Genomic DNA, 57,671 nt, shown 5'->3' on the forward strand with positions numbered 1-57,671 from the left:
TTTGCATGATCATTAACATCCTAGGTAAGGTTAATTGATCTATGTGGAGCATTCTGCCACAGCTAAAAATAAAAAAACGTGAACAAGATCACAAGCTTTAACATTTGTGTTATTTTTTGTTAAAAATAAAGAAAACAAACGTTGAGAGAAAAACGATATAATGAAGAAAATTTTAGAGGGGACTTTTATGATTCCTGCAGAACGCCAAAAATTATTACTCAATTTAATCAGTCAAAAAGGTATGGTAAGCATTATACAACTTGCCGAATCGCTGAATGTTTCCCATATGACTATTCGCCGGGATATTCAAAAATTAGAAGAAATGGGAAAAGTGGTTTCCATATCGGGTGGAGTAAAAATGCAAGAGCATTTATCTTTTGAGCCAACTCACCAAGATAAATCTCTTCTCTTTCGTGCTCAAAAAGAACAAATTGGCAAATTTGCCACACAACAAATTCCAACCAATACCACCATTTATCTTGATGCCGGCACTACCACATTAGAAATTGCTTACCGTTTAATTGAGCGTAATGATCTCTTAGTGGTGACAAACGATTTTTCTATTGCTCATTTTCTTATGACGAATGGGCAATGCGAATTGATTCATATCGGTGGGAGCGTGAATAAATTGAATCATTCTTCCGTTGGCGAACTTGCCGGTCAATTCCTCCGACAGCTTTCTATTGATATTGCCTTTGTTTCTACTTCATCGTGGACATTGAAAGGCTTAACCACCCCTGACGAAAACAAATTACCGGTAAAAAAAGCCTTGCTTGATGCCAGCAATCAAAGAATTTTAGTCTCGGACTCCTCAAAATATGGCAAAGTGGCAACCTTCCATATTTGCCCTTTGACAAGGTTTGATTGCATTATTTGTGACAAAAATCTGGTTGAATCGGTACAACACGCCATTAAAGAGCTCAATGTTGAATTAATCACTGTCTAGCATTGGCACAATAAAAAACGGCTTATGTCCAAACATAAGCCGAAATCTTTTTAAAAATTGACCGCACTTTAGAAGAAGAGAATACTCCCCCATACTACGCCAACAATGCAAAGTGCGATAAAGACGGCGGCAGAGCCTTGATCTTTGGCTCTGCCGGAAAGTTCGTGGCGTTCGGTGCCGATGCGATCCACCACCGCTTCAACGGCACTGTTTAATAATTCCACCGCCATGACCAGTAAAACCGATGAAATCATTAAGGCGATTTCAAGTTTCGTTTCCCCTAGAAAGAAAGCGAGTGGAATTAAAATAGCCGCAAGAAAACATTCGTGGCGAAAAGCCGTTTCATTTTTAAAGGCGCTTTTCAAACCTTGGAGGGAATATTTTGTTGAATTGATTAAATGGGTTAATCCCGTTGTTTTGTACATAAATTTACCTATAAACGTTTTGCTTCAATCACATCATCTAATTTGGCAAGTCTTGCTAAGATCTTGCTTAAACTTTCTACATTGTGAAGTTCAATTTCCATATCAATGGTTGCCAGTTGTTTTTTGGTATCCGCCCGGCTCGCTACCCCTAACACACTGATTTTTTCATTCGCTAGAACAGTGGTGATATCTCGCAATAATCCGTTTCTGTCACTGGCGATAATACGAATATTGATATGGAAGCCTCGGGCATAATTTTCACCCCAAAGGGATTCCACCACCCGTTCCGGATGGGCTGCTTGCAATTCTAAAAATTGTTCACAATCACTACGATGAATAGAAATGCCTCGTCCCATTGTGATATATCCCACAATGGCATCCCCGGGAATAGGCTGGCAGCAACGGGCAATATGATGCATTAAATTGCCCACGCCTTCTACAATCACACTGCCGTTTTTTTCTGCATTTTTTTGCTGAGAATTGACCGCACTTTTATTGGCTACATGACGAAGAACTTCTTGGTCCGCTTGCTCGGCACTTACTTTAATCAGTTTACTTTGTAAAAAGTTTATCAAATGATTTAAACGAATATCACCACTGCCAATTCCCGCATAAAGATCCTCGAGGTTTTTGAGGTTATAACGAGGCAGCGCATAAGGCTCGACTTGCTTGATATTCAGATTTAGACGGGCAAGTTCGTTATCCAGCAATTCCTTTCCTGCCGGCACATTTTTATCACGATCTTGTTTTTTAAACCAAGCTTGAATTTTTGAGCGGGATTTTGCGGTGTGGGTAAAACCTAAATTCGGATTGAGCCAATCCCGACTTGGGTTGGGATTTTTTTGGGTGATGATATCGATTTGATCGCCCATTTGCAATTGGTAGGTGAAAGGAACAATACGTCCTCCCACTTTTGCGCCAATACAACGATGACCGATTTCACTATGAATAGCATAAGCAAAATCAAGTGGCGTTGAGCCGGCAGGTAAATCGACCACCTCGCCTTTTGGCGTAAACACATAGACCCGATCATCAAAAACTTGGCTACGCAATTCCGCCATCACTTCACCGGAATCGGTAATATCATCCTGCCATGCTAATAATTTACGCAACCAAGCAATTTTTTCTTCATAAGCGGATAAGCTACCTGTGGTACCTTCTTTATATTTCCAATGGGCTGCCACCCCGAGTTCTGCATCATCGTGCATTTGCTGGGTACGGATCTGCACTTCAATGGGTTTACCGCCTTTTCCTAACACAACAGTATGAATGGATTGATAGCCGTTTGGTTTTGGATTGGCGACATAATCGTCAAATTCTTTGGGTAAATGTTTGAAATGGGTATGGACGATGCCTAATGCGGTATAACAATCTTGCAATTTTTGTACGATAATTCTGACCGCTCTTACATCGTAAAGCTCGCTAAATTCTAAGTGTTTTTTCTGCATTTTGCGCCAAATGCTGTAAATGTGTTTTGGGCGACCATACACCTCCACCCGTTCAATACTTTCTCGCAAATAACCGCTCAATTCGCTAACAAAATCGGCGATGTAATGTTCACGGTCGAGTCGGCGCTCCTGTAATAATTTGGCAATAGCACGGTATTGTTCGGGGTGCAAATAGCGGAAACAGTAATCTTCCAACTCCCACTTGAGCTGCCCGATACCCAAACGATTCGCCAGCGGCGCATAAATATTGGAACATTCTTTGGCGGCGAGCACTTTTTCTTCTTCGGAACAGCGATTTTCAGCATCTCTCAGAAAGGTAATGCGTTCGGCAAGTTTAATAATCACACAGCGGAAATCATCGACCATGGCAAGGAGCATACGGCGCACATTATCCACTTGTAAGGCATTGGCAGAATGGCTTGCGTTAAGTTGACGGATATTATCCATCTCTTCCACTCCCCGCAGTAATTTGGTGATTTCTGTGCCAAAATCTTCCTTCAAAACTTCCCAATCCACCAGCCGGTTTGCCACGATGGGGAAAAGCATCGCCGTAATCAGGCTTTCGGCATCCATATTCAGCTCATACAAAATTTCCACCATTTCGACACCGGATTGGCGTGTCAATGTGGCATTTTTCATTTCATCAGGGTGAGAATCCATCAAATTGCGCACATAGTACCATGCCTCAATCAGACGCTTTTCCGTTTGTTCTGTCAGTTTTAACGCCGCACACCATGGTTCAATCACAAAATCTTTTGGATTTAACAAATGTGATCCACGAACAGCAACCATAATCCCCCCTTGTTGATGAAGAAAAGAGCGACATCCTGTCACTCCATTTTAGCTCTGTCATTGTAACAGAATAACCTACTTATTTTGTAGAAAATAACGTCATAGATTCCAAATGCCCCGTATGAGGGAACATATCAACCACGGCGCTTTTTTCAATTTTGTAGCCAAACCCACGCAATATTTCCGCATCACGCACTAATGTCGCCGGATTGCATGAAACATAAAGGATTTTTTCTGCCTTTAGCTCGCTTAATGCGTTTAAGGCAAAGGCAGCGCCACTTCTTGGCGGATCAAGCAAAATCTTATTAAAAGGCTGATTTGCCCAAACCTGCCCAACAAAAGATTGGTCAAGATTGGCTTGAAAAAATTCAATATTATTGATTTTATTTCGTTGTGCGTTTTGTTTTGCTTTTTTCGTCATTTCAAAAACGCCTTCAATACCTACTGCACTTTTTACCCGTGTTGCAAGAGGAAGGGTGAAATTTCCCATTCCGCAAAATAAATCTAAAACATGATCGGTCGGCTGAAGCTCAAGCCAATCTAGGGCAATTTGCACCATCGCTTCATTTAACCTGCGATTAACCTGAATAAAATCTTGGATATCAAAATGAAGTGTTATGCCCTCACTAAATTGGTAATAGGGAGGCTCGCCATAAAGTTGTTCTACCCCCTCATCACTTTGTAGAAAAAGCATGATATTTTCTTGCTTGGCAAAATTGATGAGCAAAGTGCGGTCAATTTCAGCGAGATTTCCCACATAGCGTAACAACATCGCCACACCGTTATCTGCCGTAACCAATTCAATATGTCCGAGTTGTTTTGGCATAGAATAACCAACGAAAAGTGCGGTTAATTTTAGCAGCAAATTATTGATAGCCGGTTCGACCACTTCACAGCGTTTCACAGGGAGCAGATCATGAGAATTTTTCTGACGGAACCCCATATCAATGCGCTTGGTTTTCGGATTAAATTTTAAACTTAAACGCACCCGCCGGCGATATTGCCAAGGCTCACTACAAATCATCGGTTGGAAATCAATGGGTTCTTGCTGAAGTTTTGCCAAGCGTTTGAACAAGGCAGACTGTTTGGCGTCACGTTGCATTTCGATGGGGATATGTTGGGCTTGACAACCGCCACAACATTCATAATAAGAGCAAGGCGACAAAACCCTATGGGGGCTTTTCTCCAGCCATTTTTTCGCCATAGCCCGCCCATATTGACGTTTTTCTTCGATGACGAACGCTTCCACTTTTTCTTGAGGTAACGCATTTTCGATAAACCAAGTTTTACCGTTAATTTTTGCCACACCTAAACCTTGGTAATCCAGCTCAATAATTTTTGCCGTGATCTTTTGTGGCGGATTGAATTTTTTCTGTGGGATATAACGCAGTGCCATTATTTTAAAAATAAAATATTTTGAGTGAATAATTCTCGGCTTTTTAACGGTTTATCACCGAGGTAGGGTTTGAGTGCTTGACGTGTAAAACGCTTAGCTGCTTGACGTACAGCCTCATCGGAAAAATCAAGCGCAGCAAAGGCTATCAGATCCCGTCCGTAAAAAGTGAGATTATCTTTCACCAAAGAGGCAATAAAGCCTTTTTCCTCACGGTAACGGTAAGTCATGGTCGGATCCACCGGTTGACCGGAACCTGCGCAATGTAAAAAATCGACACCATAACCAAGAATTTGAAGTAAATTAAATTCAAATAAACGTAAGCAAGGTTCGACATTGGCTTCGGTTGCTAAACGGGTTAAACATTTTAGGTAATGTTGGAATAATTGGGGATTGGCCGTTTCCGGCTCTATCACTCGAGTGAGCAATTCATTCACATAAAACCCACTATAAAGTGCGGTTTGTTGTAAGGGTAAACTCATCGCCGCTGGTTCTGCTTTGGTGAGGGTTTTCAGCCCGCTTTTGCCTGTCCAGCGTAATAAAAGGGGCGTGAAGGGCTGTAAAACGGATTTCCACGTTGAGCGTTTTGCTCGTGCCCCTTTTGCCATCACAGTAAGGCGACCGCTTTCTTCTGTGAAGAGATCGACTAATAAACTGGTTTCGCTATAAGGGCGGCGGTGTAAAACAAAACCGCGTTGAAGTTCATTTAACACCGATTATTTGCTCGTTGATGAAACGGTTGATTTCAACAGACATTGCTCTGCTAAAATTTCACCGACACTCGTTTTTAGGGTACTAAAATCATTGCGTTCGAGCCAGGTCCAACGGATATTACCGTAGTTATTGCCCCGTTCGGAAATCATTAACGTCAATTTTTCCGTAACTTGATTAAAAGTGATGGAGACTTGTTTCAACATTTTCTTGTTTCGTTTTTGTGTGCCGTGCACAACACGAACTTCCTTATCATCTTTACACCGATATAATCTCGCCGAACCCACTTGTGAGGTTTTATCAACCTTCTGTACTATCATTTTTTGTGGAGGTGGGTCATTTAATAGGGTATTTTGAGTGCAACTGCCAAGTACAAGTGCGGTTGAAATAAATAATGTTTTCTTTAGCATAATCCTCCACCGAAAGGAAACAAAAAGGGCGAACATTCGCCCTAAAAATTATTTTCTGAATTGATACGAACCATCAGCCTGACGCACAAATTTCGCACCGTTAGATAAGCGCAGCTCACTGACACGTCCTTGCCCATTCAGGGAAACTTGAACTTTATCGCCCGGTTTAAAACTGCTCAGCGCATTACCTGCTCCGTTCGCTTTGGTCATCGCATTCACATCGGAAATATTCAACTTGTTATCACGGAACACCTGCATTAAAGAAACGCCTTGAGGTACGGTTAAGGTTTTGCTTGTCCCACCGGAGACACTTGTTTTCACCGTATTTGTTGCAGGTTTTGCTTCAACAATTTGCACTTTGCGTTCATTTTTCCCTACGGCTTTTTTCTCGACAGGTTTGACTTCTTTCACCGGCGCTTGTCGTGCCGGTTCGGTTTTCGCTTGAGCCGGTTTCGTTTGAACCGGTGGTTTCACTGCGGTTTTTTCGACAACTTTAGGTTGTTGCGTAACCGGTTTAGCAATTTCACGGCTGACCGTTTCACGATGAGCTTCAACCTGTTTAGCCGGTTGTGGACTAACCGAAGCAACAGGGCTGACCTCAGACTGCACAGAAGGCGTAGCGACAACCGTTCCCTGCGGTTTTGGCGTTTCTTTTTGTGTATCGCCTATGCTCGGTTCCACTGAGACATTGGATTCAGCCTGTGTTTGTAGGTCGGCAACCGGGGGCGTTTCTTGTGGCGCAGGAATATTATCTAACACCGTGGTTTCAATGGGTTGTGATTGATCTAAGGATTGGAATTGCACCGGAATTTCATTGCTGTTTTGTAGCTCAAAAGATTCCACGGTATCGGAACTCGGCTTTAAGGCGAAAAAGAGGATTAACAGCAACACTAACGCCAAAATCGCAATAAAAAGACGGCGGTGCTTTTCCGGTAAACGTTGTAATATTTTCCATTTTTCAGGTCGTTTCAATGCCGTTACTGCGGCAGTCGCACCGGCTGATAAGGTCTCTTTCGCCTGTTCTGTGACAGAAGCGACCGTTTCCTGGGTTTCTTCCACTGTGGTTTCCACTGCTTTAATAACAGGTTCAAGCGTAGATTCTAGGTTTTGCGCTGTATTGTCAGCGCCCTCTTTTTCTTCTTTTTCTACAGTAAAAATAGACTGGGTTGGTGGCATGGTTTCTTGCGTGCTTTCACCAAATGTCGGTTCTTTACGCAGATGAAATTGGGTTTCTGGCTGATCTTTACGCCCAAATAATCCTTTTGCTTTGTTAAATAATGATTCTCTTGATTGGATTGGTTTGCGTGGTGTAATTGAATCATCTTGGCTTAATCCAAGATCAAGTTCGTTTTGTGACTTGTTATCATTGGGTTGATTGTTATTCATAGAATTCACAGATTGCCTCATTTAATAATAATTATTTTTTTAATCTCACCCGCTACAAAGTGCGATGAAAAAATCCCGCACATTTTATCGGATCTTATTTTGCGTATAAAGTTTTATTTGGTTGACCTGCGATCTCTCGGGCTAATTTGGGGACTAAATAACCGGAAGTGAGGGATTGCAATGTTTTATAAATTGAATGCGCCTGTTCATCACGGATAAAAAAATGGCTTGCCCCTTGCACTTTGTCCAGCAAATGCAGGTAATAAGGTAAAATCCCGATGTGAAATAATTGATCACTGAGTTTTTTTAACAGTTGCGCATCATCATTAACGCCTTTTAGTAACACCGATTGATTAAGGAGTGTGACCCCGGCATAGCGGAGTTTTTTCATCGCCTCGGCTAAAAGATCATCAATTTCATTGGGGTGATTAATATGGGTCACCATCACCGTTTGCAAAGGGCTTTCCGCTAAAAGGCGACAAAGCGTATCGGTAATACGTTGGGGGATGACAATCGGTAAACGGGTGTGGATACGCAGACGTTGTAAGTGCGGTAGATTTTCCAAACGTTTTATCAACCAGGCTAATTCTTGATCTTTTGCCATTAAGGGATCGCCACCGGAGAAAATCACCTCTTCAATTTCGTGATGTTCAGCGATGTAATCCAATGCTTGTTGCCAGCTTTTTTTATTGCTTGGGTTTTCATCATAGGGAAAATGGCGGCGGAAACAATAGCGACAATTGACGGCACAGCCTCCCTTCACCATAAATAAAAGGCGGTTTTGATATTTATGCAAAATATTGGGAACCGCATTGGTCTCTTGTTCTTCGAGGGGATCAGGCGAAAATCCCTCCGCTTGCACAAATTCCAAATCCGAACACATCACCTGTAGGAAAAGGGGATCCCGAGGGTTACCTTTTTCCATTTTATCCACAAAAGGTTGAGGTACCCGAAGGGCGAAAAGTTTACGGGCATTGAATGAAGGCGCAAAATCCTGTTCTGGTAAATTTAATTGACGGAGTAATAAACGAGGGTCGGAAATGGCATTTTTTAGAATAGGGAGCCAATTTTGTTCTTCTCTAATGGTGGGGTCTTGAGTTAAAATACGCACTTTTCAAACCATTTCTATTTTTAGGATATTTAATATGGCTACATATACTACCAGTGATTTCAAACCGGGTCTAAAATTTATGCAAGACGGCGAGCCTTGCGTGATCATTGAAAATGAATTTGTTAAACCGGGAAAAGGTCAAGCATTTACCCGAACCCGTATTCGTAAACTTATTTCAGGTAAAGTGTTGGATGTGAACTTCAAATCCGGAACCTCCGTTGAAGCCGCTGATGTGATGGATCTCAACTTAACCTATTCATACAAAGACGAAGCGTTCTGGTATTTTATGCATCCGGAAACTTTCGAACAATATTCTGCTGATGCCAAAGCCGTGGGTGATGCAGAAAAATGGTTGTTAGACCAGGCAGATTGTATCGTTACCTTATGGAATGGTTCACCTATCACCGTGACACCACCCAACTTTGTTGAATTAGAAATTGTCGATACCGACCCTGGCTTAAAAGGCGACACGGCAGGTACCGGCGGTAAACCGGCAACCCTCAGTACCGGTGCGGTAGTCAAAGTGCCTCTGTTTGTCCAAATCGGTGAAGTGATTAAAGTCGATACCCGTTCAGGCGAATATGTTTCCCGTGTAAAATAATCGCCATTATGAACGAAAAAAGCGCGGTCAAAAAACCGATATTATGTCGCAAATGCACAAAAATAGAAATTTTAATAGAACGTAGGGACACACGTAGTGTGCCCCTACAAGATAACAAAAAAGCAACGTTGTGAAACTGCTGCATAATACCGAAAAAAATCTTGTGGATTTCTGACCGCTCTTTTACTTTATAAAGGATTTTAAATCTAAAGAAGGTTATTTGCTTAACAAAGGTGATTCATTAGGCTATACTGGTTGCCGATTTGCCAATGATTAACAATTAAGTAAGGAGCCTTTATGACACGAATAAAAAAGACATTAGTTAAATTTAGTTTAACAACACTCGCCGCATTAATGATTTCAGCTTGTGGAAGTAGTGGGGGAGGAAGTAACAGAGATCCGCAACCAATAACGCCAACGCAGCCGAATCAATCAAACGTTGAACCTTCACAACCGGCACAACCTAATCAATCAAACGTAGAGCCTTCACAACCGGCGCAACAACCGGACGTAGTAAATCCTGAAGCGACCCCACCCACAACGAAGCCACAACCGGACGAAAAAAACGATCAAAACGCCAATTCTACTGAACCACAACCATCTAAGCCTGTACAATCATTAACACGGGTAGAGGCGCCTGCTCATTCGGTGGATAAGCGACCTGCAGGATACTTAATTCCTAAAGCGGAGGGTAATGTTCAAGAATTATTTGTGACAGCATCTTCTGAAGATAATCTCAATGTGATTAATGTTGAAGGTAAATCTATTACACTTATACCACTGAATGTCTATGATTCAATTTCAACGATTATTGATGCAACGAAATTTCGTTATGTGGGTGGAGGTCAAACTACTCGTTTGGGTTTTGTCGCCGATAAAGACTTGCAAAATCAATATTTGGTCGCTTACGGTGTAAACCTGACAAACAATATGCCAACCTCCGGATCTGCGACTTATGAAGGTATTGGCGTTCATACTTACTCTAGTACAGACAAGGGCATCATTGATGATTTTGTTCAAACAAAAGCTAAATTTACGGCTAACTTCTCAGATAAAACCTTATCAGGTCACTTAACCACTAAGAGTAATAACGTTATTGATATTTCCGCTGACATCGATGGTAATCAATTCTTCGGTGAAAGTTCAGCGGGGACGATAACAGAGGGTCGCTTCTACGGTGATAATGCAGGTGAACTAACAGGTAGTTACATCAATCCTAAAGAAACCTACCTTGGTGTGTATGGTGCGCAAAAAAAATAATTTTTCCTCCTTACGATCATTTAATAAAGCAAGCATTGCGCTTGCTTTATTTCTATCTTGATATAATACAAAATGAAATTGACGAAAACTTTATTAGCCTTGCTATTGGGGGTCGTATTTTCTGCCGTTGTGCAAGCTGAAATAGCACAATCGAAAAATGACTTAACCCATGATCGCCTTCAGGTCGCCGCACCAAAACTCAACGAACAAGTACCAAATGTCGCAAAAGAAGAAAAATCGACCCTTTCAGTAACCAAAGAACAATTAGCTCAATATCCTGATTTAATCGTTCGAGGAATGGTTCCGGCAGTGTTGCAAAACAACGGCGAAGTGGTGGAATTATTGCTACCGCTTTATCAAAATTTGCCTGAAAAAGATCCTGTACTATTTGAATGGGCGAAAGCAATTTACGCCCGCCGACAGGGTGATACTGGGCAAGCAGTACAACGTTATCGTTCGCTTTTTAGCCAACATTCCGATATTCTTCCATTGCGTTATCAACTAGCCCAAGTACTCTTTCTAAATAATGACAATGAAGCAGCAAAAGACCAATTCCAAAAACTGCGTGCCGAAAATATTTCTCCTGAAATGGTGGCTGTGATTGATGAATATCTCTCTGCTTTAAACAAACGAAACCAATGGAAAGTGAATGGGGGGGTGAGCTATTTAAATGAATCAAACATCAATAATGCGCCCAAAGCCGGCACAAAAATCGGCAATTGGCGTGCTTGGGAAAAAGAAAGTGCGCAGGGATTTTCCTATTATTTAAATGCCGAGAAAAAGTGGTCTTGGGCAAATAATCTCTACACGAAACTACAATTTGAAGGTCAAGGGCAATATTTTTGGAATAACAAAAAATACAATGAATTCACTTTTCGCATAGCTGCCGGGCTGGGCTATCAAACGGCACGTTTTGATACCTCTCTCAGCCCTTTTACAGAAAAACGTTGGTATGGCGGTGGCTCATCAGGCAGTGATGCATTAAAACACTATGCGAAAAATTCCGGTGCACGATTAGAGATAAATTATTGGTTAAATGAAAAATGGCAAATTTCGACCGCACTTGAGTATGGAGAACAACGTTATGATTGGCGAAAGCATCTCAATGGTAATAATTATCTGTGGTCAAACACCCTATTTTATATTCCAAAAAGCGGGCAGTATTGGCTAGCGGGCATAGATTACAACCGTGAGAATACAAGAGATCGTGATAATGCTTACCAACGTAAAAATATTCGTTTAGGCTGGGGACAGGAATGGCCGTTCGGCATTTCGAGCCGAGTCAACCTTGCTTATGCGAGACGGACTTATAAAGATATTGATTTCTTTCAAATCCGTCAGAAAAATGATGAATATTTTACTTCCGTCACCTTATGGCATCGTGATGTTTATTTTTGGGGTATTACGCCAAAACTCAAGTGGTCTTACCAAAAAATAAGTAGCAATCACCCTTTTTATCGTTATGATAAAAACCGACTTTATTTAGAAATGAGCAAAACATTTTAAGGAGATATTGCTTATGACACTCACACAACGATACAAGCAAGCGACTAAGGAAGCAAGATGGGCATTAGGGCTCACCGTCTTATACGTAATTGGCTGGTGCTTATGTGCTTACTTACCGAAAGAAACGCAAGGGCCTATTGGTTTTCCCCTTTGGTTTGAACTTTCCTGTCTTTATTTACCTATTTTATTTATTGTCATCGGTTACTGGGTGATAAAAATCGTCTATCAGGATATGCCGCTAGAAATCAATGAAAAGGAGGATAAATAATGAATCTTGGTATTATTCTTCCTTTGATCATCTATCTTGCTTTTGTGTTTGGTGCCGCGATCTATGCTTATGTGAAACGAACCAAAGGGGATTTTTTAACGGAATATTATGTGGGCAATCATTCAATGACAGGTTTTGTCCTTGCGATGACAACGGCGTCCACCTATGCCAGTGCAAGTTCCTTTGTGGGTGGGCCCGGTGCAGCCTATAAATATGGATTGGGTTGGGTATTGTTAGCCATGATCCAGGTGCCGGCAGTGTGGCTTGCCTTAGGCGTATTAGGCAAAAAATTTGCGCTGCTCTCACGAGAAACTAATGCCCTCACCCTCAATGATCTGTTTCTTTATCGCTATAAAAACAAATACCTTGTTTGGCTTTCAAGCCTCGCGTTATTACTCGCATTCTTCGCCGCAATGACGGTACAATTTATCGGTGGGGCTCGATTGCTTGAAACGACCATTGGGATTTCTTACACGCAGGCGCTTTTACTGTTTGCCTTTACCGTGGGCATTTATACGTTTATTGGTGGTTTTCGTGCGGTGGTACTCACCGATACCATTCAAGGGACGGTGATGATTATTGGCACGATGATTTTACTTGGCGGTACAATTTATGCCCTTGGCGGCGTGGAAAGTGCGGTCAATAAATTAACGGAAATTGATCCCGCATTGGTCAGCCCTTACGGTCCAAACGATATGCTCGGTTTTCAGTTTATGGCGTCCTTTTGGGTGTTGGTTTGTTTCGGTGTTGTGGGATTACCTCACACAGCGGTGCGAGCCATGGCATTCAAAGACAGCAAAGCGTTGCACCGTGGTATGTTCATCGGCACTATCGTACTTTCTTTAGTTATGTTCGGTATGCATTTAGCCGGGGCATTAGGGCGTGCGATTATTCCGGATTTAACCATTGCGGATCAGGTTATCCCAACCTTAATGTTGCAAGTGCTTCCGCCTATTGTGGCAGGTATTTTCTTAGCCGCCCCCATGTCCGCTATTATGTCGACCATTGATGCACAGCTTATTCAATCTTCTTCGATTTTCGTCAAAGATTTATATCTTTCCGCCAAACCAAATGCCGTAAAAAACGAGAAAAAAATCAGCGCTTTCTCGTCAATAATCACGCTGATTTTGACCGCACTTTTAATTTTGGCCGCCCTCAATCCACCGGAGATGATCATTTGGCTAAACTTATTCGCCTTTGGCGGACTGGAAGCAGCGTTCTTATGGGTCATTGTGTTGGGAATTTATTGGGATAAAGCTAATGCTTACGGCGCATTAAGCTCAATGATCGTTGGCTTAAGCAGCTATATTTTACTCACACAACTCGGTATGAAACTCCTCGGTTTCCATCAAATCGTACCGGCATTAACATTTGGTTTGATTGCATTTCTGGTGGGAAACAAATGGGGCGAGAGCCGTATTGAAAAAACAGCGAAAAAAATCACCGCACTTTAGGAATTTGCTGGTATTATGTGCTCGGGATACACTGTGCGTTTCCAAAATAAAATCAAATTTTTCAATAGGTTACGACAGGATACAGTGTATTCTTACAAAGAAATAAAAAAGAATGCTCTATCAAATTATCGCTCTGCTGCTTTGGAGCAGCTCATTAATTGCCGCCAAATTCACTTATTCGATGATGGATCCAGTCCTCGTGGTGCAAGTGCGGTTAATCATTGCAATGATTTTTGTTTTTCCTCTTTTTCTACGTCGTTGGAAGAAAATTGATAAAGGGATGAGAAAACAACTGTGGTGGCTCGCCTTTTTTAATTATACGGCGGTTTTCTTGCTCCAATTTATCGGGTTGAAATATACCTCCGCCTCCAGTGCCGTTACGATGATTGGGTTGGAACCTTTACTCGTTGTGTTTGTAGGGCATTTCTTTTTTAAAGACAAGGCAAAATGGTTTCATTGGCTTTTCGGTGCTTTCGCCTTTTTCGGGGTGGCAGTGATGATCAATGGCGGACAACACAATGAAGGAATTAATGAAATTAGCCTATTCGGCTGCTTATTAGTGTTATCTGCCGGAATTATTTTTGCCTGTGTATTACGTTGGACACAATCCGTCATCGCAAAAATTTCCACGCAAGCCTACACTTCAGCAACTATTGTATTAGGGACAATAACCACCTTACCGTTCACCTTACTATTGACTGAAAATTGGGAAGTTAACCTAAATAGATATGGCATTATCGGGTTATTTTATCTCGCTATCGGTTGCAGTTGGCTTGCCTATTGGCTATGGAATAAAGGGTTAAATATGGTGAATGCCAACCTTTCCGGCATTTTGGTTTCCCTTGAGCCCTTATTCGGTATTTTATTTGCCGTAGTTTTACTAGGGGAAACCCTCTCATTTTCCACCGCACTTGGCATCGCAATGATTATGTTTGCCACCTTGGGCTCAACCTTACTGCCAAAATTATTGAAAAAATCGGTATAATGCACGCCGTATTTACTCAATAACACAGAGGAAAAAAATATGGCTTGGATTCAAATTCGCCTGAATAGCACCAATGAAAAAGCAGAAAAAATCAGTGATTTCCTAGAAGAAATCGGTTCGGTATCTGTCACTTTTATGGACAGCCAGGATACCCCTATTTTTGAACCCTTACCCGGTGAAACCCGCCTTTGGGGCAATACCGATGTGATTGCCTTATTTGATGCACAAACCAATATGGCAGAAATTGTCGATTTACTGAAACAAGCGGGGCATTTAGATGAGCATACCGCTTACAAAGTCGAACAAATTGAAGACAAAGATTGGGAGCGGGAATGGATGGATAATTTCCACCCAATGCAATTTGGGCAACGTTTATGGATTTGCCCAAGCTGGCGCGAAGTGCCTGATAAAAATGCCGTCAATGTGATGCTTGACCCCGGTCTCGCCTTTGGAACAGGCACGCACCCGACAACCGCACTTTGCCTAGAATGGCTGGATGGTTTAGATTTAACCGGTAAAACGGTGATCGATTTCGGCTGTGGTTCCGGCATTTTAGCTATTGCCGCATTAAAACTCGGGGCAAAAAGTGCGGTTGGCATTGACATCGATCCACAAGCCATTCTTGCTAGCCGTAACAATGCGGAACAAAATGGTGTGGCGGATCGTTTACAGTTATTTTTATCTGATGAAAAACCGGAAAATTTAAAAGCTGATGTTGTCGTTGCCAATATTCTTGCCGGCCCATTAAAAGAACTTTATCCTGTGATTAGTCAACTTGTTAAAGAAAACGGTAATTTAGGCTTATCCGGTATTTTAGAAAGCCAAGCCTCATCGGTTTGTGAAGCTTATGCACAAACTTTTACTTTAGCGCCAATCGCTATACAAGACGAATGGTGTCGAATTACGGGGATACTCAAGTAGCAAGTAGTTACACAGAATCTTTAGTTTAAGATTCTGTGGATTTTATTCCGAGGAAGCATAATAATGCCAAGCCAAGCCAAGCCAAGCCAAGCCAAGCCAAGCCAAGCCAAGCCAAGCCAAGCCAAGCCAAGCCAAGCCAATTTTAACATTTCTCACTCAAGAGCAATCTTTATATTAAAGGTTTTGCTATTATCCTGATGTTGATTCATCATCTTTTTCCTTTTGCCGATCGTATTCCTCAATCAGCTGAAATTATTTGGTTATTTGGAAATAATAGCCTTGAAACGCATTTGGGACTATGGGGTAAATATTGCGTTGCCATATTCCTATTTATCAGTGGATATGGATACGCTTTATCTAAAAGACGAGATAAAGGATACTATTTAGACAAAATAATTAAAATTTATCGAACTACCCTACTTATATTTGTCATATATATTCCCTTAGATATCTATTTTAATGTTGACAGAGTCGTTTCTGCTTTGGATATTAAACATATTCTATTTAATATTTTAGGTTTCTATTCTAATTATAATGGTGAATGGTGGTTCTTATTTCCCTATGTATTAATGGTCGCCGTCACGCCTTTAATGAATGCATTACGTAATAATGCGCTCATCTTATTTATTTTATCTATTATTATTCATAACTTGCCTGCAAGCCAATACATAATAGGGGCGTTTTTATGGTGGCAAACAGCCTATGTTATTGGTTTTATTTGTGGTATTTATCAACAAAAACTCGCCATATATCAACCGAATAAAATTATTTATAAACTAGGATTATTTATGCTTTCCCTTATTGTGCTTATTTGGGGATACAACACATTTAATATTGAAGAAATGTTATTTTTTACGCCATTATTTATCTATATTTTAAAACTCACGAGTGAGATTATGCCTAAGTTTATTAAAATTGTATTTGTCGAACTCGGGCGAAAATGTCAGATAATTTGGCTTGTACATTCTTTTTATTGCTATCATTTTGCAGGTAACTTTATCTATTCACCGAAATATTCGGTATTAATTTTACTCAATTTATTAGTGGTTTCTTATGTAAGTGCTGTTGTATTAGGTTTTATAGAAAAAAATTTAGTCAGTGGGTATCACAAAATAATAAATAAACGGTTGAGCCTCCATTAACGCCGTGCTAGTACTATGTAGAATGCGCTTTGTCAATCAAAAAAAGTGTATTTTTTGAACAAATTTCACTTTGCAAACTAGGGCAAAATGCGTATCATAGCACGCCTTGTCGGTTGTCGCCCCTATTTGATAATAATGGCGGCAGTAATGGATTTAGGCTTGACTTAGGTGGTAAAAGTAAAATGCGAATCGGTTCATACCAGTTAAGAAATCGTGTTTTACTTGCGCCTATGGCAGGCATTACCGATAAGCCCTTCCGCCGTCTTTGTGCGCATTATGGGGCAGGGCTGACATTTTCCGAAATGATGTCCGCCAATCCGCAAGTTTGGCATACGGAAAAATCTAAACTACGTTTAGCACATAGTGATGATTTAGGCATTAACGCTGTGCAAATTGCAGGTTCCGATCCGTTAGAAATGGCACAAGCCGCTGCCGTTAATGTGGAATACGGTGCGGAAATTATCGACATCAATATGGGATGTCCTGCTAAAAAGGTCAATCGCAAACTCGCAGGCTCAGCCTTGTTGCAATATCCTGAGTTAGTGGAAAATATCCTGCGGGAAGTAGTCAATGCCGTTAATGTACCGGTTACGTTGAAAATTCGCACCGGCTGGGATAAATCCAATCGAAATTGTATACAAATCGGTAAAATTGCCGAACAATCCGGTATTCAGGCTTTAACGATTCATGGGCGGACGAGAGAATGTCTCTTTGAAGGTGAAGCAGAATACGACAATATTCGAGCAGTCAAACACGCAATTTCAATTCCTGTAATTGCAAATGGCGATATTGATTCTGCTGAAAAAGCAAAAGCAGTGCTTGATTATACAGGTGCTGATGCAATTATGATCGGTCGTGCCGCACTCGGTAATCCTTGGCTTTTTCAAGCGGTGGATAACTTCGTTGAGTATGATTCGATAATTCAAACACCAAGTTTACGTGAAAAGTGCGGTCAAATTTTGCGTCATATTCAAGAATTGCATCAATTCTATGGTGAGCAAAAAGGTTATCGCATTGCACGCAAGCACGTTGCTTGGTATTTACAGGGAATTCAACCCAATTCCGTTTTTAGACAGACTTTTAACACCATTAGTGATTCGAAAGAACAACTGATTGTTTTAGAAGAGTTTTTAAATTCAATTTTGGATAGAGAGAAATGTTAGAACAACAACGTAGTCCGTCTGAAGCGTTAACCGTTTCAGTATTAAACGCTCAATCACAAGTAACCAACAAACCATTACGTGATTCTGTTAAACAAGCATTACGTAATTATTTATCACAATTAGATGGTCAAGATGTGAATGATCTTTACGAATTAGTATTATCGGAAGTTGAACACCCTATGTTGGATATGGTTATGCAATATACTCGTGGTAACCAAACCCGTGCAGCTAATATGCTTGGTATCAATCGTGGTACTTTACGCAAAAAATTGAAAAAATACGGTATGGGTTAATCAAGCCTTTCCAGTAAGTATTGATGCTAAGTCAATGTGCATAAAAAGAATTGCCTACTTAATTAAGTAGGCTTTTTTCTTTCATTTAAGAACGAATTCATCACATTAGGAGCTGGAAAACCGTTTTGGGATAAGTATATTCATTGGGGAATCTTTCCATTCGTGCTATCCTAGGGCAATTTTTTCAAAAAGATGACTTCTATGACACAAAATCACTTAAGCCGGAAACGATTTTCAGATCTTCCTTTACATCCTGTCGTATTAAAAGCATTACAAAGTAAGCACTTTGAGTACTGCACACCTATCCAAGCACTTTCATTGCCAATCACATTAAATGGCAGAGATGTTGCCGGACAAGCGCAAACCGGTACGGGTAAAACTCTCGCTTTTTTAACAGCCACCTTTCATCATTTACTCAATAACCCCAAAGAGAGTATTCGTTATGACCAACCACGAGCCTTAATTCTTGCCCCAACCCGTGAACTTGCAGTGCAAATTCACAATGATGCAGATACCTTATCAAAAATGAGTGGATTAAAGACCGCACTTGCTTATGGAGGCGAGGGGTATGACAAACAACTACACGCCATTGAGCAGGGTGTTGATATTCTCATCGGTACAACCGGACGCATTATTGATTATGTAAAACAAGGTGTCATTTCTCTGAATCAGATTCAAGTCGTGGTATTAGATGAGGCAGATCGGATGTTTGATCTTGGTTTTATTCGTGATATTCGTTATCTGCTGCGCAAATGTCCTTCTCCACAACATCGCCTCACTATGCTTTTTTCAGCCACCCTTTCATACAAAGTGCGCGAACTTGCTTTTGAGGATATGAATGATCCGGAATATATTGAAATCGAACCGGAACAAAAAACCGGACATCGAATTAAAGAAGAATTATTTTATCCCTCAAATCACGACAAAATGGCATTACTACTGACATTACTTGAAGAAGAATGGCCGGATCGTTGCATCGTATTTGCCAATACTAAACACCGCTGTGAAGAAATTTGGGGTTATCTCGCTGCAGACGGACACCGAGTAGGATTACTCACCGGCGATATTGCACAGAAAAAACGTCTTTCCTTATTGAAACAATTTACTGAGGGACAATTAGATATCTTAGTCGCTACCGATGTTGCCGCACGAGGTTTACACATCTCGGATGTAACCCATGTGTTTAACTATGATTTGCCTGATGATCGGGAAGATTATGTCCATCGTATTGGGCGCACGGGTCGTGCGGGAGAAAGTGGCGTATCGATTAGCTTTGCTTGTGAAGAATATGCAATGAATTTACCTGCGATTGAAGAATATATTGGTCATTCAATTCCCGTAAGCCGATATGATTCAACTTCGCTATTAAATTTACCTAAACCATTTCGTTTAAAGTCGAAAACACCCCATCATTCTCACAACCTATCAAGAAATCAGCGACCTTACCGCTGATAATATTTCCCAATAGTTCCCTAATAGAAAAGCAGAGCCAATGCTCTGCTTTTAATTATAACCAGACAACATCCAGCTATAAAACCATATGCTATGCGTATAGAAGAAAAGCAATTTATGGAAAATTGAGAGTCGATATAGGCGGTGTTTTAAGGAAAGTTATGAACTTACAAAAATGTAAAAAATCCTAGAAACTTATGCGGTGAAAGAGTATATCCATCTGTTGGTCGAGATTCCTCCGAAATTGGTAGTATCAAGTTTTATGGGCTATTAGAAAAGAAAGTCATCACCGATGATTCGAAAGACATGTGAATTTAAAATATGAGTATGGAAATCGGAATTTTTGGGCGTAGGAGGATTATGTAAGTACAGTAGGTCTCAATAAAAGGTAGAAGAATATATTAGGAATCAAGAAAAAGGAGATGTGATTTCAGATAGTTTATAAAAGAAAAAGGGGAAGTCATAGAGTTATTGTGCGGTTGTCAGTTTTTCACCTACCTTTATAGGGGGACGAAGCCTCGGTTCTTATAGGGTAGCCTAAAAACCGCACGTTTTACGTGCGGGTTGTTATTTAAAAGGAACAGGTTTGCCAAAAAATCGTCTTTTTACCCTTATCCACTCTTTTTTGATTTTCTCCAAAGGTGAAGATTTTATTTGGTTATGGCTCACTTGCGCCCTTCCTGCTGAGAGACTACTTTCAAAAGGGTTAGGATTTATAATAAAATCTTGTACACAGATGCCGGGTAAAAGTTGCACCACGTTATAATCTTTTTGGTTTAAAAATGTCACAAAAAGAATATCATCGGCGGGAAGTGTCAGTTGCTTATTTTGTACCTTGCTGAGTAAATATTTTGCCCCTTTGGGAGTGAGCGTATAGCCTGCTGCTCCTGATTGTTTAAAGGTTAAGGGGATAATTTCACGGTTGCATTTTACTTTACTTGGTTCTCCACCAAAAATTCTTCCATTTGCTTCTAATTTTAAAACATCCGTATCACCGGGTAGATAGTCAATTTCTAATAATTCCTTTGCATTTTCCCCTAGGTGAATATCGTCTTCAAAAATATTAATGTAATCTAATTGATTTTCCAGCATAAAGTGCCAAAGGAAAATATGGCTTAACGCACAACCAATTTCCGTATCGCTTAAAAGGGCTTTGGGGGAGCGGTCAAGAATAATATTGAGTTTTTTTGCCACTTCCTCAATATTTGAAGGGGTCACCGCATCGAAAAATGAAAAAGGGATATTTTGTTTGCCAAATTCATTTTCAATATGTTGGCGCCGTTTTTCGGCGGTGGTTAAACTAATGACGTAATTGTGCGTCAATGTGCCATGCATAACTGTAACTACCTATAAATTCAATAAAATCGCTAAAATACCTTTGCCTACCCAATCGCATTCACTTTTAAGAAAACCTTATTCTTTTAATTAAACAACCGTCTTTGTCTGCGGGTTTTCTTCACCTGGGCGATGAGTATCACTACAAGCACAATCACATAGACAGCAAAGATTGCCACAAGCCATTGCACCATGGTGATGCCAAATAACGACCATTGGCTGTTATCACAAGTGCCCGTTGGGTTGAAAATACTTGGAAACCACTGATGGAAAGGGAGGGTTTCCGGAAAATTAGGGAGAAATTCGCATTGTTTCCATGGGGCTGGGTTCATTTGGAGATCAAGGTGACGAATGGCTATTATCAAACCTTTTATGCCGCTAAATAAACCTAATGCGAGCGAGATTAAACGAACGATTAGTGAGCGGGGGGCAAGAAAGCCAATGATACCCGCCAAAAATAAACCACTCATTGCCAGACGTTCATACACACAAAGCACACAGGGTTGCAATCCCATACCGTATTGGAAATAAAGTGCGGTCAATTCTAAGGCTAAACTTGAAAAAGCCAGCAAGAACCAAGTGGAACGTTTTTCTGAAAATTGTTTAAATAATGCGAGCATATGTTTTCCTTAAATTGGCTGAATTAGTCCTAAATTTGCCAACCAGATGGTAGCAGCCGGTAAGATATATTCAATGGCAAACAAGCCCACTAAGGATAACACAATCGTGTAAGGTAATGCCATGTAAACCATTCTGCCATAAGAAAGGCGGATTAATGGTGCAAGCGATGAGGTTAATAAAAATAAGAAAGCGGCTTGACCGTTTGGTGTGGCAACAGACGGCAAGTTTGTACCGGTGTTGATTGCCACTGCGAGTAATTCAAATTGGTGTGGGCTAATCACGCTGTTAGTGAGTGCGGCTTTCACTTCGTTAATGTAAACCGTTGCGACGAAAACGTTGTCGGAAATGGCAGAGAGCAAGCCGTTAAAAACATAGAATAAAACGAGCTGTGTGCTTTCACTGGCGGATAAGACATAGTGAATAATGGGTGAGAACAGTTTTTGATCGATAATCACTGCGACCACGGTAAAAAAGACCACAAGTAATGCCGTAAATGGCAAGGATTCTTGGAAAGCTTTACCAATAACGTGCTCGTTTGTAATGCCCGTCAATGCGGTAGCAAGGACAATTACGGTTAAACCGATCAAGCCTACCGCCGCTAAATGGAAAGCCAAACCAATCACAAGCCAAAGCGCAATGAGCGCTTGGATAAAGAGCTTCATTTTTTCTTGCTTTGACATTTTTTGCGTATTGTTACGATCTAAACGAGCCAATACTGCCCAGACTTTGCGAGGAAGTTTGGCTCCATAGCCGAATAACTTAAATTTTTCCACTAAGTAGCAAGTGAGTAAACCGAAGGCTAAGACAGGTAGGGTAACCGGCGCCATACGGAAGAAAAACTCAATAAAGTTCCAATTGGCTTGTTCGGCAATAATTAAATTTTGGGGTTCTCCCACCATCGTCATTACACCACCGAGTGCTGTTCCAACCCCTGCGTGCATCATTAAACTTCTTAAAAATGCACGAAACTGTTCTAATGTCGTCCGGTTATCACCTAATTTATCATCATTGGTGATGTCAACGAGATCATTTAATTTATTTCCTGAGGCGACTTTGTGATAGACACCATAAAAACCCATAGCGACACTAATAATGACTGCAACGACTGTTAGCGCATCTAAAAATGCAGATAAAAATGCAGCACTAACGCAAAAAGCTAAAGAAAGGGTAATCTTAGATTCAATGGCGATCAGCAATCGGGTAAACACAAATAACAAGAGTTGTTTCATAAAATAAATGCCGGCAACCATAAACATCAGCAATAAAACGACTTCAAAATTTGCCATAATTTCAGCCTTTACGTGCGCCGGACTGGTCATACCGATGATAACCGCTTCAATAGCAAGCAGCCCACCCGGTTGCAACGGATAGCATTTTAATGCCATTGCGAGCGTAAAAATAAATTCGGCTACTAAAACCCAACCGGCAAGAAAAGGACTGATAAAAAAGAAAATAATCGGGTTGGCTATCAGAAAAATGATAATGGCGAGCTTATACCAATCCGGGCTTGCGCCAAGAAAGTTTTTCATTAAGGCCTGTGTGTAAGTCATAAATTACTCCTGTTCTTTAAAGTGTGCTCATTGTAATATAGAGTGCTTTAAAGGATAATACCCGAAGATAAAGATTTGCTGGATAAATCGTCTTTTTTTGATTTTGTTAGGCTTTTCTAACGTTTAATGATTATGAATACAGACAATACACTTTTAAAAGCCCAAAGCCCGGCGGCACTTGCCGAAGAATATATTGTGAAAAGTATTTGGGAGAATGTGTTCCCCGCCGGGACTAATTTACCTTCAGAACGCGATCTTTCAGAGAAAATCGGCGTAACACGCACAACGTTACGCGAAGTGTTGCAACGTTTGGCTCGTGATGGATGGCTCACCATTCAACACGGAAAACCCACTAAAATCAACAATATTTGGGATACCGCCAATCCAAGTATTATCGAAACCTTAATTACGCTCGATCAAAATTCAGCCCCTTTGATTATCGATAATATGTTATCGCTACGCAGTAAAATGTCGGAATTTTACATTTATGAGGCGGTAAGAAAATCCCCCCAACAAGCCGCCCTGCTATTTAATACGTTAAATGAATTAGGTGATACGGCAGAAGATTATACGGAATTTGATTATCATATTTTTCGTCAGTTTACCGTATTAGCCAATAAGCCTTTTTATCGTTTAATTTTCAATAGCTTAAAAGGGGTATATCAAAAAATTGGGTTGTTATTTTTTAGCCATGAAGAACACCGTAAGTGTACCAAACAGTTTTATATAGAATTACAACAAATTTGCCAAATCGGTGATGCAGAATCTGTGGTAAATTGTATCCGTAAACATAATTTACGTTCCGCCACCTATTGGAGTGCTATTTTGGAACATTTACCCCACAATCTTTCTGACTAATCAGGAAAAAGTGCGGTAAAATCAACCGCACTTTTCTTTTATTTTTTCATCACATTATGCGTATACCTCGAATTTATCATCCACAACCTCTCGAAACCCTCTCTCAATGCTCCCTTTCCGATGAGGCGGCAAATCACGTTGGACGGGTGCTACGCATGACAGAAGGCGAACAGATTGAGCTTTTTGACGGCAGTAATCATATTTATCCGGCTCGGATTATTAGCGCCGGTAAAAAATCGGTGAGTGTTGAAATTTTAGGGCGTGAATTTGTCGATAAAGAATCAAACCTCAACATTCATTTAGGTCAGGTGATTTCTCGTGGTGAGCGTATGGAGTTCACCATTCAAAAATCTGTTGAATTGGGCGTGAATGTCATTACACCGCTTTGGTCGGAACGCTGTGGCGTGAAACTGGACGGGGAGCGTATGGATAAAAAAATTCAACAATGGCAAAAAATCGCCATCGCCGCCTGTGAACAATGTGGCAGAAATGTGATCCCACAAATTCGCCCCTTAATGAAATTACAAGATTGGTGTGCGGAAAATGATGGTGCATTAAAGTTGAATTTACACCCTCGCGCCCAATATTCCATAAAAACCTTGCCCCTCATTCCAAAAGAAGGGGTGCGTTTGTTGATTGGCTCCGAGGGGGGATTATCGCCTCAGGAAATAGCCCAAACGAAACAGCAAGGTTTTACTGAAGTGTTATTAGGAAAGCGTGTATTGCGTACAGAAACGGCATCTTTAGCCGCAATCAGCGCACTACAAATTTGTTTTGGAGATTTAGGCGAATGATGGATTTACAAGGACAATTTTTAATTGCAATGCCACATCTAACGGATTATTTTCACCATACGGTTGTTTTTGTTTGTGAACATAATGAACAAGGCTCAATGGGCGTGGTGATTAACCAACCCACCGATCTCAGCATTGCGGAGCTTTATAGCAAACTGAATTTTATGATGAAAAATGACCGCACTTTTGATGATACGATGGTGGTGGCAGGCGGTCCAATGCATACCGAACGTGGCTTTATTGTGCATACGAGTACTTTTTCCGATTTTCAGCACAGTTATAAAATCACCGATGCTCTCAGCCTGACGACTTCTGCCGATGTCGTGGATACCTTCGGTTCTGTACAAGCACCGGAAAAATATTTGGTTGCATTGGGTTGTGCCGGCTGGTCTGCTGGACAATTGGAACAAGAAATTGCAGACAATGCGTGGCTCCTTGTGCCGTCAAACGATACCATTTTATTTGATACGCCTTATGAAGAGCGCTATCTTGCAGCAAGCCAATTATTAGGGATTAATATGCACAATTTCGCCACGGCACAAGTGGGGCATAGTTAATGAGCATTACCGCCCTTGCCTTTGATTTCGGCACAAAAAGTATTGGCTGTGCCGTGGGACAAAGTATCACAGGTACTGCTCAAGCCTTACCGGCATTTAAAGCACAAGATGGCATCCCAAACTGGGATGCCATTGAAAAATGTTTAAAAGAATGGAAACCGGATGTAGTTGTGGTTGGGTTACCACTCAATATGGACGGAACAGAGCAGGATCTCACCTTACGGGCAAAAAAATTCGCTAATCGTTTAACCGGGCGGTTTGGTGTGAAAGTAGTGTTACAAGATGAGCGTCTTACAACAACAGAAGCGCGAAGTGAAATTTTTGAACGTGGCGGTTTCCGTGCATTAAAAAAGGGTAAAGTGGATGGCATTTCAGCCTGTTTGATTTTAGAAAGTTGGTTTGAAACATCACTAAAATAAATTGCATTGAAACAAAAAAAGAGGTAGCGCATAAATTATCTGCTACCTCTTTTTTATCTCTGTTTATGCATTCAAACGCTGACGTACGATTTCAAACAAGCATACGCCAGTTGCTACTGATACATTCAAGGATGAGACCGAGCCTGCCATTGGGATACTAATCAACTGATCGCAATGTTCACGAGTTAAACGACGCATGCCTTCGCCCTCAGCCCCCATCACGAGAGCCAGTGCACCGGTCAATTTGCTTTGGTAAAGGGTTTCTGTGGCTTCACCGGCGGTACCTACCACCCAAATATTGTGATTTTGTTGTAAATCACGAAGAGTACGGGAAAGATTGGTAACACGAATAAGCGGTACCGTTTCCGCCGCACCACAAGCCACTTTGCGAGCCACTGAGGTGAGTTGTGCAGATTTATCTTTTGGTACAATCACTGCGCTGACCCCCGCCGCATCAGCAGTACGCAAACAAGCCCCGAGATTATGGGGATCGGTCACGCCATCCAGCACCAATAATAGAGGATTTTGTTTTTCCGCAAGAATAACATCAAGATCATTTTCGTTGAGTTCTTTTGCCGCCTGAATGCGGGCAATTACGCCTTGATGCACTTCGCCATTGGCTTTTTTATCCAACGTTTGACGATTAACAAACTGCACGCCAATCCCTATTGCGTGAAGCGAATTCAACAAAGGCTGCAAACGTTTATCTTCACGGCCTTTTAATACAAACACTTCAATTAAACGCTCCGGTGTATGGGCTAAAATGCTATTGACGGCGTGAATACCATAAATCTGTTCTGACATAATTTTTCTCTACTTTTTAATTTTAGGGCGATATTATTTACGTTTTTTCTTTTTTTTGAAAAACTTCTTTATTTTTAACCGCACTTTTACGCTTTTTTGTCGCTTTTAGTGGCAATTCCTTAAAGACTTTCTTTGCACGTGCTTTTGCGGTTTTTCCTGCTCTGCGAGGTTTACGTTCGCTCCCCACCAGGGAGAAATCAATCATTTTCTGTTGCAAATGAACAGCTTCGACACGAACACGCACTTTATCGCCCAAGCGATATTGCATTCCGCTATTTTCACCAATTAAGCGTTGTTTTGTTCCATCAAATTGATAGTAATCGTTTTCTAGCGTTGAAATATGCACTAAACCGTCAATGAATAGCTCATCTAAACGCACAAACAGCCCAAAACCGGTGACGGAAGAAATGACCCCGTTAAATTCACTGCCAACGTGATCTTGCATATATTCGGATTTCAACCAATCCGCCACTTCACGAGTGGCTTCATCTGCACGGCGTTCTGTCATTGAGCAATGATCGCCAAGCTGATCCATTTCCTCAAAAGAATAATGATAGCCACCACTGTCAGTAGTTTTGCGTTTTGCTCCTTGTTCTTTAGCAAGTAAATATTTAATACTTCGATGGAGCGTTAAATCAGGATAACGGCGAATAGGTGAGGTAAAATGAGCGTACTCTTCCAATGCCAAACCAAAATGTCCGATATTGTCTGCATTGTACACTGCTTGGCTTAAGGAACGGAGCAACATTGTTTGAATTAATTCGTGATCCGGTCGTTGTTTCACTTTTTCTAACAGTGCAGCGTAATCTTTCGTGGTCGGTTTCATTCCCCCCTCTAAAGTTAAGCCGAACTCACTGAGAAAAGCACGGAATGAGGTCAGCTTTTCTTCACTTGGTGTGGCGTGAATACGATATAGTGCCGGTTCCTTATGTTTTTCCATAAAATTTGCCGCCGCAATATTGGCTAAAATCATACATTCTTCAATGATTTTATGGGCATCGTTGCGGATTACCGGCTCAATACGTTCAATACGCCCCATGGCATTAAAGATAAATTTGCTTTCAATGGTTTCAAAATCAATCGCCCCACGTTGATGACGGGCAGAAAGTAATGCCTGATAAAGATGATGAAGTGATTCTAAGTGAGGGACAAGTGCGTGATAGCGTTCACGAAGCGCCTTATCCCCCTCTAATATTTTCGCTACTTTGGTGTAGGTTAAACGGGCGTGGGAATTCATCACCGCCTCATAAAAACGATAATTCGTCAGTTTTCCCTTAGCCGAAATTTGCATTTCGCACACCATACATAGGCGATCCACTTGTGGGTTAAGCGAACACAATCCGTTCGATAACACTTCCGGCAACATCGGTACCACTCGGTTTGGAAAATAGACCGAATTTCCCCGGTTATAAGCTTCGTTATCCAGTGCTGAACGCAAACGCACATAATAGCTCACATCGGCAATAGCCACCCAAAGTTTCCAGCCTTTACCTTGTTTTTCACAATACACCGCATCATCAAAATCTCGGGCATCTTCACCATCAATAGTCACAAGCGGTAAATCACGCAAATCCACCCGACCTTTTTTCGCCTCTTCCGGCACTTCTTCAGTGAATTTTTTAACATATTTTTCCACGGCAGTCGGGAATTGATGAGGAATATCGTGATTACGCAGCGCAATTTCGACTTCCATCCCCTTTGCCATATTATCACCCAAAATTTCGGTGATAACCCCTATTGGCTGGCTGAACGCTGCGGAGCGTGGTTGCAACTCCACCACAACCACTTGTCCCATACGGGCACCATTGCGGTGTTCATTTGGCACAAGAATATCACGCCCGATACGGCTATCATCAGGCACCACATAACCAAAGCCGTTTTCTAAGAAAAAACGCCCAACAATCTGTTTCTTACGATTTTCCAACACTCGCACAATACGGACTTCACGGCGGCCACGGTGATCGAAATTGGCCGGCTGGGCTAACACAAAATCACCGTGCATCACGCGTTGCATCTGATGATTAGGAATAAATAAATCCTCTTTTTTCCCCTCAACTTGTAAGAAGCCAAAGCCTTCTCGATGACCTATCACCAACCCCTTAACCAGATCGAGTTTTTCCGGCAAGGCATAACGTTTACGTTTCGTAAACACAAGCTGTCCGTCATTTTCCATTGCTCGCAAACGACGTCTCATCGCTTCTATTTTTTCCTCATCACGAATAGAAAGTGCGGTCAAAATTTCTTCCCGATTCATTGGGGCATTATTTTCACGAATGACATTTAAAATAAGCTCCCGACTTGGGATAGGATTACCATATTTCGCTAATTCTTGTTGGTAATGGGGATCTTGGTATTTTCGTTTTTTTATCATTATTTTTTTACAGTTTTAAAAAGTGGGGAGAGTTTGACACTGTAAGAGGGATTTTACAAGCTTAAGATATATTCCCTAATTCTTCGGATAAATTGAGTAAATCCATCTTGTGTTTAGTTAAAGGACCGTGAACAATAAAACAGGAGTGTATCCCTTTATTTAGATTGAGTTTGACACTCATATTCTAAGTAGGAAATTCCCCCTGTTTGTTGTGATTTATCAGATTTGATCTTCTATACTTAATACCCTTCTTCCTGCATATTTGGTAAGAACACTGTCTGTCGGATTCGTTTCACAGTCGTCACAATTGTACCATCTGAATGTAATTCAATTTCCCGCCAACCGGGCTGTGCTTCATCAAGCGCAAAATGCTGGCTGTCTGCTTTAAACTGAATACAGGTTGAAGGCGTTGCCATCACTTGATAGCCTTGCCAAAAGCTATCCACCTGTTGATGAATATGTCCGTATAAAATCCCTTTTACATTCTTAAAGGAAGAAAGCACGTCAAATAAATCGTGGGAATTACGCAAATTATGTTGATCAAGCCAAGCAGAATTGGTCGGCAATACATGGTGATGAAACACGATTATTGTATGATGTTCAGGATATTTTTTTAATGTGGTTTTCAACAAATCCAGTTGATATTGACTCAATTCGCCATGAGGTACACCGTAAACTTGACTATCCAACAACAAAACCTGCCAATGTGCGCCCAACACAATATGTTTTGCCCTCTCCATAGGCGGTTGGTTGAGATTTTCCACCATTTTCGGTTGGAAATCATGATTACCGGGTATCCAAAAGACTGGCAATCCAAAAGGTTTTACCATTTTCACAAAACGCTGATAGCCTTCATCACTGCTATCTTGCACTAAATCACCGGTTGCCAATATCACATCAAACTCCCGGTTTTCTTGTTGAATTTCCTTCAAAACTTGGGCAAAACTGGCTTGAGTATTAATCCCCAATAATTCGTTTTTTTCATCTTTAAATAAGTGGGGATCGGTAATCTGTAATAATTTCACAATCGGATTTTCGGTCTGATAGACAAACGTATTCTTCATAGATGGCTCCTCACCTTACTGCCAACGTTGTTGCAACTGAGCATAATTTAATTGAAGCCATTGCAAACCCATCACTGCAATGCCATTATCAATTTTCCCTTCGCACATCCATTGATACGCTTGTTCACGTTTTACAACGTGTACGAGAATGTCTTCATTTTCACAAGCCAAACCGTGAATTCCTTTTGCTTTTTTACTGTCCACTTCCCCTGCGAATAAATGAATCCGTTCAACCACGCCACCAGGACTATCCCACACGCTAAGACAATGAGTGAGGTGCTTGACACTCACCCCTGCTTCTTCTTCACTTTCTCGCAAGGCAACCTCTTCCGGTCGTTCGCCTTTTTCCACCATACCGGCTATTAACTCTAATAACCAAGGAGAGCGGTTTGGTTCAGGATGATAAGCCGCCCCAATACGAACCTGCTCAACCAACACCACCGCATCTTCTCTCGGATCGTAAGCAATCACAGCAACGGCTGCACCTTTGATAAGTAATTCACGCTCTACAACACCACTTTCCCCCCCGGCAAAAAGTTTATGTTTAAATTGAATTTTCTTGAGCGTGAAAAAGCCTTCATATAGGACATCCTCATTAAGAATTTCAATATCACGCTGATTAAACTGTTGAATTTCAGACATCTTTTTCTCCAAATACTGCGGTGAAAATCATACGCTCAAAAAATGATAAAACAAACAAGGGGTTTATACTTTTTATTAAAACTTTGACATGGCTCACAAAAAACAACAATCCGCACGTAAAACGTGCGGATTTTAGGCTACCCTATAAGAGCAGAGAACTTCATTCCTCCTCTCTGTTTTGTGAAAGCTAGGGTTGGTTAAAATACAAATTCCCTTGATTACTCAAAAACGCAGGGCGAATTTCCACATAGCTTTTTTCTTTCAACATCTTCTGTGTTTGTTTCAGGTAATCTTGAAAATGGGGCGTTTCTCGATGATGTTGATAAGCCGCATCATTCGCATAGATTTCAAAGAAAATCCATTTATTGGGATTTTCTTGCTCTGTGGCGGCATACATCGCAATCACGCCCTCTTCCACTTTTAGCGATTGTGCCATTTCTGCGGTAACAATCTTTTTGAATTGTTCGTTATATTCAGGTTTTACTTCCACAGGTACATAATTCGTACGCATTTCAGGCGTTTGTACCACTTTTTTACCCCCTAAAAATTGTGGAACTAATGCAATACGTTTTTTGTGATCCGTTAAAATCTCGGGTGAGGCTGTTAAAAATGCCTGATATTGAGGCGAAGTGCGGTGGGTTTCATAAGCCTTTTGATCTGCATAAATTTCCACCATATAGGCCATATTGGGATCGGTTTTCGATTTCACCGAATACATTGCCAATGTCCCTTTTTCATTTTGAATTGAGGTGCTGATATTGTGTTCGGCCACAGCGTTATATTGCGCTTCAGCCCCCTTTTTCACGCCAAGTTCAAAAATGTTCATCACTGGCGTGGCATTTACGGTGATTGCCATAGTAAGTCCTAAAAGTGCGGTCAGTTTTTTCATTGTTTTTTCTCTCAAAATAATGATTATGTTTATTTCTTCGTAAATTGATAGTGCCAAATCTCCCCTACCCCTCTTTGCTAAAGAGGGGATTATTTTAAGGGTTTATTTACATTTTATAGTTTTCATACATAAAAATATCAATGAGCCGGTTCATCTTTATTCTATAAAGAACCGCCCTCCTCTTTAGCAAAGAAGGGTTTGGGGAGATTTGTCAGAAAATAAAACAAAGAAATCAGTTTATATTATCAATGTGGCAAATTTTGCAATTATGCCTCGCCTTCCCAGCCACCACGGGTATCTACGCCCGTTTCTTTTGCCAGTTGCTCCAGCGTTGCCACTTGCTCAGGGCTGAGAGCAATTTGTGTGGCTTTAGCGGCATCGGTCACATGATGAACTTTTGTTGCCCCAACAATGGGTAACGTGCCTTTATGAATTGCCCAAGCTAATGCGATTTGTGCTGCACTCACACCTTGTGCTTCGCCCATTTCCGCCATCGCATTCGTTAATTTCGCCAATTGTGGCAACACCTTATTGTAGGTGGTGGCACGCATTGAGCCTTCAGGTAGTGGATTTTCCACATTATATCGACCACTTAATGCCCCTTGTTCCAACACCATATAGGCAAAAAATGTAATTCCGTTCGCTTGGCAATAATCAAGTAAACCGTCATCAATAGCATTGCGGTAAAGTAGACTAAAGTGATTTTGCACCGCTTCGATCTTGAAACCTTCCGCACCGAGAATTTCATTAACACGTTTTACTTGTTCCAAACTATGATTTGACACCCCCACTGCTTTCACTTTTCCACTTTTGAGAGCCGGAATTAAATAAGGCGACCAACGTTCTACATCTAATGAATTGTGTATCCAATAAAGATCAATCTCTTCCACGCCTAAACGCTCAAGGCTGCCCTCCAGCATCGACATAAAGGGATCTGATTGGTTTTCATCGGCAAGATTAGGGGTGAATTTTGTGGAAACTATCACACTGCCTTTTGGTTGTTGGCGAATAAATTTACCCAACTCTTTTTCAGAATCGCCTAAACCGTAAGCATAAGCGGTATCCCATAAATTCAAGCCATTTTCCATTGCCGCATCAAACACGGCTTTCATTTGTGCTTCCGTTAGATGGTTGCCAAACACTGCATCACCACCAAATGCTCCAACACCCCAAGACCAAGTGCCTAATGCGATTTTTGGTAATTGTTTCATTTTGTTTTCCTCTTTAATTGGTGAATTATCTGAAAAGTGCGGTTGTTTTTACAAAAGATGTTGAAAACCAAACCGCTTGTCGTTTGTTTACTTCGCCTATTATATCGGTGTTTATTTTTTTGATTAGTCGGCTAGCAGTAAAATCATTATTAGGAAAAAACGAATAATTGCCTATTTTATACCCAGTTATCAATGTTTAAATTTTACGCCTTAATCCCAAACAATTTCTCGGCATTTTTATGGGCAATTAATGCTTTCTCTTCCTGTGAAATCGGTAAGTTTTCGAGAAAATCACGCACACCATCAAGGGTTTGGTAGGGATAATCCATCGAAAATAAAATGCGTTCAGCCCCGACTAAATCATAAATAAAGCGGAAGTGCGGTTGGGTCAGCATACCACTTGGGCTGACAAAAACCTGTTGTTTAAAAGTGTCGATCAGGCTTCGTTTTAAACCGGTGGCGGCTTGTGGCAGACTGTCATCTAAACGATGAAGATAGAACGGCAACATTTCTCCCCAATGTCCACTGATCACTTGTAAATTCGGGTAGCGATCAAATACACCGGATAACATTAATCGCAATAAATGGATCCCCGCTTCATTGTGCCAGCCCCAACCAAACATTGAAAGGCGAGCGGTCACCTCATCATCAAAACCGCTGTAATAGGCTTGTTGTACAGCTGGCACAGGAATACCGGGGTGAAGATAAAGCGGCACCTTCAACTCATCAAATTTCGCTAACAATTTTTCATAACGTGGGTTGTCCAGAAAATCATCAGAAGGTCACCCATTTAGCAAAGCACCGCATAAACCTAACCCTTTTACCGAGCGTTCCAATTCTGCAGCGGCTTGCTCCGGTTCTGCCCAAGGCAATGTTGCCATGGCCGCAAAACGATTAGGGTGCGTTTTAATGGCTTCGGCTAATTGATTATTCACCTGTTGATGCATTTCAAGCGAGGCAAATTGTGGAAAACCGCCCACAGAAAGCACCTGCATATTAATATTCGCTGCATCCATATCCGCCAAGCGTTTAACATCAAATTCCATACCTTTCGGGTTAATTAAGTCATTTTTCTCAATTTGAGGTCGGCTGTGATCGGGGTTATTGCCATCTTTCACCCGTTTTCCCCAATCTATGAGATAGGGCACTTGTTGAAGTACTTGTGGCAGAGTGGCTTTGGCGATATTGGGATCTAAAATATGTTCTTCGACACAAATTAGTTTCATTTTATGACCTACTTTTTTAGGTTGATTTGATAAAGCAATCGGTTGTGCTGTGCTGATATGAGGTAAAAATCCCCCCGCCAAAACAACCGCACTTTGCGTGAGAAATTGACGACGATTGAGATTGTTCATATTTGTAAAATTTTTGTAGATTTGATCGCTAGTAATTGTCCCCTCACCCGTTTACGGGAGAGGGGGGAGAAAATCCAAAGGATTTTCGGAGGGAGAGGGGGAAATTTATATAACTTCCCCTCTCTCTGGCTGCAAGTGCTAAACGCACTTTACGTTGGTCTCTCTCCCACAAGCGGGCGAGAGGATAAGATTTTACCCTTTCAAAACCTTAACCACTTCCACGCCCACTTTGTGTGCAGAAGCCGGGTTTTGACCGGTGACTAAGCGGCCATCTACATAAACGTTTTCAGACCAATTTGGGGCTTCATGATGGATTGCACCATGTTCGATCAATGCACTTTCAAGCAAGTAAGGCACGATAGCTGTACCGCCCACTTCCTCTTCTTCTTTATTCGTAAATGCCGCCACATTTTTACCTTTCACAAGGTATTCACCGTTGCTTAATTTTGCATCTACTAATGCCGCCGGACCGTGGCATACCGCTGAAACCACACCATTGCTTTCATACACTTCACGAATTAAACGTTGTGCATCTTGGTTTTCACGGTAATCCCACATGGTTCCGTGGCCGCCTGCGAAGAAGATCGCTGAATAATCGGCGCCATTCAATTCTGCCACACTTGGTGTGTTGGCAAGGCGTTTTTCTAAATCTGTTTCTTCCCAGAAATATTTGTTCACAGGATCAGTGAAATCAAGGCTATCTTTATCAATCGGGGCTTGCCCACCTTTGATCGATGCGATAACCGTTTTGAAACCCGCCTCTTCCATCACTTTTAACGGATGAGTTAATTCGCTTAACCAAAATCCTGTCGGAATGCCGGTATTGCCTTTTTCAGTGGTGCTGGTTACCACACATAAAATCGGTTTTGTCATTTTACTTTCCTTAATTTTGTTCATTACGCTTTGTGTTCATCAGCAAAAAGTTGCTCTACAAAGAGGTAGTTGCCTAATGGAATATAATCAAAGTCGATTAAACCTGCTTTCGCTAATGGAAATTCGGCACATACTTCTTTGGCTTTTTCCACACTCCCTGCCTCAACAAAAACCGCAACACCCGGTCGATCTTGGCGCATATAGATCTCACGAATGAAATCAGATTTAATCAATGCCCAACCATGTTTGATTTCATTTAACAAATGAGGGGCATAATCTGCCGGGGTAACCCCTTCGCGTGGTACGTCTAAAACTAAAATACGCATGTTTGACTCCTAATTTCTTTTATTGAAAAAATCACACCTATTTTTAATAGATGAATTATTTTAGCAAAAAAAATTTAAATTTTTAATAGATGAAAATTAATGAGATTAAGTTTTAATTAATGAAATTCAGTTGAACCTTGATTTGCTTGAAAATTCATTAACTGAAAATTTTAAGCAAAAGAAACAATAATGGCTCAATTAAACCCTTCTAAAGCCGATCATTTGATTGGAAAACGTATCCAAATGCGCCGTAAAGAAGTTGGCTTGACCGCCGATCAACTTTCCGAAAAGATCGGCATTTCACAACAACAATTGCTTCGTTATGAACGGGGTGATAACAAAATTAATATCAGCCATTTAATGTTGATAGCCCAAGCCTTAGAAACCCCATTAAACTGGTTTTTCTTGGATTGTTGCAGCAAAGCCACGCTCACTAATGATGAACTCAAAGCCCGTTACGATTATCACTGGCAACAATTCGATCACCAACAACGCCAAGCCGTTGTCAATTTTCTTGATTTACTCAGTGCAAGTTATCAAAAACAACAAGGTAAATAATCGAAAGTGCGGTTATTTTTTCCAATGTTTTTGCTATACCGTACTGTTTTGATGTGGCGTATTATAGGCTTTAGATTTAAATTGATTAGTCGGGGAATACTAAATTGAGTATTAGGTAAAACCTAAGAATTCTTTATTTCTAGGGGAAAACGTTACCTTCGGATCGTGGTCAGTTCCCCCTTGGCAACCACACTTCCACCAACAAGCCGCTTTCAAACTTCTCACTGTCTTTCAGTGTTAAACTTCCCCCATAGTGTTTCACAATTTCCATAGCAATGGTCAAGCCCAGTCCCGAGCCTTGTTGGTCTGAACCGAGAACACGATAAAACGGCGCTAACACAGATTGTCGTTCTTCTTCCGGTATTCCTTTTCCGTTATCTTCCACTTTTAACCGGATCCCTTCAGATGTAGTCTGTGCGCTGAGGTCGATTTGGCTCCCTTTGGGGGTATAGCGAATGGCATTGTCAGTGAGGGTTTTGACTAGCAAGTAAAAATCGGTTTCATTACCGTAGAATGTGACTTCTTGCTCGCCCTCAACACCCAAGTCTTGCTGTTTTTCTAATGCGAGGGGGAGCAAATCTTCAATGACACGGCGGAAAATCGTTTGTATATCCATTTCACGATAAGGTTTTTCCCCTTGATTTTGCAGGCGGGCAAGAGAAAGTAATTGTTCCAATAAATGACGACTACGTTGAATACCTTGTTTTACCGCACTGAGTTGTGTTTTTGTTTCTGTCGGCAAATTCTGGGTAGAAAGTTGTTCTATTTGTAAAGAAAGTGCGGTCATTGGGCTACGCAATTCATGTGAGGCATCGGCAATAAAACGTTTTTGTTGCTGAATAAAACCATTTGTGCGTGACAATAACCGATTGATTTCCATAACAAATCCACGGATTTCGCTGGGAAGCTGGTGGGTTGGTAAGGGCTGTAAATTTTGTTCGTGTCGTTGTTCTACTTTTTTTGATAAACGTTGCACCGGTTTCATGGTTGATCTTACAATCACAATGGTGAGTAAAATCACCAGCGGAAACAAAACGAGTAACGGTAACACACTGCTCCAAGCATTACGGAATGCCAAGGCTTCCCGATAACTGTTATCTTGAATGACGATAATTCTGCCTTCCGGCGTATGACGTACATAAGTGCGGTAGAATTGGTCGGCATTTTTTTCATGTTTATGGGGGCGCATTTCCTGTGGCATATTCTCTGCGAGCATACGGCGATATTTTTTTCCCTCTTTTTTCAAATTGTGAAATCCCTCCGCCATTTGTGCCGGAAAATCCGTTGAAGGGGCGCCGGGGCGATTGTGATCAAAATAGACTCTAACCCGCCCGTCAAGCATTTTAGGCGGTAAAAGTGCGGTAGGATTTTCCGATAAATTGACAGAGCCGGAAAAGCGTTCCAACATCTCATCTTGTAGCTTATTGGTTTCTCGGTAAGTGTTATAAAATGCCATCCCGCCGGCACTTAATGCCACAAGGGTGAATAAAATTGTCAACGCCAAAATGAGGCGAAATTGCAGGGAATATCTCATCTTTATTTTCCAATCGGTTCATTTTTTTCCACTAACCAGCCCACACCCCGTACATTTTTAATATGTGCTTTGCCGATTTTTTTCCGCAGACTATGAATTAAAAAATCAATGGCATTACTTTCTACTTCATCACCCCAAGCATAAATTTTATCTTCTAATTCAGCACGGGAGTGAATTATCCCCGGGCGGTTCATTAGCGCTTGTAAAATAGCAAATTCTTTATTGCTTAAAAGGATAGGTTCAGCTTGCTCGGTAACGGAAACCTGATAATTCGTTGGATTTAGTGTGATTGAACCATTGGACAATAATGGCGTACTTTGTCCCCTTTGTCGGCGTAACACCGCACGAATTCGGGCGAGTAATTCAGCAAGATCAAAAGGTTTAATCATATAATCGTCAGCGCCACCGTCTAAGCCGGCAAGGCGACTGTCTAAATCATCTCGGGCGGTGATAATAAGAACCGGCGTATGATTTTGAGTTTGGCGTAAATGGCGTAGCACTTGCAAACCGTCTTGCCCGGGTAAACCGAGATCCAACAACACTAAATCATAGGATTGTGCGCTCAATGCTTGTTCCGCCGTATTACCATTGTTGACCCAATCTACCGCATAACAGGCATTTTTCAATCCTTCCGACAGGCTATCTGCGATCATTCGATCATCTTCGACTAATAAAATTCGCATAATTTTTTACCAAAATAAAACGTCCTCAGGGCTTATTCATCATACCGAAAATTTGGCAAAGGAAAACCGCACTTTTTCATAAAGTGCGGTCGATTTTCAATGTGTTTTTACATCGGGCGTTCAGTGTGTAAGCCCCCTCTGTACCCTTCTTCATGATGATGTTTGCCTTTGCCGTGTCTTTCTTTATGTTTATGCTCACCTTGGCGATAGCCTTGATGTTTTGGCATATCCATAATCTCACCAGTTTCACCATTCACCATAACGTGGAAGCGTTGCCCGTTGGCACTGGTTTCAATTTTATACAAGCCTTGTCCATCACGGAATTTTAAATCAGCCTCTGCCACTTTACCGCCTGTTTTTTCTATGGCGACATTCATAGCCTGTTCAAAGGAAATTTTAGGTGTGTTTTGATTTTGGCGTACTTTTACTTCTTTTGGGGTTTTGCTGGTTGTACCTAAAATTTCACCGTTTACGGCATCTACATCCACTTGATGTTTTTGATTATTGGCGAAAAGATCTACTTGGAAATAATCCTTACCGTATTTGGTATGACGAAATTCCACTTCTTTGACTTTAGCATCCGCACCGATTTTATTTTGTGCGGTACTCAGTGCTTGGCTTGCGGAAATTTGCGTTTTTGCTAAGGCTTCTTGCGCCTCAGGTGAAATCGCTTGCGCCATATTCGCCACACCGAATGCCGTTACACCGGTTAATAAAGTAGCTAAGATAGCCTTGTTTGATTTTTTCATTGTTTTCTCCTTGTATGAAGTTTGAGAGTGACGGTTCGCAACCCACTTGCTTTCCGATGGTGTGAATTTTAAAGGGAGAAAATTAGGGGAAAATTAGCAGATAAAATTTCTATAAAAAATGTTAACACTATCACAAAATCAACGTTTGATCGTTGATTATAGAGGGATTTAGTCATAGAGTGTAACTATTTGATTTATCTTACTGTGATAAGAAAAAAGTCATATCTATTTGTGATTTATCTTGAAGTATTCACTTCAATGATAGAAATTTCAAATTAAAGTGAGGAACCTATGTTTAAACAACTCCAACAAATCGGCAAAGCCTTTATGTTGCCGATTGCCATTTTGCCTGCCGCCGGTCTGTTACTTGGTATTGGTGGTGCATTATCCAATAAAGCTACGGTACAAGCCTATCCCATATTGGATAATCCTTTATTGCAAGGGATTTTCCAAATTATGTCTTCTGCCGGTTCGGTGGTTTTTGCGAATTTGGCATTATTTCTTTGTATCGGTTTAGGTATTGGACTGGCAAAACGGGATAAAGGCGTGGCTGCACTTGCGGCAGTGGTCGGTTATTTGATTATGACCGGGACGATTTCTGCCTTAATTCCTCTGTTCTCCCCTGAAGTAAAAAGTATCGATACCGGTGTGATTGGATCATTAGTGATGGGATTGGTGACAGTAAAACTGCATAATCGTTACCATAATATCCAATTACCGCAAATCTTGGGCTTTTTTGGTGGTTCCCGATTTGTGCCAATTGTCACGGCATTTACGGCGATTTTTATTGGTGCCATTTTCTTTTTAATTTGGCCGACTTTTCAGAGCTGGTTAGTGTCCGCAGGACAAAGCATTGCTTCAATGGGTGAGATCGGTACATTTTTCTATGGTTTTCTTATGCGGTTAAGTGGCGCAGTAGGGCTACACCATATGATCTATCCGCTATTTTGGTACACAGAATTGGGTGGAACAGAAATCGTAAACGGCGAAACGATTATTGGTGCACAAAAAATCTTCTTTGCTCAATTAGCTGATCCGAACCATCAAGGCTTATTTACTGAAGGCACACGTTTCTTTGCCGGTCGTTTTGATACTATGATGTTTGGTTTACCGGCAGCCTGCTTGGCGATGTATCATTGTGTGCCAAAAGCTCGCAGGCCAAAAATTGGCGGATTATTTTTAGGGGCGGCCTTAACCTCATTCATTACCGGTATTACTGAACCTATTGAATTTATGTTCTTATTCGTTGCGCCTTGGCTTTATGTTTTCCACGCATTTTTGGACGGTGTTTCTTTCTATATTGCCGATTTACTGAATATTTCCATTGGAAATACGTTCTCCGGCGGATTTATTGATTTCTTACTCTTTGGCATTTTACAAGGTGAGGCAAATACCCATTGGGTTCGTGTTATTTTTGTCGGTATTCTTTGGGCGGCACTCTATTATTTCTCCTTCCGTTTCTTAATTACCCGATTCAATGTGATGACACCGGGAAGAGCGGAAGAGATAGAAGAAAGCGTAGAACGGCAAACCACTTCTCTCACGGAAAATGCTCATCAGATCATCGTAGGTCTTGGTGGTGCGGAAAATATCGAAAATGTGGATGCTTGCATTACCCGTTTGCGGGTATCCGTTAAGGATGTGAAATTAGTGGATAAAGCCCGCTTAAAATCCCTTGGAGCCATTGATGTGTTGGAAGTCGGTGGAGGAATTCAAGCCGTTTTCGGTGCGAAAGCCGTGTTATATAAAAGCGAAGTCAATCAGATTTTAGGAAAAGAAGATTAGATAATAAATATCCTCCCTACCATTTTGGATAAGGGAGGATATGTATTTTATTGCGTGACAGACTAGGCTTTCACTACTTTACCAATATTTGCAGCAATCATTTTCGGCGCAAACTCACGGATTTCATATTCAGCTAAATTCGGATAGTAGCAATCTTCTTCTAAAATTTTTTGTAATGTTTCACGGCTTTCTGTTTCGGCAAAAATGACACCCGAATGTGCATCGGTATCCGTATAAGGGCCAAGCATTAAAAATTGACCTGCTTGGAAATATTTCTTAAACCATTCAACATGGATTGGGAATAATTCATTGTGTTGTTCTTCAGAAATGTCTGATTTAACAGTGATATTAATAATATACATCGCTTTTCCTTTAATAATGTGATTGATTTATAGGCTGAGGAATTAAATATCAATCCACTGCTTTCTCAATCTCAGTGACTAAACGTGCAGCGTGCTCTTGCGCTATCATTTTTTGCTCCGCAATTTTAGCTTCATCACGTCCTACATAGCTTAATCCATAAGTGATCACCGGGCGTTGATAGTCTAAATTGCATAACGCTGCAAAGGTTTCAAACTGTGATAAATAATCTTCTACGGTGTGTTTGAAGAAGCCCTCTTTTTGATATAGCGCGTTTGGTGCACCGGTCGTCGTGGAAATAATCAATTTTTTACCACCAATTTTAGCCGTTGAGCCGTGTGCAAAGCCGTGAACGAATACTTTATCAATCCATAATTTCATTAATCCCGGGACGGAATACCAAGAGAACGGAAATTGAAACACGATCACATCCGCTTCTAAAATGGCGGATTGCTCCGCTTCAATATTAAATTGATAGGTTGGATAAAGACTGTCTAAACGGCGGATTTTGGCATGAGGTAAGGATTTTCCCACCGCTTGTAAAATCTCAGTATTTGCTACGGAGTGGTTTAAATCAGGGTGACCTGAAACGATCAGTATATTTTTCATTGCATTTTCCTGTGTCGAATTGTTATCTGATGTTGCGCATTATAGCCAAAATATTTATGATGATTAAGTAGAGAAAAGCGAAAATACTTTTAGGAATAAACTAATAATGAAAGATAATTCGTATTATGGACAACTCAATGTTTTTCAAATCATTGCACAAGAAGGCAGTATTTCCGCCGCGGCTCGTAAACTGGGCATTGCCGTGCCTTCTGCCAGCCAATCGTTGAAGTTATTGGAACAAAAAATGGGTGTTCCCCTGTTTCATCGCACCACAAGAAATATTCAGCTGACCGAAGCGGGGCGACAATTGTTTGCCCGAACAAAAATGGCAATGATGACGCTCAATCAAGCGTTCGAGGAAATCCAAAATTTTAATAGCGAACCGAGTGGTACGGTTCGGATCACCCTTTCCCGCTTTGCTTATCAACTAATTTTACGCCCCTATTTAACGGAATTTCATAACCGTTATCCACAAATTCAACTGGAAATTTCCCTCAATGATGCCTTAGTCAATTTATTAGAAGAAGGCTTTGATCTTGGTATTCGATTTGGCAATCGCATTGATGAGGGAATGATTGCACGTCAATTACTGCCTGCATTTAAAGAGGGGCTGTATGTGAGCCAAGCCTATTTACAAAAATACGGTAAGCCCAAAACACCGAAAGATTTGACCGCACACCAGCTCATTGGTTATCGCTTTATTTCTTCCAATCGAATTGAACCACTTGTATTGAATATTGATGGGCAAGAGACGGCATTGAATATGGATACGCCCTTACTTTGCAATGATCCTGAAATTATTGCCGATGCTACTCGTCAAGGTTTAGGAATAGGACGAATTTTTGAACCCAATATGCAAACTTTTGAGGATAAAGAAAATTTTGTGCCGATTTTACAAAATCATTGGCGTGAATATCCGCCACTCTATTTGTATTATTTACAACACAGCCAAAAAGCAAGGAAAGTACAGTCGGTGATTGAGTTTTTATTGGAGAAAATGGGGAAATGAAAGTGTGGTTAGTTTTGTTGTTTTTTTTACCAAGAAAAAATTAAGAAAAAGCTAGAAAAAACTCGTATTTATCACTTCGATACATTGTCTCTTGCTAACAACTCAGCATTTAATTCAATATAATGTGGGGCAATTATCGCTGTATTTACTTATGGTTTATTGATCACTTCTTACCGATTTTTTTATTACCTGTGCTTGGTTTTTCCAATACCACATTTTACGATTCGAATTTTAGTGCGGTAGGGATTGTATTAGGCAATATGGCTCAATATTTATTGCAAATATTATTCCGGTTATAATTGTCGGAATCTTTGCCTTATTAGTAGTATATAACTATATGGCGAAAAAAACGTAGGAAGGTGAGTTATGAACACAATGCGTCTTTCACGATTTGTCAATCAAATTCGATTATCCGAATACAAGTGAGCCGCAGAGAGCAGCTTTGTCAATGGAAATAGTGGTATTTTTCTACCGCTCAATTAACCCCTTGCGGTAAAAACCATTCAGATTGATTCACTCTTCTTGCACTAGGTTTATTATTTAGCCCACCGACTTATTTTTCTTTTGCCTTTTGACTACCTCAATAACACCATGTCGTATAGGATGATACAGAATTTCATCATATTCTAACTTTTCCATTTCAAAAATTTTTAAAACAATTTCACTGGTTGCTATCCATTAATTGATATATTTTTTGCAGAATAGCTGCAACCAATTTACAGGGGATTTCTTTAATAAACCGTTTTTGAGATAAGTGTATTTATGTGCTTCAATTGGAACATTGGTATTTAAAAAGAAATTATCGTGATTAGGATTGAGAATAAACAACGCCTCCTCAGTTTTGATCTTTGTTAAAGCATTTTCACGACAATATTTAAAATGCTCTGCTTTACGCTTTAACGTATTAATTTTACGATTGATAAGTGGATAGTTATGTGAATTTACATAAAAATCACCATTGAGTTAAAATTTCAATAGAGATTTTAAGGCTTTTAATCGGTTAGATATTTGTGCAACTACTACATAATACTGTAATTTTTAACCTCACTTTCTTTCTCATCTTCTATTTCTTATCAGTTTCTTTTATATTTGTTTATCAGAATCTTAACGTCAAGACTTAATCTGAGATATTCCATTATTGACGTTTTTTATCACTAATTGATTTCAATATTAAGATCGAAAGAATTATTAGTGATTTTTTAATTTAGAATTTTATTTGGTTTTCAGAGTAAAATTTGTCTTTATTCCTAAATTACATATCAATTAACCAAAAGTTCTTGGCATCTTCAGGCTGAATTCATTAAAAATAACCCTATCTTTTCTTTGTTTGACTTTAGGAGGACCAATGCTTTTAACCGGGTTATTTTGTGGAATTTTGCTTGGCTTTGTGATGCAACGTGGACGATTTTGTATCACGGGCGCATTCCGTGATCTCTATGTGACAAAAAGCAATAAAATGTTTGTTGCTTTGCTGATTGCCATTACTGTGCAATCCGTTGGTTTTTTCATTTTGAAAGAAGTGGGTTGGTTAAATATTGAACCGGTCAAAAACTTTGAATTTGTTGCCGTGATGGTCGGTTCTTTTCTGTTTGGCATCGGCATTATTTATGCCGGCGGTTGCGCTACAGGGACATGGTATCGTGCGGCAGAGGGTTTAATCGGGAGCTGGGTAGCATTGTTTATGTATATGCTGTTTAGTGCAATGATGCGTACCGGTCCTTTGGGCGAGTTCAATCAAACATTACGCAGTGTAAAAGTAGACGAACGCAATATTTATGAAAGTGTTGGGATATCCGCATGGTGGCTGGTGGCATTATTAACCCTTATCACAGGCTATTTGGTGTATAAACACTTGGCGAAACCACAAGCAAAAGTGGCAACACTCAAACCAAAGAAAACCGGCCTTGCCCATATTTTATTTGAAAAACGTTGGCATCCTTTTGTTTCTGCCACATTAATCGGTTTGATTGCCCTTGCGGCTTGGCCATTAAGTGTGGCAACCGGACGAATTGGTGGTTTGGGCATCACTACGCCATCAGCCAATATCATGCAATTCTTAATTACCAACGAGGTCAAATTTATTAATTGGGGCGTATTCTTAGTATTAGGGATCTTTATCGGTTCATTTATCGCCGCAAAAGGGAGCAACGAATTTCGTCTTCGCCTACCGGATACGCAAACTATGATACGCAGTACATTTGGTGGTTCACTCATGGGAATTGGAGCGAGCCTAGCAGGTGGTTGCTCAATCGGCAATGCCCTTGTCGCGACCGCTTATTTTTCATGGCAAGGTTGGGTATCCCTTCCATTAATGGTGTTGGGAACATGGTTTGCCGCTTATTTCACCATTATCCGTCCACAACAATTAAAAGCGGTTACCGCTTAATTTGAGGAGAAAAACATGATTGTAAAATTACCAACACTGGGTTTAGTTTGCCCTTTTCCCCTAGTGGAAGCCAAAGCCGAAATGGCAAAACTGAATAAAGGCGATGGCCTTGAAATTGAATTCGATTGTACGCAAGCCACCGAAGCTATCCCGGCTTGGGCGGCGGAGGAAGGTTATGAAGTCACCAATTTTGAACAAATCGGTGACGCAAAATGGACAATCACTGTCCTGAAATAAGCAACCAAAGTGCGGTTAAAAAACAACAGGATTTTTAACCGCACTTGACATAAAAACTAAATTAACGAAACCGGCACTTTCACCACCAGCTTCTTAATTTTTTCCGCCTTTCCATTCACTAAACAGCAAGGTTTGTGCGGTTCGTAGGGATAAAATACGGCAAACATATTCGGCGTTAATGTGACTGTAAATTTATTTTCAATTTCTGCTGAGGTGAGCTGATAATCATCAGCTTCATTGTAATCTTCATAGCTTGCTAAATCCGGATAGGTTGCACCAACTTCGATGTTTTCTGTTCCCTGAATTAACACTTGTATGTCGAGATAGTTATGGTGTAATTCTGCTTTTTTACTGCTTGCTTCTGCTGTTTCCGGTTCCATCACGTTCATATAAATTTGATCGTTAATATCATGACGACCGGTTTCTAAGGCATTGAGGTCTAATGTATTGAGATAATCGCACACTTCCACAATCACTTTTGGTAAACCCACTTTAAAATTCGGGTTAGTTAGGCTGCTGATAATCATCTTCTCTCCTTATGAATGAATAAAAATCAAGCTATCATAACAAGTTGCTGTTATGAAATAAAGTTACCAATCACAGCAAAACATCTGTATAATGTGCAAGTTTTATTTTCTGTATTAGCGTGCGGCTAACAAAAGAAATTTTTTCACAAAAGTGCGGTCAATTTTCTTAAAGATTTCTTTTGCTAGTCGCAATCTGGAAAATAAAACGTTGTTTTTAATATCAAAATCAAAGGAAAACATAGTGAATCCAATTGTTAAACAATTTAAATATGGTCAACACACTGTAACATTAGAAACCGGTGCGATTGCCCGTCAAGCCACTGCCGCTGTGATGGCAAGTATGGACGATACCAGCGTGTTCGTTACCGTTGTGGCGAAAAAAGATGTGAAAGAAGGTCAAGATTTCTTCCCTTTAACGGTGAATTATCAAGAGCGTACTTACGCCGCCGGTCGTATTCCGGGGGGGTTCTTCAAACGTGAAGGTCGTCCGTCTGAAGGCGAAACCTTAATTGCCCGTTTAATTGACCGCCCTATCCGCCCATTATTCCCGGAAGGTTTCTTCAATGAAATTCAAGTGGTTGCTACTGTTGTGTCCGTCAATCCACAAATCAGCCCGGATTTAGTGGCGATGATTGGTGCTTCGGCGGCATTATCTTTATCCGGCGTGCCATTTAGCGGCCCTATCGGTGCTGCTCGTGTTGGCTTTATCAACAATCAATTTGTGTTAAATCCAACCATGGCGGAACAAAAACAAAGCCGTTTGGATCTTGTTGTGGCAGGAACAGATAAAGCCGTATTAATGGTGGAATCTGAAGCGGATATTTTAACTGAAGAACAAATGTTATCTGCGGTAGTATTCGGTCATCAGCAACAACAAGTGGTGATTGAAGCGATTAAAGAATTTACCGCAGAAGCCGGTAAACCACGTTGGGATTGGGTTGCACCTGAGCCAAACACGGATTTAATCAATAAAGTAAAAGCCATTGCAGAAACCCGTTTGGGCGATGCTTACCGCATTACCGAAAAACAAACCCGCTATGCGCAAATTGATGCGATTAAAGCAGATGTGATCGCACAAATTACTGCAGAAGATGAAGAGATCAGTGAAGGGAAAATCGTTGATATTTTCACCGCACTTGAAAGCCAAATCGTTCGTGGTCGTATCATCGCCGGTGAACCCCGTATTGATGGTCGTACCGTTGATACTGTGCGTGCTTTGGATATTTGCACCGGGGTGTTACCACGCACCCATGGTTCGGCTATTTTTACCCGTGGCGAAACCCAAGCCTTAGCCGTTGCCACATTAGGTACTGAGCGTGATGCACAAATTATCGATGAATTGACCGGTGAACGTTCCGATCATTTCTTATTCCACTACAATTTCCCACCTTACTCTGTGGGTGAAACCGGTATGATCGGCTCACCAAAACGTCGTGAAATCGGTCACGGTCGTTTAGCAAAACGTGGTGTGGCGGCCGTCATGCCAACCCTTGCGGAATTCCCTTATGTAGTGCGTGTGGTATCTGAAATTACTGAATCCAACGGTTCTTCATCCATGGCATCGGTATGTGGTGCGTCATTAGCATTAATGGATGCCGGTGTACCTATTAAAGCAGCGGTTGCAGGTATCGCAATGGGGTTAGTGAAAGAAGATGAAAAATTCGTGGTACTTTCCGATATTCTTGGTGATGAAGATCACCTTGGTGATATGGACTTTAAAGTGGCGGGTACACGTGAAGGCGTAACCGCACTTCAAATGGATATCAAAATTGAAGGGATCACACCGGAAATTATGCAAATTGCGTTAAATCAAGCGAAAAGTGCACGTTTGCATATTCTCGGTGTTATGGAACAAGCGATTCCGGCACCTCGTGCAGAGATTTCTGACTATGCCCCTCGTATCCATACGATGAAAATCGATCCGAAGAAAATCAAAGATGTGATTGGTAAAGGCGGGGCAACTGTCCGTGCCCTAACCGAAGAAACCGGTACGTCAATTGATATTGATGACGATGGTACAGTGAAAATTGCCGCTGTTGATAATAATGCAGCGAAAAACGTGATGGTGCGCATTGAAGAAATCGTTGCAGAAGTGGAAACCGGTGCGGTTTATAAAGGTAAAGTGACCCGCTTGGCAGATTTTGGTGCTTTCGTTGCTATAGTGGGCAACAAAGAAGGATTAGTTCACATTTCTCAAATCGCTGAGGAGCGTGTCGAGAAAGTGAGCGATTACCTTCAACTTGGTCAAGAAGTCAATGTAAAAGTGGTGGAAATTGATCGTCAAGGCCGTATTCGTCTGACAATGAAAGATCTTGCGCCAAAACCAGATCTCGAAATGATTCAAGAAGAACCCGCCGAAATGTTGGAATAATCTTGATAACTTTAATCAAAACTTGGTGGTATCACACCATCAAGTTTTGTTATTTTCTGAATGAATTACACAAAAGAAAGCAAATGCAGTATTTTCGGTTATTTTGCCGTTGTTTCGCCTATTTATTGGGCTTATGTGCAATATTGTTTCTTACCGGTTGTATCCAATCTAGTGGTGCTTTTGTGTCTAAAAATCGGGTAGTACTGGCAGAACAGAATCCGAATGTTCACTTTGAACAAGAAGTGATGATTGTACGAATTAGCCAAGTATTGCTTGTCGGAAAAATGAGTAACGAAGAACGTGCGTCCTTACATTTTGAACGGGGTGTTCTGTATGACGCTCTCGGTTTATGGGGGCTTGCTCGTTATGATTTTATCCAAGCCCTGGCATTGCAGCCTAAAATGGCTTCCGTGTATAACTATCTAGGGCTTTACTTATTGCTTGAGGAAGATTACGACGGCGCATTGGAAACCTTCAATGCTGTGTTTGAATTAGATCCAAGCTATGACTACACCCACCTTAACCGTGGTTTAAATTTTTATTATGTAGGGCGCTATAATCTTGCCGAGCAAGATTTTTTACAGTTCTACCTAGCTGATACAAAAGATCCTTATCGTGTCTTATGGCTCTATTTGAACGAGCAAAAATTAAAACCACAAGATGCCCATAAAAACCTTGTTGAACGAGCAAAAGGGCTATCTGAGGACTTCTGGGGTACACATATCGTTCAATATTACTTAGGACACATTTCCGTAGAAGAATTACAACAGCGTGCCGGTGAATTTGCCCAAAACACGCAACAATATGCTGAAATTCTCACGGAAACCTATTTTTATCTAGCAAAACAAAAACTCAATGTAGGGCTGGTTGATGAAGCAGCTGCTTTGTTTAAACTGGCTATGGCAAATCAGGTTTATAACTTTGTTGAGTATCGTTTTGCCTCCTTTGAGCTGATGAAATTAAAACCGGCTCAAATGGAAGAGGAAAAAGACGGAAAAAGTGCGGTCACAAAACGGTGACTTTTTAGACCGCACTTTAATGACATCATATCTCATTCCTTGCAGGTTATTTGAGAAAATTGGGGACAAAAGGAAGATTTTCGTCTCTTAATACTCAATACGCTTTTCAAAGCATCAAGCAAAAATCGGGATACAACAAACAAACCTGAAAGCCTCTTTGAGCTTTCCTTTTTTATATTCGAGTATTTTAATGACTGACAAAATCACCTTTAATGAATTAGGCTTACCTGACTTTATCTTAAACGCAGTTTCGGACTTGGGGTTTGAAACGCCGTCTCCCATTCAACAAACCTGTATCCCACATTTACTGAACGGTAACGATGTATTAGGGATGGCACAAACCGGTAGCGGTAAAACGGCAGCTTTCGCTTTACCGTTATTGGCTCAAATTGATGCAGAGGAAAAATATCCACAAATGTTGGTGATGGCTCCAACGCGTGAGCTTGCTATCCAAGTGGCAGATGCCTGCGAACAATTCGTCAAATATGCCCAGGGGATACGTATCGTAACCCTTTATGGCGGACAACGTTATGACATTCAACTTCGTGCGCTAAAACAAGGGGCACAGGTGGTAGTGGGCACACCGGGGCGGATTCTCGATCACATTCGCCGTGGCACATTAGATTTATCCGATCTTCGTTTTATTGTGTTAGATGAAGCGGATGAAATGTTGCGTATGGGCTTTATTGATGATGTGGAAACCGTTATGGCTGAGCTCCCGGCGCAACACCAAACCGCCCTCTTCTCTGCCACGATGCCGGAGCCGATTCGCCGTATTACCAAACGCTTTATGAATAACCCTCAAGAGGTGAAAATTAAAGTTAATAACGAAAATGCACCGGATATTGAGCAAAGCTGTTGGTATGTCCACGGTGTGCGTAAAAATGAGGCGCTACTTCGCTTTCTTGAAGTGGAAGAATTTGATGCAGCAATTATTTTTGCCCGCACCAAAACCGGCACGCTAGATATTACCGAACTGTTAGAAAAAAATGGCTTTCGTTCAGCCGCACTTAACGGCGATATGACCCAACAGTTACGCGAACAAACCCTTGATCGCTTGCGTAACGGTAGTCTTGATATTGTGGTTGCCACTGATGTTGCCGCACGGGGGATTGATATTGAGCGTATCAGCCTTGTGGTGAATTATGATATTCCGCTTGATGCCGAATCTTATATTCACCGTATCGGTCGTACCGGTCGTGCCGGTCGTTCCGGTCGTGCATTACTTTTCGTTGAACCTCGTGAACGCCGTTTGCTACGCAATATTGAACATTTGATGAAAAAACCGATTAAGGAAGTGGAACTACCAAATCATTTGGTTTTGCAAGATTGTCGCCGTAAAAAATTCGTTGCCAAAATTACCAAACAGCTTGAACATCATGATTTAGAACAATATCGTAGCTTATTGGAAGATTTATTCACAGCCGACCAAGCTCAAGAAGATATTGCCGCCGCCATGTTAATGTTGCTCCAAGGCAAACAAAAACTCATTCTGCCACCTGATCCGCCAATGGAAAAACGCCGTCGTGAACGCAATGAACGCCGTGAGAACCCACGTTCTGCGGAACGTCGTGGTGAACGAAAAGGCTATGGCAATCCACAACCGATGGATTTATACCGTATTGAAGTCGGTAGAATGGATGGGGTTGAGGTTCGTCACATTGTGGGGGCGATTGCCAACGAAGGCGATATTAATAGCCGTTATATCGGTCATATCAAACTTTATGATGATTATTCCACCGTAGAATTACCGCAAGGAATGCCAAAAGAATTGCTTCAACAATTTGGTAAAACCCGTGTGTTAAATAAGCAAATGAGAATGTCATTTCTTGGTGCGGTAAAATCTGAACACTCACGCGATCGTGATGATTTTGGTGGAAAACGTAAAGGTCGTGGTAGGGATAATGATGACCGTAGTGGGCGTAAATTTAATGAAAAAAACAACCGCTCTTTTAACGAAAAATCTCGAAGAGGCCGCCGTAGTTAATTGTCCTACTGAGGGGAGAGATCACATATATCCCTCCCCCTTGCCACGAAGAATTCGTTTCAAACTTTTATAAATAAGGAAAACGTATTTGAAAGGTCTGTTTTTACGTATTATTGCTGCTTTTGCTTTACTTCTTTGGGCAATTGATATGGTTTTCCCTTGGCAGAAAATTATGCAGTCGGAGGAAAATCATTATACCGCAATTCAGTCACGCGGTAAGCTCATTGTCGGCACGATTAATAACCCGATTTATTATTTTATTGATGCGAAAGGGGAATCGGGCTTGGAATATGAGTTAACCAAACACTTTGCCGATTATTTAGGCGTGCCACTGGAAATCAAAATTCTTGAAAATACGGACACCCTTTTTAATGCGCTTGAAAACAATCAGGTTGATTTAGTTGCGGCTAATTTACTTTTTCATCCAAAACGTGCCGAACAATTTCAAATTGGTCCGGCTTATACTTCCGCCTCTTGGCAATTAGTCTATAAAAAAGGGGAAAGCAGACCGAAAGATTTAAGCTTTGTGCAACAAGAAATTATTACAGCTGGTGGTCAAGAATTAGATGAATTACTCGCTCAATTTCAACAAAAATTTCCCCAGTTACGATGGAAAAATAGCAAACAATTCACGCAAGAAGAATTACTCATACAAGTTGCAGAAGGTAAAATTCCCTACACCATCGCCAATTCTATTGATGTCGCCACAGCACAACAAATTCGTCCTAATATTGCCATTGCCTTTGACTTGACCGATGAAGCCAGCGTGCATTGGTATCTTGCCAATAATTCTTATAATGAATTACAAGCAAGTCTCCTGGATTTTATGAATAATGCCTTAGAAACAGGTTTAATTGATCGTATTGAGGAAAAATATTTCCGCCATATTGCGCAATTTGATTATGTAGATAGCCGAGCTTATTTAGCGGCGATTGAGAAAATTCTCCCTCAATACCAACCGCTCTTTGAAAAATATAAAGGGGAATTGGATTGGCGATTACTGGCTGCTGTTGCCTATCAAGAGTCCCATTGGAACCCCGATGCGACCTCGCCTACCGGTGTGAGAGGGATGATGATGCTCACCAAAGATACTGCTGAGCGGATGAAAATCACCAATAGAACCGATCCGGAACAAAGTATCAAAGCCGGCTCAGATTATTTACATTGGTTGGTATCACAAATGCCTGATAGCATCGCCCAAGAGGATCGTATTTGGTATGCCCTTGCCGCCTATAATATGGGATTAGGTCATCTTGTTGATGTTCGCCGTTTAACCAAAAAATTAGGTGGAAATCCGGATAATTGGCTTGATGTAAAGAATAATTTGCCATTGTTAGCCGAAAAACGTCATTATAGCAACCTGAAATACGGTTATGCCCGAGGCTATGAGGCCTATCAATATGTAGAGAATATCCGCCGTTATATGAATAACATTGTGAATTATCATCGTGTTCAGAACAATCAAAATAGTAATGAGTTGGAAAATGAAATAAATAACAAAGAAGAAAAGTAAGGAGAAAATAAAGATGCTAAAACGCAAAACCTTTTTGAAAAAAGTGAAATCACGAGATATTTCTGTTTCCCGTAACTCACGTATAAGACGCTTAAAACACCGCAAACAAAAACAATTTGAACGCCATACAATGCAATTTGTGCTGCAAGAATTTGGTTGTTAAACCCAACGTAAAACAAAACCCCGATATATTATCGGGGTTTGCGTTATCTCTTCGTTTCGTGGGTGGCTGTTGGCACCGTCAGTTCCAAATCCTCTGGTTTTTCCGGTTTCATAAATTGCTTATCTTTATTGGCATCAATAATTTGTTGAGTTTGATTCGCTAATGTTTCTAAGCCCATTTTTTGATAGGCATCACGCATTAAGAATAAACCTTCGTAAGTTGCAAGTGTATCCGGATATAATTGCAACATCCCCACAATACGATTTGCTACCGCAACATCAGCATTCCGTTTGGCATAAAACTTCGCAATTTCTAATTCATGGCGTGCTAAGGAATCTTTAATATATGCCATACGCGCTAATGCATCTTGTGCATAAGGGCTGTTTGGAAAGGCTCGTACTAAACTTTGAAAATTTGCGAAAGCGGTTTTTAAGGATGTCGTTTCTCGCGTTGCACGATCAATTCCGAAAAAATCTTGAATAGCATTATCTGCTGTTGCGGCATTCGTTAAACCTGCCATATAGACGGCATAATCACGATGTTGGCTTTGTGGAAACTGATTTAAAAAACTATCTACGGTAACCAATACCCCGGTATAATCCTGTGATTTATAGTTCGCATACATTAAATCCAGCATTGCTTGTTCTTGATAAGTGCTCCCCGGAAAACGCTCGGTGGTTGCATTTAAATAACGAATTGCTTCAGAATAGCTCCCTTCCTGTAAAGCCGTTGCCCCTTTAGTGTAAAGTTCATCTACTGATGTTTGTTCAACCTCTTTATCTCCACTTGAACAGCCAACCGCAAAGAGCGTCACTGCAATCAACGCTAATGATTTCATTTTATGCATTGTTTTTTCCTTAATTTTTACGAAAGCCAATAAATCAGATACAATTGGTGGCTATTGTATAGAACATTAGTACATAAGCCAACTTTTAAAACGATTGAGACAGATTTTTATGCCACAAATTACCCTTTCTGCTGAGGTTCAGCCTGAACAAATAGGACTGCGATTAGACCAAGCCCTCGCCGAATTGTTCCCCGCTTATTCTCGTTCACGCCTAAAAACGTGGATTGAAGCGGATCTCGTTAAAATGAATCACCGTATTGCGAATATTCCTCGTGAGAAAGTTATCGGGGGGGAGCATATTGAAATCACGGTTGACGTTGAGGATGAGACCCGATTTGAACCGGAAAATATCCCCCTTAATATCGTGTATGAAGATGAGGATATTATGGTGATTAATAAACCTAAAGATCTCGTCGTTCACCCGGGGGCGGGTAATCCAAGCGGTACCGTATTGAATGCATTGCTTCATTATTACCCGCCGATTGCCGAAGTGCCACGGGCGGGCATTGTACATCGCTTAGATAAAGATACGACAGGTTTAATGGTGATCGCCAAAACTATTCCGGCACAAACGAAATTAGTACGAGATCTACAAAAGCGTAAAATCACACGGGAATATGAAGCCGTTGCATCAGGTATTATGACTAAAGGTGGAACCGTGGATCAGCCCATGGCACGACACGCTACCAAACGCACGCTAATGGCGGTTCACCCTATGGGTAAACCTGCCGTCACCCACTATCGCATTATGGAAAACTTCCGCAATTATACCCGCCTACGCTTGCGTTTAGAAACAGGGAGAACCCATCAAATCCGAGTTCATATGGCACACATTGCTCATCCTTTATTGGGCGATCAAACTTACGGAGGCCGCCCTCGCCCACCGAAAAATGCCAGTGAGCCCTTTATGGACGTCTTGCGTAATTTCAAACGCCAAGCCCTACACGCAGTGATGTTACGTTTAGCGCATCCTATCACCGGTGAAATGATGGAATGGTATGCCCCTCTGCCCGATGATTTTGTTGAATTGATCACTGCATTAAAAACAGACTATATCGAACATAAAGAAGAATTGGACTATTAATATGCAAGCAATTTATCCCACATGGCAAGTGCCCACTAATATTCACGCATTTACCACGACTCGAACAGGCGGGGTGAGCCAAGCGCCATTTGAAAGTTTTAACTTAGGCGATCATGTTGGCGATGAAAAAAGTGCGGTCAAAATTAACCGCACTTTATTAGTAGAAAAATTCCATTTGCCTCATCTTCCCCTCTTTCTCACTCAAACCCATAGCACAAAAGTTATCCGCCTACCTTATTCGGGCGATAATATTGAAGCGGATGCCGTTTATACCAATCAACCGAATCAAGTTTGCGCTGTGATGACGGCTGATTGTTTGCCTGTGCTTTTTACAAGCAAAGAAGGTATTGAAGTCGCAGCGGCTCATGCCGGTTGGCGGGGATTATGTGATGGAATCTTGGAAGAAACGGTGAAATGTTTTCATACCAACCCACAAAATATCACCGCTTGGCTTGGACCGGCTATCGGTCCTAAAGCATTTCAGGTGAGTAAAGAAGTCATTGAGCAATTTATGCAATTTGATCGTTTGGCAGAAGACGCTTTCCAACCTGATCCGAGTGAGAAAGGAAAATACCTGGGTAATCTTTACCAAATAGCGATACAACGTCTAAACAAACTGGGGATCACGGAAATTTCCGGTGGAGAGTACTGTACATTTTATGAAAAAGAGCGGTTCTTTTCTTATCGGCGAGAGGGAAAAACAGGAAGAATGGCGAGTGTCATTTGGTTCGAATAATTGCTCATTAAACAGGGAGGGGAATATATCCCCTCCTTGTTTTCATTGATAATATTTAGAAACAAAAAATCAATTAGGCTGATTTTTTCCCCAAGAATAAGGATAACCCTAACGCAATAAAAGCCGGTATCAGCCACCCCATCCCTTCAGCATAAAGCGGCAAATAATTTAAGATATTCTCAATTGTCTGAGGCAATAAATCGATATTCTTCAAACTATCGCAAGCACTAAAACTTACGGTCACCAGTAGAGTGACATAGTAGCTAAATGTAATATTCGGTAATTTATTACGGATAATCTGCAAAAATACCAACATAATTGCCACAGGATAAATCAATAATAATGCCGGAATGGTGATACGCAGTAATTCCGTTAACCCGGTTTGAGCAACCGTTATGGTTAAAGCGGTAAATAAAATCACCCAAAATGAATAGGACAAGCGTATATGAAATCTAGCGAAATAATCCGCACAAGCGCTGGTTACCCCAACAAGCGTAGTGAGATTTGCCAAAATGATAATGCCCGACATAATCCAAGTTCCACCGGCACCAAATAAGGCATTAACATAGCGAGAAAAAATTTGTCCGCCATTCGTTGCCCCTTCAGCAACTTGCGCACTGGTTGCTCCTAAGTAAAACAGGGCAAAATATAAGACCGCTAATAAAAATACGGAAATCAAACCGGCAGAAATTGTGTATTTCACCACATTTTGTACAGAAGACACATTCCGCACAGCCAAAGCACGAGCCACAATCCCCCCAAAAGCGATGGCTGCCAGCACATCCATCGTTTGGTAGCCACTAATTAGCCCTGAAGTCATTGCAGAATTTGTCGCATAGGCTTTGCTTGGTTCAACAATATCAGAGAGTGGGGAAATGATGACATTCACCGTAACGACAATCAACAGCACTAATAATGCCGGTGTCATAAATTTCCCTACTGTCGAAATAATGGTATTCGGGCGAAGCATAAAAAGCATACCGACTATATTAAAAATAAAAGAGAAAATAAAATGCGTATAAGGGGTATCTTCTACAATATTTAGTGGTAACCACGCCATTTCATAAGCAACATTGGTTACACGTGGCATAGCAAATAAAGAACCGATGACCAAATACAATGTGGCTAAGAAAAACACTTCAGCCCATTTAGGTAAATCACGGGTAAGTTCCTCGCCACGCCCGACCATTGCCACAACAACCAAGGTAATAAACGGCATTAATACACCGGTTAATACAAAGCCAAGGGAAGCTGTTGACCAATGGGTACCGGCGGTAAACCCTTCCATTGGTGGGAAAATAATATTTCCTGCGCCTAAAAAAAGCGCAAAAATCATCATACCTAAAACAACAATATCTTTACGAGTAAACATAATCTTCTCAGTTCATAAAAGGGAGCTCATTCTACTATAAAAGTACAGGGGATCCCTAACGTCCAAACACAAAAATGTGAACTCAATCACATTGTAAATCCGGTCTAAAAATATCACTAAAAACAACCGCACTTTTCCTTGATTTTTCCTCAAAAAATAAAAATATGGTAGTATTCCCACCTTCATTATTTTGTGTTGTGTTGTGTTTATTTTAAGTTCTTTTGGAGAAATTTTAGTGTTATCACTTATACAACGATTTTTTAAATTAGAATCTGCTGGCGGTATTTTGCTATTTTTAGCCGCCCTTATTGCCATTTTATTTGCGAATTCACCTTTAAATTCGGTTTATCATGACTTTTTAAATTTACCGGTAAGTATTCAAATCGGAAGTTTTTCGATTAATAAAACCCTCATTCACTGGATTAATGACGGGTTTATGGCGGTATTTTTTGTTTTAGTGGGTTTAGAAGTCAAACGTGAGTTGTTAGAGGGGTCACTCTCTCGCTATCAACAAGCGATTTTTCCGGCTTTTGCTGCAGTGGGCGGAATGATCGTTCCTGCCTTAGTCTATATTTTTATTGCTCGTCAGGATCCTACGCTTGCTAACGGTTGGGCAATTCCAATGGCAACGGATATTGCATTTGCTCTTGGTGTTATGGCTCTTTTAAGCAAACAAGTTCCACTACCGTTAAAAATCTTTTTGTTGGCGTTGGCTATCATTGATGATTTAGGTGCCATTGTTGTCATCGCCTTATTTTTCTCCCATGGGCTAAGTATTCAAGCCCTTATTTTTGCGGCTATCACCA

Annotated in this window: 55 protein-coding genes and 3 pseudogenes (1 of these 58 running past the window's edge); 31 read left to right on the forward strand and 27 right to left on the reverse strand. The window is 41.0% G+C overall.

What is annotated here, in order from left to right; all coding sequences use genetic code 11:
• The first annotated feature begins 187 nt into the window (after positions 1-187).
• A complete protein-coding gene (locus tag BKK50_RS01055; protein ID WP_077414498.1) occupies positions 188-946 on the forward strand; it encodes a DeoR/GlpR family DNA-binding transcription regulator in 759 nt (252 codons plus the stop codon).
• Positions 947-1,014: 68 nt separating this feature from the next.
• On the opposite strand, the gene BKK50_RS01060 is transcribed toward BKK50_RS01055, so the two are convergent.
• From BKK50_RS01060 to epmB, 7 genes are all read right to left on the reverse strand, one after another.
• On the reverse strand, positions 1,015-1,371 hold the full coding sequence (locus BKK50_RS01060) for a diacylglycerol kinase (protein ID WP_077414500.1): 357 nt from the start codon (positions 1,369-1,371) through the stop codon (positions 1,015-1,017).
• Between the two features lie 8 nt (positions 1,372-1,379).
• Positions 1,380-3,611 (reverse strand): GTP diphosphokinase, encoded by a 2,232-nt coding sequence (relA, locus tag BKK50_RS01065; protein ID WP_077414502.1) that lies wholly within the window; start codon positions 3,609-3,611, stop codon positions 1,380-1,382.
• 79 nt (positions 3,612-3,690) lie between these two features.
• A complete protein-coding gene (gene rlmD, locus BKK50_RS01070; RefSeq protein WP_077414504.1) occupies positions 3,691-5,007 on the reverse strand; it encodes a 23S rRNA (uracil(1939)-C(5))-methyltransferase RlmD in 1,317 nt (438 codons plus the stop codon).
• Positions 5,007-5,717, reverse strand: coding sequence for a DNA repair protein RecO (gene recO, locus BKK50_RS01075; RefSeq protein WP_077414506.1), 711 nt, complete (start codon positions 5,715-5,717; stop codon positions 5,007-5,009). The genes rlmD and recO overlap by 1 nt, the downstream gene beginning before the upstream one ends.
• Before the next feature lie 3 nt (positions 5,718-5,720).
• Positions 5,721-6,125: an MliC family protein gene (locus BKK50_RS01080; RefSeq protein WP_077414508.1), complete on the reverse strand. Its 405-nt coding sequence runs from the start codon at positions 6,123-6,125 to the stop codon at positions 5,721-5,723.
• A gap of 48 nt (positions 6,126-6,173) precedes the next feature.
• The gene (gene oapA, locus BKK50_RS01085; RefSeq protein ID WP_077414510.1) at positions 6,174-7,511 is read right to left on the reverse strand and encodes an opacity-associated protein OapA; all 1,338 of its coding nucleotides are present in this window, start codon (positions 7,509-7,511) and stop codon (positions 6,174-6,176) included.
• 94 nt (positions 7,512-7,605) lie between these two features.
• Positions 7,606-8,622 carry an EF-P beta-lysylation protein EpmB gene (gene epmB, locus BKK50_RS01090; RefSeq protein WP_077414512.1) on the reverse strand — a complete coding sequence of 339 codons (1,017 nt, stop codon included), beginning with the start codon at positions 8,620-8,622 and terminating at the stop codon, positions 7,606-7,608.
• Positions 8,623-8,656: 34 nt separating this feature from the next.
• Here epmB and efp point away from each other — a divergent pair, with 34 nt between their 5' ends.
• The 12 genes and pseudogenes from efp to tnpA all read left to right on the forward strand — a co-directional run bounded on the left by efp (position 8,657) and on the right by tnpA (position 20,112).
• Entirely contained in the window at positions 8,657-9,223 is a 567-nt protein-coding gene (gene efp, locus BKK50_RS01095) for an elongation factor P (RefSeq protein ID WP_059368513.1), read from the forward strand.
• A 297-nt stretch (positions 9,224-9,520) separates the two neighbouring features.
• Complete coding sequence (locus tag BKK50_RS01100; RefSeq protein WP_077414514.1) at positions 9,521-10,483, forward strand: transferrin-binding protein-like solute binding protein; 963 nt, start codon at positions 9,521-9,523, stop codon at positions 10,481-10,483.
• 72 nt (positions 10,484-10,555) lie between these two features.
• A complete protein-coding gene (locus BKK50_RS01105; protein WP_077414516.1) occupies positions 10,556-11,989 on the forward strand; it encodes a surface lipoprotein assembly modifier in 1,434 nt (477 codons plus the stop codon).
• A 13-nt stretch (positions 11,990-12,002) separates the two neighbouring features.
• Complete coding sequence (locus tag BKK50_RS01110; RefSeq protein ID WP_077414518.1) at positions 12,003-12,257, forward strand: YhdT family protein; 255 nt, start codon at positions 12,003-12,005, stop codon at positions 12,255-12,257.
• Positions 12,257-13,711, forward strand: a complete 1,455-nt coding sequence (panF, locus tag BKK50_RS01115; RefSeq protein ID WP_077414520.1) for a sodium/pantothenate symporter — start codon at positions 12,257-12,259, stop codon at positions 13,709-13,711. Before BKK50_RS01110 ends, panF begins: the two co-directional genes overlap by 1 nt.
• A gap of 112 nt (positions 13,712-13,823) precedes the next feature.
• Positions 13,824-14,696: a DMT family transporter gene (locus BKK50_RS01120; RefSeq protein WP_077414521.1), complete on the forward strand. Its 873-nt coding sequence runs from the start codon at positions 13,824-13,826 to the stop codon at positions 14,694-14,696.
• 39 nt (positions 14,697-14,735) lie between these two features.
• Entirely contained in the window at positions 14,736-15,617 is an 882-nt protein-coding gene (gene prmA, locus BKK50_RS01125; RefSeq protein ID WP_077414523.1) for a 50S ribosomal protein L11 methyltransferase, read from the forward strand.
• 197 nt (positions 15,618-15,814) lie between these two features.
• Complete coding sequence (locus BKK50_RS01130; RefSeq protein WP_077414525.1) at positions 15,815-16,759, forward strand: acyltransferase family protein; 945 nt, start codon at positions 15,815-15,817, stop codon at positions 16,757-16,759.
• 182 nt (positions 16,760-16,941) lie between these two features.
• Positions 16,942-17,922 (forward strand): tRNA dihydrouridine synthase DusB, encoded by a 981-nt coding sequence (dusB, locus tag BKK50_RS01135; protein WP_077414527.1) that lies wholly within the window; start codon positions 16,942-16,944, stop codon positions 17,920-17,922.
• Positions 17,916-18,215 (forward strand): DNA-binding transcriptional regulator Fis, encoded by a 300-nt coding sequence (gene fis, locus BKK50_RS01140; RefSeq protein WP_077414529.1) that lies wholly within the window; start codon positions 17,916-17,918, stop codon positions 18,213-18,215. The genes dusB and fis overlap by 7 nt, the downstream gene beginning before the upstream one ends.
• Positions 18,216-18,416: 201 nt before the next feature.
• Positions 18,417-19,667, forward strand: a complete 1,251-nt coding sequence (gene rhlB, locus BKK50_RS01145) for an ATP-dependent RNA helicase RhlB (protein WP_077414531.1) — start codon at positions 18,417-18,419, stop codon at positions 19,665-19,667.
• A gap of 2 nt (positions 19,668-19,669) precedes the next feature.
• Positions 19,670-20,112 (forward strand): annotated as a pseudogene (tnpA, locus tag BKK50_RS12730) (IS200/IS605 family transposase).
• A gap of 122 nt (positions 20,113-20,234) precedes the next feature.
• Here tnpA and BKK50_RS01155 read toward each other — a convergent pair.
• From BKK50_RS01155 to nhaB, 3 genes are all read right to left on the reverse strand, one after another.
• Positions 20,235-21,002 (reverse strand): glycosyltransferase family 25 protein, encoded by a 768-nt coding sequence (locus BKK50_RS01155; RefSeq protein ID WP_077414533.1) that lies wholly within the window; start codon positions 21,000-21,002, stop codon positions 20,235-20,237.
• Between the two features lie 86 nt (positions 21,003-21,088).
• Entirely contained in the window at positions 21,089-21,622 is a 534-nt protein-coding gene (gene dsbB / locus BKK50_RS01160; RefSeq protein ID WP_077414535.1) for a disulfide bond formation protein DsbB, read from the reverse strand.
• Between the two features lie 9 nt (positions 21,623-21,631).
• Positions 21,632-23,173 (reverse strand): Na(+)/H(+) antiporter NhaB, encoded by a 1,542-nt coding sequence (gene nhaB, locus BKK50_RS01165; RefSeq protein ID WP_077414537.1) that lies wholly within the window; start codon positions 23,171-23,173, stop codon positions 21,632-21,634.
• A 132-nt stretch (positions 23,174-23,305) separates the two neighbouring features.
• Here nhaB and fadR point away from each other — a divergent pair, with 132 nt between their 5' ends.
• The 4 genes from fadR to ruvX are packed head-to-tail and all read left to right on the forward strand — an operon-like array spanning position 23,306 to position 25,801.
• Complete coding sequence (fadR, locus tag BKK50_RS01170) at positions 23,306-24,031, forward strand: fatty acid metabolism transcriptional regulator FadR (RefSeq protein WP_077414682.1); 726 nt, start codon at positions 23,306-23,308, stop codon at positions 24,029-24,031.
• Positions 24,032-24,087: 56 nt separating this feature from the next.
• Complete coding sequence (gene rsmE / locus BKK50_RS01175; RefSeq protein ID WP_077414539.1) at positions 24,088-24,825, forward strand: 16S rRNA (uracil(1498)-N(3))-methyltransferase; 738 nt, start codon at positions 24,088-24,090, stop codon at positions 24,823-24,825.
• A complete protein-coding gene (locus tag BKK50_RS01180; RefSeq protein WP_077414541.1) occupies positions 24,822-25,382 on the forward strand; it encodes a YqgE/AlgH family protein in 561 nt (186 codons plus the stop codon). The genes rsmE and BKK50_RS01180 overlap by 4 nt, the downstream gene beginning before the upstream one ends.
• Positions 25,382-25,801 (forward strand): Holliday junction resolvase RuvX, encoded by a 420-nt coding sequence (gene ruvX, locus BKK50_RS01185; protein ID WP_077414543.1) that lies wholly within the window; start codon positions 25,382-25,384, stop codon positions 25,799-25,801. The genes BKK50_RS01180 and ruvX overlap by 1 nt, the downstream gene beginning before the upstream one ends.
• A 63-nt stretch (positions 25,802-25,864) precedes the next feature.
• Here the strand turns inward: ruvX and rlmB are convergent, their stop codons facing one another.
• From rlmB to BKK50_RS01230, 9 genes and pseudogenes are all read right to left on the reverse strand, one after another.
• On the reverse strand, positions 25,865-26,605 hold the full coding sequence (gene rlmB / locus BKK50_RS01190; RefSeq protein WP_077414545.1) for a 23S rRNA (guanosine(2251)-2'-O)-methyltransferase RlmB: 741 nt from the start codon (positions 26,603-26,605) through the stop codon (positions 25,865-25,867).
• Positions 26,606-26,642: 37 nt separating this feature from the next.
• Positions 26,643-28,976 carry a ribonuclease R gene (rnr, locus tag BKK50_RS01195; RefSeq protein ID WP_077414547.1) on the reverse strand — a complete coding sequence of 778 codons (2,334 nt, stop codon included), beginning with the start codon at positions 28,974-28,976 and terminating at the stop codon, positions 26,643-26,645.
• Positions 28,977-29,215: 239 nt separating this feature from the next.
• Positions 29,216-30,040: a 3',5'-cyclic-AMP phosphodiesterase gene (gene cpdA, locus BKK50_RS01200; protein WP_077414549.1), complete on the reverse strand. Its 825-nt coding sequence runs from the start codon at positions 30,038-30,040 to the stop codon at positions 29,216-29,218.
• Positions 30,041-30,055: 15 nt separating this feature from the next.
• Complete coding sequence (gene nudF, locus BKK50_RS01205; protein WP_077414551.1) at positions 30,056-30,682, reverse strand: ADP-ribose diphosphatase; 627 nt, start codon at positions 30,680-30,682, stop codon at positions 30,056-30,058.
• Between the two features lie 187 nt (positions 30,683-30,869).
• Positions 30,870-31,571: a putative quinol monooxygenase gene (locus BKK50_RS01210; protein ID WP_077414553.1), complete on the reverse strand. Its 702-nt coding sequence runs from the start codon at positions 31,569-31,571 to the stop codon at positions 30,870-30,872.
• 266 nt (positions 31,572-31,837) lie between these two features.
• Positions 31,838-32,782, reverse strand: coding sequence for an aldo/keto reductase (locus BKK50_RS01215; RefSeq protein WP_077414555.1), 945 nt, complete (start codon positions 32,780-32,782; stop codon positions 31,838-31,840).
• 203 nt (positions 32,783-32,985) lie between these two features.
• Positions 32,986-34,137 (reverse strand): annotated as a pseudogene (locus tag BKK50_RS13170) (amidohydrolase family protein).
• Positions 34,138-34,329: 192 nt separating this feature from the next.
• A complete protein-coding gene (locus tag BKK50_RS01225) occupies positions 34,330-35,010 on the reverse strand; it encodes a type 1 glutamine amidotransferase domain-containing protein (RefSeq protein WP_077414557.1) in 681 nt (226 codons plus the stop codon).
• A 23-nt stretch (positions 35,011-35,033) separates the two neighbouring features.
• Positions 35,034-35,336 (reverse strand): superoxide dismutase, encoded by a 303-nt coding sequence (locus BKK50_RS01230; protein ID WP_077414559.1) that lies wholly within the window; start codon positions 35,334-35,336, stop codon positions 35,034-35,036.
• Positions 35,337-35,525: 189 nt separating this feature from the next.
• Here BKK50_RS01230 and BKK50_RS13020 point away from each other — a divergent pair, with 189 nt between their 5' ends.
• Positions 35,526-35,894 (forward strand): helix-turn-helix domain-containing protein, encoded by a 369-nt coding sequence (locus BKK50_RS13020; protein WP_077414561.1) that lies wholly within the window; start codon positions 35,526-35,528, stop codon positions 35,892-35,894.
• 169 nt (positions 35,895-36,063) lie between these two features.
• On the opposite strand, the gene BKK50_RS01240 is transcribed toward BKK50_RS13020, so the two are convergent.
• From BKK50_RS01240 to BKK50_RS01250, 3 genes are all read right to left on the reverse strand, one after another.
• Positions 36,064-37,428, reverse strand: a complete 1,365-nt coding sequence (locus BKK50_RS01240; protein WP_077414563.1) for a sensor histidine kinase — start codon at positions 37,426-37,428, stop codon at positions 36,064-36,066.
• Positions 37,429-37,430: 2 nt separating this feature from the next.
• Positions 37,431-38,111, reverse strand: coding sequence for a response regulator (locus BKK50_RS01245; RefSeq protein ID WP_077414565.1), 681 nt, complete (start codon positions 38,109-38,111; stop codon positions 37,431-37,433).
• Positions 38,112-38,218: 107 nt separating this feature from the next.
• Positions 38,219-38,860: a PepSY domain-containing protein gene (locus BKK50_RS01250; RefSeq protein ID WP_077414568.1), complete on the reverse strand. Its 642-nt coding sequence runs from the start codon at positions 38,858-38,860 to the stop codon at positions 38,219-38,221.
• A gap of 291 nt (positions 38,861-39,151) precedes the next feature.
• On the opposite strand from BKK50_RS01250, the gene BKK50_RS01255 reads away from it, so the two are divergent.
• Positions 39,152-40,645, forward strand: a complete 1,494-nt coding sequence (locus BKK50_RS01255) for a PTS transporter subunit EIIC (protein WP_077414570.1) — start codon at positions 39,152-39,154, stop codon at positions 40,643-40,645.
• Between the two features lie 62 nt (positions 40,646-40,707).
• Here BKK50_RS01255 and BKK50_RS01260 read toward each other — a convergent pair whose 3' ends face one another.
• Both BKK50_RS01260 and BKK50_RS01265 read right to left on the reverse strand, forming a co-directional pair.
• Positions 40,708-41,007, reverse strand: coding sequence for a YciI family protein (locus tag BKK50_RS01260; RefSeq protein ID WP_077414572.1), 300 nt, complete (start codon positions 41,005-41,007; stop codon positions 40,708-40,710).
• Between the two features lie 49 nt (positions 41,008-41,056).
• Positions 41,057-41,614, reverse strand: a complete 558-nt coding sequence (locus tag BKK50_RS01265) for an NAD(P)H-dependent oxidoreductase (RefSeq protein WP_077414574.1) — start codon at positions 41,612-41,614, stop codon at positions 41,057-41,059.
• Between the two features lie 106 nt (positions 41,615-41,720).
• On the opposite strand from BKK50_RS01265, the gene BKK50_RS01270 reads away from it, so the two are divergent.
• The 4 genes and pseudogenes from BKK50_RS01270 (at position 41,721) to BKK50_RS01285 (ending at position 45,246) form a co-directional block, all read left to right on the forward strand.
• The gene (locus tag BKK50_RS01270; RefSeq protein ID WP_167366629.1) at positions 41,721-42,623 is read left to right on the forward strand and encodes a LysR substrate-binding domain-containing protein; all 903 of its coding nucleotides are present in this window, start codon (positions 41,721-41,723) and stop codon (positions 42,621-42,623) included.
• Positions 42,624-42,749: 126 nt separating this feature from the next.
• Positions 42,750-42,978: pseudogene (locus BKK50_RS12740) on the forward strand (PTS ascorbate transporter subunit IIC); the annotation flags it as partial.
• Positions 42,979-43,968: 990 nt separating this feature from the next.
• Entirely contained in the window at positions 43,969-45,009 is a 1,041-nt protein-coding gene (locus tag BKK50_RS01280) for a YeeE/YedE family protein (RefSeq protein ID WP_077414578.1), read from the forward strand.
• A 15-nt stretch (positions 45,010-45,024) separates the two neighbouring features.
• Positions 45,025-45,246, forward strand: a complete 222-nt coding sequence (locus tag BKK50_RS01285) for a sulfurtransferase TusA family protein (protein WP_077414580.1) — start codon at positions 45,025-45,027, stop codon at positions 45,244-45,246.
• Between the two features lie 56 nt (positions 45,247-45,302).
• On the opposite strand, the gene nanQ is transcribed toward BKK50_RS01285, so the two are convergent.
• Positions 45,303-45,773 (reverse strand): N-acetylneuraminate anomerase, encoded by a 471-nt coding sequence (gene nanQ / locus BKK50_RS01290; protein WP_077414582.1) that lies wholly within the window; start codon positions 45,771-45,773, stop codon positions 45,303-45,305.
• Positions 45,774-46,014: 241 nt separating this feature from the next.
• Here nanQ and pnp point away from each other — a divergent pair, with 241 nt between their 5' ends.
• The 5 genes from pnp to BKK50_RS12580 all read left to right on the forward strand — a co-directional run bounded on the left by pnp (position 46,015) and on the right by BKK50_RS12580 (position 52,826).
• On the forward strand, positions 46,015-48,144 hold the full coding sequence (pnp, locus tag BKK50_RS01295) for a polyribonucleotide nucleotidyltransferase (RefSeq protein WP_077414584.1): 2,130 nt from the start codon (positions 46,015-46,017) through the stop codon (positions 48,142-48,144).
• Between the two features lie 83 nt (positions 48,145-48,227).
• Positions 48,228-49,163 carry a lipoprotein NlpI gene (gene nlpI, locus BKK50_RS01300; protein ID WP_077414586.1) on the forward strand — a complete coding sequence of 312 codons (936 nt, stop codon included), beginning with the start codon at positions 48,228-48,230 and terminating at the stop codon, positions 49,161-49,163.
• Positions 49,164-49,353: 190 nt separating this feature from the next.
• A complete protein-coding gene (locus BKK50_RS01305) occupies positions 49,354-51,150 on the forward strand; it encodes a DEAD/DEAH box helicase (RefSeq protein WP_077414588.1) in 1,797 nt (598 codons plus the stop codon).
• 88 nt (positions 51,151-51,238) lie between these two features.
• Positions 51,239-52,663, forward strand: a complete 1,425-nt coding sequence (mltF, locus tag BKK50_RS01310; protein WP_077414590.1) for a membrane-bound lytic murein transglycosylase MltF — start codon at positions 51,239-51,241, stop codon at positions 52,661-52,663.
• 13 nt (positions 52,664-52,676) lie between these two features.
• Positions 52,677-52,826 carry a hypothetical protein gene (locus tag BKK50_RS12580; protein ID WP_167366630.1) on the forward strand — a complete coding sequence of 50 codons (150 nt, stop codon included), beginning with the start codon at positions 52,677-52,679 and terminating at the stop codon, positions 52,824-52,826.
• Between the two features lie 43 nt (positions 52,827-52,869).
• Here BKK50_RS12580 and BKK50_RS01315 read toward each other — a convergent pair whose 3' ends face one another.
• Complete coding sequence (locus BKK50_RS01315) at positions 52,870-53,673, reverse strand: outer membrane protein assembly factor BamD (RefSeq protein WP_077414592.1); 804 nt, start codon at positions 53,671-53,673, stop codon at positions 52,870-52,872.
• Between the two features lie 109 nt (positions 53,674-53,782).
• On the opposite strand from BKK50_RS01315, the gene rluD reads away from it, so the two are divergent.
• Together rluD and pgeF are read left to right on the forward strand one after the other, a co-directional pair.
• Positions 53,783-54,757: a 23S rRNA pseudouridine(1911/1915/1917) synthase RluD gene (gene rluD, locus BKK50_RS01320; RefSeq protein WP_077414594.1), complete on the forward strand. Its 975-nt coding sequence runs from the start codon at positions 53,783-53,785 to the stop codon at positions 54,755-54,757.
• A 1-nt stretch (position 54,758) separates the two neighbouring features.
• The gene (gene pgeF, locus BKK50_RS01325; RefSeq protein WP_077414596.1) at positions 54,759-55,493 is read left to right on the forward strand and encodes a peptidoglycan editing factor PgeF; all 735 of its coding nucleotides are present in this window, start codon (positions 54,759-54,761) and stop codon (positions 55,491-55,493) included.
• Between the two features lie 73 nt (positions 55,494-55,566).
• On the opposite strand, the gene brnQ is transcribed toward pgeF, so the two are convergent.
• On the reverse strand, positions 55,567-56,865 hold the full coding sequence (gene brnQ / locus BKK50_RS01330) for a branched-chain amino acid transport system II carrier protein (RefSeq protein ID WP_077414598.1): 1,299 nt from the start codon (positions 56,863-56,865) through the stop codon (positions 55,567-55,569).
• Positions 56,866-57,100: 235 nt separating this feature from the next.
• Here brnQ and nhaA point away from each other — a divergent pair, with 235 nt between their 5' ends.
• Positions 57,101-57,671: the beginning of a Na+/H+ antiporter NhaA gene (gene nhaA / locus BKK50_RS01335; protein WP_077414684.1), read on the forward strand. The gene runs 611 nt beyond the window's last position; only the first 571 of its 1,182 coding nucleotides appear in the window; its start codon is at positions 57,101-57,103; its stop codon lies off the right edge, out of view.

The organism is Rodentibacter rarus, from assembly GCF_001998965.1.
GTDB lineage: Bacteria > Pseudomonadota > Gammaproteobacteria > Enterobacterales > Pasteurellaceae > Rodentibacter > Rodentibacter rarus.

Excerpts from the sequence above, each read along its gene's own strand:
- BKK50_RS13020 (WP_077414561.1), top strand. The coding sequence starts at position 35,526 with ATGGCTCAATTAAACCCTTCTAAAGCCGATCATTTGATTGGAAAACGT.
- BKK50_RS01265 (WP_077414574.1), bottom strand. The coding sequence starts at position 41,614 with ATGAAAAATATACTGATCGTTTCAGGTCACCCTGATTTAAACCACTCC.
- rsmE (WP_077414539.1), top strand. The coding sequence starts at position 24,088 with ATGCGTATACCTCGAATTTATCATCCACAACCTCTCGAAACCCTCTCT.
- nhaB (WP_077414537.1), bottom strand. The coding sequence starts at position 23,173 with ATGACTTACACACAGGCCTTAATGAAAAACTTTCTTGGCGCAAGCCCG.
- BKK50_RS01155 (WP_077414533.1), bottom strand. The coding sequence starts at position 21,002 with ATGCATGGCACATTGACGCACAATTACGTCATTAGTTTAACCACCGCC.
- oapA (WP_077414510.1), bottom strand. The coding sequence starts at position 7,511 with ATGAATAACAATCAACCCAATGATAACAAGTCACAAAACGAACTTGAT.
- BKK50_RS01270 (WP_167366629.1), top strand. The coding sequence starts at position 41,721 with ATGAAAGATAATTCGTATTATGGACAACTCAATGTTTTTCAAATCATT.
- prmA (WP_077414523.1), top strand. The coding sequence starts at position 14,736 with ATGGCTTGGATTCAAATTCGCCTGAATAGCACCAATGAAAAAGCAGAA.
- BKK50_RS01105 (WP_077414516.1), top strand. The coding sequence starts at position 10,556 with ATGAAATTGACGAAAACTTTATTAGCCTTGCTATTGGGGGTCGTATTT.
- BKK50_RS01260 (WP_077414572.1), bottom strand. The coding sequence starts at position 41,007 with ATGTATATTATTAATATCACTGTTAAATCAGACATTTCTGAAGAACAA.
- BKK50_RS01285 (WP_077414580.1), top strand. The coding sequence starts at position 45,025 with ATGATTGTAAAATTACCAACACTGGGTTTAGTTTGCCCTTTTCCCCTA.
- BKK50_RS01110 (WP_077414518.1), top strand. The coding sequence starts at position 12,003 with ATGACACTCACACAACGATACAAGCAAGCGACTAAGGAAGCAAGATGG.
- fadR (WP_077414682.1), top strand. The coding sequence starts at position 23,306 with ATGAATACAGACAATACACTTTTAAAAGCCCAAAGCCCGGCGGCACTT.
- rhlB (WP_077414531.1), top strand. The coding sequence starts at position 18,417 with ATGACACAAAATCACTTAAGCCGGAAACGATTTTCAGATCTTCCTTTA.
- BKK50_RS01240 (WP_077414563.1), bottom strand. The coding sequence starts at position 37,428 with ATGAGATATTCCCTGCAATTTCGCCTCATTTTGGCGTTGACAATTTTA.
- BKK50_RS01315 (WP_077414592.1), bottom strand. The coding sequence starts at position 53,673 with ATGCATAAAATGAAATCATTAGCGTTGATTGCAGTGACGCTCTTTGCG.
- nlpI (WP_077414586.1), top strand. The coding sequence starts at position 48,228 with ATGCAGTATTTTCGGTTATTTTGCCGTTGTTTCGCCTATTTATTGGGC.
- BKK50_RS01210 (WP_077414553.1), bottom strand. The coding sequence starts at position 31,571 with ATGAAAAAACTGACCGCACTTTTAGGACTTACTATGGCAATCACCGTA.
- pgeF (WP_077414596.1), top strand. The coding sequence starts at position 54,759 with ATGCAAGCAATTTATCCCACATGGCAAGTGCCCACTAATATTCACGCA.
- BKK50_RS01060 (WP_077414500.1), bottom strand. The coding sequence starts at position 1,371 with ATGTACAAAACAACGGGATTAACCCATTTAATCAATTCAACAAAATAT.
- nanQ (WP_077414582.1), bottom strand. The coding sequence starts at position 45,773 with ATGATTATCAGCAGCCTAACTAACCCGAATTTTAAAGTGGGTTTACCA.
- dusB (WP_077414527.1), top strand. The coding sequence starts at position 16,942 with ATGCGAATCGGTTCATACCAGTTAAGAAATCGTGTTTTACTTGCGCCT.
- BKK50_RS01230 (WP_077414559.1), bottom strand. The coding sequence starts at position 35,336 with ATGCGTATTTTAGTTTTAGACGTACCACGCGAAGGGGTTACCCCGGCA.
- rlmD (WP_077414504.1), bottom strand. The coding sequence starts at position 5,007 with ATGGCACTGCGTTATATCCCACAGAAAAAATTCAATCCGCCACAAAAG.
- BKK50_RS01280 (WP_077414578.1), top strand. The coding sequence starts at position 43,969 with ATGCTTTTAACCGGGTTATTTTGTGGAATTTTGCTTGGCTTTGTGATG.
- efp (WP_059368513.1), top strand. The coding sequence starts at position 8,657 with ATGGCTACATATACTACCAGTGATTTCAAACCGGGTCTAAAATTTATG.
- BKK50_RS01245 (WP_077414565.1), bottom strand. The coding sequence starts at position 38,111 with ATGCGAATTTTATTAGTCGAAGATGATCGAATGATCGCAGATAGCCTG.
- ruvX (WP_077414543.1), top strand. The coding sequence starts at position 25,382 with ATGAGCATTACCGCCCTTGCCTTTGATTTCGGCACAAAAAGTATTGGC.
- nudF (WP_077414551.1), bottom strand. The coding sequence starts at position 30,682 with ATGTCTGAAATTCAACAGTTTAATCAGCGTGATATTGAAATTCTTAAT.
- BKK50_RS01100 (WP_077414514.1), top strand. The coding sequence starts at position 9,521 with ATGACACGAATAAAAAAGACATTAGTTAAATTTAGTTTAACAACACTC.
- BKK50_RS01080 (WP_077414508.1), bottom strand. The coding sequence starts at position 6,125 with ATGCTAAAGAAAACATTATTTATTTCAACCGCACTTGTACTTGGCAGT.
- rluD (WP_077414594.1), top strand. The coding sequence starts at position 53,783 with ATGCCACAAATTACCCTTTCTGCTGAGGTTCAGCCTGAACAAATAGGA.
- relA (WP_077414502.1), bottom strand. The coding sequence starts at position 3,611 with ATGGTTGCTGTTCGTGGATCACATTTGTTAAATCCAAAAGATTTTGTG.
- rlmB (WP_077414545.1), bottom strand. The coding sequence starts at position 26,605 with ATGTCAGAACAGATTTATGGTATTCACGCCGTCAATAGCATTTTAGCC.
- BKK50_RS01130 (WP_077414525.1), top strand. The coding sequence starts at position 15,815 with ATGTTGATTCATCATCTTTTTCCTTTTGCCGATCGTATTCCTCAATCA.
- fis (WP_077414529.1), top strand. The coding sequence starts at position 17,916 with ATGTTAGAACAACAACGTAGTCCGTCTGAAGCGTTAACCGTTTCAGTA.
- brnQ (WP_077414598.1), bottom strand. The coding sequence starts at position 56,865 with ATGTTTACTCGTAAAGATATTGTTGTTTTAGGTATGATGATTTTTGCG.
- BKK50_RS12580 (WP_167366630.1), top strand. The coding sequence starts at position 52,677 with ATGCTAAAACGCAAAACCTTTTTGAAAAAAGTGAAATCACGAGATATT.
- BKK50_RS01215 (WP_077414555.1), bottom strand. The coding sequence starts at position 32,782 with ATGAAACAATTACCAAAAATCGCATTAGGCACTTGGTCTTGGGGTGTT.
- BKK50_RS01120 (WP_077414521.1), top strand. The coding sequence starts at position 13,824 with ATGCTCTATCAAATTATCGCTCTGCTGCTTTGGAGCAGCTCATTAATT.
- BKK50_RS01055 (WP_077414498.1), top strand. The coding sequence starts at position 188 with ATGATTCCTGCAGAACGCCAAAAATTATTACTCAATTTAATCAGTCAA.
- BKK50_RS01305 (WP_077414588.1), top strand. The coding sequence starts at position 49,354 with ATGACTGACAAAATCACCTTTAATGAATTAGGCTTACCTGACTTTATC.
- BKK50_RS01255 (WP_077414570.1), top strand. The coding sequence starts at position 39,152 with ATGTTTAAACAACTCCAACAAATCGGCAAAGCCTTTATGTTGCCGATT.
- cpdA (WP_077414549.1), bottom strand. The coding sequence starts at position 30,040 with ATGAAGAATACGTTTGTCTATCAGACCGAAAATCCGATTGTGAAATTA.
- BKK50_RS01180 (WP_077414541.1), top strand. The coding sequence starts at position 24,822 with ATGATGGATTTACAAGGACAATTTTTAATTGCAATGCCACATCTAACG.
- BKK50_RS01225 (WP_077414557.1), bottom strand. The coding sequence starts at position 35,010 with ATGACAAAACCGATTTTATGTGTGGTAACCAGCACCACTGAAAAAGGC.
- rnr (WP_077414547.1), bottom strand. The coding sequence starts at position 28,976 with ATGATAAAAAAACGAAAATACCAAGATCCCCATTACCAACAAGAATTA.
- dsbB (WP_077414535.1), bottom strand. The coding sequence starts at position 21,622 with ATGCTCGCATTATTTAAACAATTTTCAGAAAAACGTTCCACTTGGTTC.
- BKK50_RS01250 (WP_077414568.1), bottom strand. The coding sequence starts at position 38,860 with ATGAAAAAATCAAACAAGGCTATCTTAGCTACTTTATTAACCGGTGTA.
- panF (WP_077414520.1), top strand. The coding sequence starts at position 12,257 with ATGAATCTTGGTATTATTCTTCCTTTGATCATCTATCTTGCTTTTGTG.